69 protein-coding genes and 1 pseudogene (1 of these 70 running past the window's edge) are annotated in these 56153 nt (G+C 43.3%); 66 read left to right on the top strand and 4 right to left on the bottom strand.

All coding sequences use genetic code 11. The annotated features are described in order from the left end of the window. The 19 genes from C1G57_RS03015 to C1G57_RS02920 form a co-directional block, all read left to right on the top strand. Positions 1-2232, top strand: partial view of a phosphoribosylformylglycinamidine synthase gene (locus tag C1G57_RS03015; RefSeq protein ID WP_105113681.1) — the 3' portion only. The gene continues 1488 nt to the left of window position 1, outside the view; only the last 2232 of its 3720 coding nucleotides appear in the window; its start codon lies off the left edge, out of view; the stop codon is at positions 2230-2232. A 2-nt stretch (positions 2233-2234) separates the two neighbouring features. Continuing rightward, positions 2235-3689: an amidophosphoribosyltransferase gene (gene purF, locus C1G57_RS03010; protein WP_105113680.1), complete on the top strand. Its 1455-nt coding sequence runs from the start codon at positions 2235-2237 to the stop codon at positions 3687-3689. 55 nt (positions 3690-3744) lie between these two features. Further along, positions 3745-4767, top strand: coding sequence for a phosphoribosylformylglycinamidine cyclo-ligase (gene purM, locus C1G57_RS03005; protein ID WP_105113679.1), 1023 nt, complete (start codon positions 3745-3747; stop codon positions 4765-4767). After that, on the top strand, positions 4764-5327 hold the full coding sequence (gene purN, locus C1G57_RS03000) for a phosphoribosylglycinamide formyltransferase (RefSeq protein WP_105113678.1): 564 nt from the start codon (positions 4764-4766) through the stop codon (positions 5325-5327). The genes purM and purN overlap by 4 nt, the downstream gene beginning before the upstream one ends. Further along, positions 5324-6871, top strand: coding sequence for a bifunctional phosphoribosylaminoimidazolecarboxamide formyltransferase/IMP cyclohydrolase (gene purH / locus C1G57_RS02995; RefSeq protein WP_105113677.1), 1548 nt, complete (start codon positions 5324-5326; stop codon positions 6869-6871). Before purN ends, purH begins: the two co-directional genes overlap by 4 nt. Positions 6872-6996: 125 nt before the next feature. Next, positions 6997-8262 (top strand): phosphoribosylamine--glycine ligase, encoded by a 1266-nt coding sequence (gene purD, locus C1G57_RS02990; RefSeq protein ID WP_105113676.1) that lies wholly within the window; start codon positions 6997-6999, stop codon positions 8260-8262. Next, complete coding sequence (locus tag C1G57_RS02985; protein WP_024379957.1) at positions 8252-8698, top strand: DUF523 domain-containing protein; 447 nt, start codon at positions 8252-8254, stop codon at positions 8696-8698. The genes purD and C1G57_RS02985 overlap by 11 nt, the downstream gene beginning before the upstream one ends. Beyond that, a complete protein-coding gene (gene purE, locus C1G57_RS02980) occupies positions 8695-9183 on the top strand; it encodes a 5-(carboxyamino)imidazole ribonucleotide mutase (RefSeq protein ID WP_105113675.1) in 489 nt (162 codons plus the stop codon). Before C1G57_RS02985 ends, purE begins: the two co-directional genes overlap by 4 nt. Beyond that, the gene (gene purK, locus C1G57_RS02975) at positions 9170-10243 is read left to right on the top strand and encodes a 5-(carboxyamino)imidazole ribonucleotide synthase (protein WP_105113674.1); all 1074 of its coding nucleotides are present in this window, start codon (positions 9170-9172) and stop codon (positions 10241-10243) included. Before purE ends, purK begins: the two co-directional genes overlap by 14 nt. Before the next feature lie 16 nt (positions 10244-10259). Then, positions 10260-12059 (top strand): RNA-directed DNA polymerase, encoded by a 1800-nt coding sequence (locus tag C1G57_RS02970; protein WP_161941092.1) that lies wholly within the window; start codon positions 10260-10262, stop codon positions 12057-12059. Positions 12060-12083: 24 nt separating this feature from the next. Further along, positions 12084-13376 carry an adenylosuccinate lyase gene (gene purB / locus C1G57_RS02965; protein WP_105113672.1) on the top strand — a complete coding sequence of 431 codons (1293 nt, stop codon included), beginning with the start codon at positions 12084-12086 and terminating at the stop codon, positions 13374-13376. 170 nt (positions 13377-13546) lie between these two features. Next, positions 13547-14548 (top strand): Holliday junction branch migration DNA helicase RuvB, encoded by a 1002-nt coding sequence (ruvB, locus tag C1G57_RS02960; RefSeq protein WP_105113671.1) that lies wholly within the window; start codon positions 13547-13549, stop codon positions 14546-14548. A 66-nt stretch (positions 14549-14614) separates the two neighbouring features. After that, entirely contained in the window at positions 14615-15235 is a 621-nt protein-coding gene (locus tag C1G57_RS02955; RefSeq protein WP_105113670.1) for an HAD-IA family hydrolase, read from the top strand. A 95-nt stretch (positions 15236-15330) separates the two neighbouring features. Continuing rightward, positions 15331-16254: a helix-turn-helix domain-containing protein gene (locus tag C1G57_RS02950; protein ID WP_105113669.1), complete on the top strand. Its 924-nt coding sequence runs from the start codon at positions 15331-15333 to the stop codon at positions 16252-16254. A gap of 84 nt (positions 16255-16338) precedes the next feature. After that, on the top strand, positions 16339-17247 hold the full coding sequence (locus tag C1G57_RS02945; RefSeq protein ID WP_105113668.1) for a helix-turn-helix domain-containing protein: 909 nt from the start codon (positions 16339-16341) through the stop codon (positions 17245-17247). 234 nt (positions 17248-17481) lie between these two features. After that, positions 17482-18702 (top strand): bifunctional folylpolyglutamate synthase/dihydrofolate synthase, encoded by a 1221-nt coding sequence (locus C1G57_RS02940; protein WP_105113667.1) that lies wholly within the window; start codon positions 17482-17484, stop codon positions 18700-18702. A gap of 190 nt (positions 18703-18892) precedes the next feature. Then, a complete protein-coding gene (locus C1G57_RS02930) occupies positions 18893-20407 on the top strand; it encodes a quinol oxidase (RefSeq protein WP_105113665.1) in 1515 nt (504 codons plus the stop codon). Between the two features lie 107 nt (positions 20408-20514). After that, complete coding sequence (gene mutL, locus C1G57_RS02925; protein ID WP_105113664.1) at positions 20515-22452, top strand: DNA mismatch repair endonuclease MutL; 1938 nt, start codon at positions 20515-20517, stop codon at positions 22450-22452. Between the two features lie 73 nt (positions 22453-22525). Beyond that, the gene (locus C1G57_RS02920; RefSeq protein ID WP_105113663.1) at positions 22526-22657 is read left to right on the top strand and encodes a helix-turn-helix transcriptional regulator; all 132 of its coding nucleotides are present in this window, start codon (positions 22526-22528) and stop codon (positions 22655-22657) included. A gap of 598 nt (positions 22658-23255) precedes the next feature. Here C1G57_RS02920 and C1G57_RS02905 read toward each other — a convergent pair. The 3 genes from C1G57_RS02905 to C1G57_RS02895 form a co-directional block, all read right to left on the bottom strand. Continuing rightward, the gene (locus C1G57_RS02905; protein WP_001255868.1) at positions 23256-24122 is read right to left on the bottom strand and encodes an aminoglycoside 6-adenylyltransferase AadE; all 867 of its coding nucleotides are present in this window, start codon (positions 24120-24122) and stop codon (positions 23256-23258) included. 175 nt (positions 24123-24297) lie between these two features. After that, positions 24298-24843, bottom strand: coding sequence for an AAA family ATPase (locus C1G57_RS02900; protein ID WP_001071501.1), 546 nt, complete (start codon positions 24841-24843; stop codon positions 24298-24300). 28 nt (positions 24844-24871) lie between these two features. Next, a complete protein-coding gene (locus C1G57_RS02895) occupies positions 24872-25675 on the bottom strand; it encodes a helix-turn-helix domain-containing protein (RefSeq protein WP_105113662.1) in 804 nt (267 codons plus the stop codon). A 338-nt stretch (positions 25676-26013) separates the two neighbouring features. On the opposite strand from C1G57_RS02895, the gene C1G57_RS02885 reads away from it, so the two are divergent. The 46 genes from C1G57_RS02885 to C1G57_RS02650 all read left to right on the top strand — a co-directional run bounded on the left by C1G57_RS02885 (position 26014) and on the right by C1G57_RS02650 (position 54420). Further along, positions 26014-26427 (top strand): cysteine-rich VLP domain-containing protein, encoded by a 414-nt coding sequence (locus C1G57_RS02885; protein WP_002588751.1) that lies wholly within the window; start codon positions 26014-26016, stop codon positions 26425-26427. Positions 26428-26538: 111 nt separating this feature from the next. Beyond that, positions 26539-26934, top strand: a complete 396-nt coding sequence (locus C1G57_RS02880) for a replication initiator protein A (protein WP_002588752.1) — start codon at positions 26539-26541, stop codon at positions 26932-26934. A gap of 183 nt (positions 26935-27117) precedes the next feature. Next, on the top strand, positions 27118-28062 hold the full coding sequence (mobV, locus tag C1G57_RS02870) for a MobV family relaxase (RefSeq protein WP_002334814.1): 945 nt from the start codon (positions 27118-27120) through the stop codon (positions 28060-28062). Between the two features lie 72 nt (positions 28063-28134). Then, positions 28135-28329, top strand: a complete 195-nt coding sequence (locus C1G57_RS02865) for a hypothetical protein (RefSeq protein ID WP_002334813.1) — start codon at positions 28135-28137, stop codon at positions 28327-28329. A gap of 144 nt (positions 28330-28473) precedes the next feature. Next, positions 28474-30051: a recombinase family protein gene (locus C1G57_RS02860; protein ID WP_154410947.1), complete on the top strand. Its 1578-nt coding sequence runs from the start codon at positions 28474-28476 to the stop codon at positions 30049-30051. A gap of 309 nt (positions 30052-30360) precedes the next feature. Beyond that, positions 30361-31008 (top strand): CPBP family intramembrane glutamic endopeptidase, encoded by a 648-nt coding sequence (locus C1G57_RS02855; RefSeq protein WP_105113661.1) that lies wholly within the window; start codon positions 30361-30363, stop codon positions 31006-31008. A gap of 74 nt (positions 31009-31082) precedes the next feature. Then, a complete protein-coding gene (ruvA, locus tag C1G57_RS02850) occupies positions 31083-31673 on the top strand; it encodes a Holliday junction branch migration protein RuvA (protein WP_105113660.1) in 591 nt (196 codons plus the stop codon). Positions 31674-31681: 8 nt separating this feature from the next. Beyond that, positions 31682-32323 carry a hypothetical protein gene (locus tag C1G57_RS02845; protein WP_105117200.1) on the top strand — a complete coding sequence of 214 codons (642 nt, stop codon included), beginning with the start codon at positions 31682-31684 and terminating at the stop codon, positions 32321-32323. Positions 32324-32340: 17 nt separating this feature from the next. After that, positions 32341-32910: a DNA-3-methyladenine glycosylase I gene (locus tag C1G57_RS02840; RefSeq protein ID WP_105113658.1), complete on the top strand. Its 570-nt coding sequence runs from the start codon at positions 32341-32343 to the stop codon at positions 32908-32910. Positions 32911-32946: 36 nt separating this feature from the next. Then, the gene (locus C1G57_RS02835; RefSeq protein ID WP_105113657.1) at positions 32947-34128 is read left to right on the top strand and encodes a competence/damage-inducible protein A; all 1182 of its coding nucleotides are present in this window, start codon (positions 32947-32949) and stop codon (positions 34126-34128) included. 51 nt (positions 34129-34179) lie between these two features. Next, on the top strand, positions 34180-35331 hold the full coding sequence (gene recA / locus C1G57_RS02830; RefSeq protein ID WP_105113656.1) for a recombinase RecA: 1152 nt from the start codon (positions 34180-34182) through the stop codon (positions 35329-35331). Between the two features lie 160 nt (positions 35332-35491). Beyond that, a complete protein-coding gene (gene spx, locus C1G57_RS02825; RefSeq protein WP_029177692.1) occupies positions 35492-35890 on the top strand; it encodes a transcriptional regulator Spx in 399 nt (132 codons plus the stop codon). A gap of 105 nt (positions 35891-35995) precedes the next feature. Next, on the top strand, positions 35996-36262 hold the full coding sequence (locus C1G57_RS02820) for an IreB family regulatory phosphoprotein (protein WP_029177693.1): 267 nt from the start codon (positions 35996-35998) through the stop codon (positions 36260-36262). After that, positions 36262-36681 (top strand): Holliday junction resolvase RuvX, encoded by a 420-nt coding sequence (gene ruvX, locus C1G57_RS02815; protein WP_105109788.1) that lies wholly within the window; start codon positions 36262-36264, stop codon positions 36679-36681. Before C1G57_RS02820 ends, ruvX begins: the two co-directional genes overlap by 1 nt. An 11-nt stretch (positions 36682-36692) precedes the next feature. Further along, entirely contained in the window at positions 36693-37010 is a 318-nt protein-coding gene (locus C1G57_RS02810; protein WP_004195480.1) for a DUF1292 domain-containing protein, read from the top strand. Positions 37011-37549: 539 nt separating this feature from the next. Beyond that, positions 37550-38023 carry a sigma-70 family RNA polymerase sigma factor gene (locus C1G57_RS02805; RefSeq protein ID WP_238139119.1) on the top strand — a complete coding sequence of 158 codons (474 nt, stop codon included), beginning with the start codon at positions 37550-37552 and terminating at the stop codon, positions 38021-38023. Positions 38024-38288: 265 nt separating this feature from the next. Beyond that, positions 38289-38597, top strand: coding sequence for a 30S ribosomal protein S10 (gene rpsJ, locus C1G57_RS02800; RefSeq protein ID WP_002939332.1), 309 nt, complete (start codon positions 38289-38291; stop codon positions 38595-38597). Between the two features lie 97 nt (positions 38598-38694). Continuing rightward, a complete protein-coding gene (gene rplC, locus C1G57_RS02795) occupies positions 38695-39321 on the top strand; it encodes a 50S ribosomal protein L3 (RefSeq protein WP_004195488.1) in 627 nt (208 codons plus the stop codon). A gap of 24 nt (positions 39322-39345) precedes the next feature. Next, on the top strand, positions 39346-39969 hold the full coding sequence (rplD, locus tag C1G57_RS02790) for a 50S ribosomal protein L4 (protein WP_004195490.1): 624 nt from the start codon (positions 39346-39348) through the stop codon (positions 39967-39969). Beyond that, entirely contained in the window at positions 39969-40268 is a 300-nt protein-coding gene (locus C1G57_RS02785; protein WP_004195491.1) for a 50S ribosomal protein L23, read from the top strand. Before rplD ends, C1G57_RS02785 begins: the two co-directional genes overlap by 1 nt. Positions 40269-40285: 17 nt before the next feature. Then, on the top strand, positions 40286-41119 hold the full coding sequence (gene rplB, locus C1G57_RS02780) for a 50S ribosomal protein L2 (protein WP_002936663.1): 834 nt from the start codon (positions 40286-40288) through the stop codon (positions 41117-41119). A gap of 101 nt (positions 41120-41220) precedes the next feature. Beyond that, positions 41221-41502 carry a 30S ribosomal protein S19 gene (gene rpsS / locus C1G57_RS02775; protein WP_000533766.1) on the top strand — a complete coding sequence of 94 codons (282 nt, stop codon included), beginning with the start codon at positions 41221-41223 and terminating at the stop codon, positions 41500-41502. Between the two features lie 17 nt (positions 41503-41519). Next, positions 41520-41864, top strand: coding sequence for a 50S ribosomal protein L22 (gene rplV / locus C1G57_RS02770; protein ID WP_002936662.1), 345 nt, complete (start codon positions 41520-41522; stop codon positions 41862-41864). 12 nt (positions 41865-41876) lie between these two features. After that, on the top strand, positions 41877-42530 hold the full coding sequence (gene rpsC, locus C1G57_RS02765) for a 30S ribosomal protein S3 (protein WP_044689746.1): 654 nt from the start codon (positions 41877-41879) through the stop codon (positions 42528-42530). A gap of 3 nt (positions 42531-42533) precedes the next feature. Continuing rightward, positions 42534-42947: a 50S ribosomal protein L16 gene (gene rplP, locus C1G57_RS02760; protein ID WP_002936660.1), complete on the top strand. Its 414-nt coding sequence runs from the start codon at positions 42534-42536 to the stop codon at positions 42945-42947. Positions 42948-42956: 9 nt separating this feature from the next. Continuing rightward, a complete protein-coding gene (gene rpmC / locus C1G57_RS02755; RefSeq protein WP_002936659.1) occupies positions 42957-43163 on the top strand; it encodes a 50S ribosomal protein L29 in 207 nt (68 codons plus the stop codon). Positions 43164-43186: 23 nt separating this feature from the next. Next, a complete protein-coding gene (gene rpsQ / locus C1G57_RS02750; protein ID WP_000440801.1) occupies positions 43187-43447 on the top strand; it encodes a 30S ribosomal protein S17 in 261 nt (86 codons plus the stop codon). Positions 43448-43471: 24 nt separating this feature from the next. Beyond that, positions 43472-43840, top strand: a complete 369-nt coding sequence (gene rplN / locus C1G57_RS02745; RefSeq protein ID WP_002936658.1) for a 50S ribosomal protein L14 — start codon at positions 43472-43474, stop codon at positions 43838-43840. Positions 43841-43924: 84 nt separating this feature from the next. Continuing rightward, on the top strand, positions 43925-44230 hold the full coding sequence (rplX, locus tag C1G57_RS02740; RefSeq protein WP_014637292.1) for a 50S ribosomal protein L24: 306 nt from the start codon (positions 43925-43927) through the stop codon (positions 44228-44230). A gap of 23 nt (positions 44231-44253) precedes the next feature. Beyond that, complete coding sequence (gene rplE / locus C1G57_RS02735; protein WP_002936653.1) at positions 44254-44796, top strand: 50S ribosomal protein L5; 543 nt, start codon at positions 44254-44256, stop codon at positions 44794-44796. 14 nt (positions 44797-44810) lie between these two features. Then, positions 44811-44996 (top strand): type Z 30S ribosomal protein S14, encoded by a 186-nt coding sequence (locus C1G57_RS02730; RefSeq protein WP_002936651.1) that lies wholly within the window; start codon positions 44811-44813, stop codon positions 44994-44996. Between the two features lie 336 nt (positions 44997-45332). Then, positions 45333-45731, top strand: coding sequence for a 30S ribosomal protein S8 (gene rpsH / locus C1G57_RS02720; RefSeq protein WP_002936647.1), 399 nt, complete (start codon positions 45333-45335; stop codon positions 45729-45731). Positions 45732-45968: 237 nt separating this feature from the next. Then, positions 45969-46505, top strand: coding sequence for a 50S ribosomal protein L6 (gene rplF / locus C1G57_RS02715; protein ID WP_004195502.1), 537 nt, complete (start codon positions 45969-45971; stop codon positions 46503-46505). 88 nt (positions 46506-46593) lie between these two features. Continuing rightward, positions 46594-46950 carry a 50S ribosomal protein L18 gene (gene rplR / locus C1G57_RS02710; protein ID WP_002936641.1) on the top strand — a complete coding sequence of 119 codons (357 nt, stop codon included), beginning with the start codon at positions 46594-46596 and terminating at the stop codon, positions 46948-46950. Positions 46951-46968: 18 nt separating this feature from the next. Further along, complete coding sequence (rpsE, locus tag C1G57_RS02705) at positions 46969-47463, top strand: 30S ribosomal protein S5 (RefSeq protein WP_002936639.1); 495 nt, start codon at positions 46969-46971, stop codon at positions 47461-47463. A gap of 14 nt (positions 47464-47477) precedes the next feature. Beyond that, the gene (rpmD, locus tag C1G57_RS02700; RefSeq protein WP_002936638.1) at positions 47478-47660 is read left to right on the top strand and encodes a 50S ribosomal protein L30; all 183 of its coding nucleotides are present in this window, start codon (positions 47478-47480) and stop codon (positions 47658-47660) included. Between the two features lie 134 nt (positions 47661-47794). Then, positions 47795-48235 carry a 50S ribosomal protein L15 gene (rplO, locus tag C1G57_RS02695; protein ID WP_002936637.1) on the top strand — a complete coding sequence of 147 codons (441 nt, stop codon included), beginning with the start codon at positions 47795-47797 and terminating at the stop codon, positions 48233-48235. A gap of 13 nt (positions 48236-48248) precedes the next feature. Next, positions 48249-49559, top strand: coding sequence for a preprotein translocase subunit SecY (gene secY, locus C1G57_RS02690; RefSeq protein ID WP_105113655.1), 1311 nt, complete (start codon positions 48249-48251; stop codon positions 49557-49559). 93 nt (positions 49560-49652) lie between these two features. Further along, entirely contained in the window at positions 49653-50294 is a 642-nt protein-coding gene (locus tag C1G57_RS02685) for an adenylate kinase (protein ID WP_105113654.1), read from the top strand. Positions 50295-50416: 122 nt separating this feature from the next. After that, positions 50417-50635 (top strand): translation initiation factor IF-1, encoded by a 219-nt coding sequence (infA, locus tag C1G57_RS02680; RefSeq protein WP_002936627.1) that lies wholly within the window; start codon positions 50417-50419, stop codon positions 50633-50635. 24 nt (positions 50636-50659) lie between these two features. Then, positions 50660-50776, top strand: a complete 117-nt coding sequence (rpmJ, locus tag C1G57_RS02675; protein ID WP_001808836.1) for a 50S ribosomal protein L36 — start codon at positions 50660-50662, stop codon at positions 50774-50776. Between the two features lie 19 nt (positions 50777-50795). Continuing rightward, positions 50796-51161 carry a 30S ribosomal protein S13 gene (rpsM, locus tag C1G57_RS02670; protein WP_099832346.1) on the top strand — a complete coding sequence of 122 codons (366 nt, stop codon included), beginning with the start codon at positions 50796-50798 and terminating at the stop codon, positions 51159-51161. Positions 51162-51178: 17 nt separating this feature from the next. After that, positions 51179-51562: a 30S ribosomal protein S11 gene (gene rpsK, locus C1G57_RS02665; RefSeq protein WP_057491590.1), complete on the top strand. Its 384-nt coding sequence runs from the start codon at positions 51179-51181 to the stop codon at positions 51560-51562. Between the two features lie 44 nt (positions 51563-51606). After that, positions 51607-52545 (top strand): DNA-directed RNA polymerase subunit alpha, encoded by a 939-nt coding sequence (locus C1G57_RS02660; protein WP_105113653.1) that lies wholly within the window; start codon positions 51607-51609, stop codon positions 52543-52545. 14 nt (positions 52546-52559) lie between these two features. Then, positions 52560-52946, top strand: a complete 387-nt coding sequence (gene rplQ / locus C1G57_RS02655; protein WP_105113652.1) for a 50S ribosomal protein L17 — start codon at positions 52560-52562, stop codon at positions 52944-52946. A 211-nt stretch (positions 52947-53157) separates the two neighbouring features. Next, positions 53158-54420: a gamma-glutamylcysteine synthetase gene (locus C1G57_RS02650; RefSeq protein WP_105113651.1), complete on the top strand. Its 1263-nt coding sequence runs from the start codon at positions 53158-53160 to the stop codon at positions 54418-54420. A gap of 59 nt (positions 54421-54479) precedes the next feature. Here C1G57_RS02650 and C1G57_RS02645 read toward each other — a convergent pair. Continuing rightward, positions 54480-55415 (bottom strand): annotated as a pseudogene (locus C1G57_RS02645) (IS30 family transposase). Positions 55416-55818: 403 nt separating this feature from the next. On the opposite strand from C1G57_RS02645, the gene C1G57_RS02640 reads away from it, so the two are divergent. Then, positions 55819-56153: sigma-70 family RNA polymerase sigma factor (locus C1G57_RS02640; protein ID WP_105113650.1), on the top strand; the 335-nt coding region annotated here is incomplete at its 3' end.

Raw genomic sequence — 56153 nt, 5'->3', positions numbered from 1 at the left:
ACTCGCTTGATTAAAAAATCCAATGACTTTGGTGCAGGAGGTGTCTGCGTTGCTATTGGAGAACTGGCAGACGGTTTAGAAATCGACTTAAACAAGGTACCACTCAAGTATGCAGGTTTGAACGGAACGGAAATCGCCATTTCTGAATCACAAGAGCGGATGAGCGTCGTTGTCCGTCCGGAAGACGTAGATACCTTCATCGCAGCCTGCCGTCAGGAAAATATCCATGCGGTTGTCGTGGCCAAAGTGACGGAAAAACCAAACCTGGTCATGACCTGGAATGGACAAACCATTGTTGATTTGGAACGTTCCTTCCTTGATACCAACGGGGTGCGCGTGGTGGTGGATGCCAAGGTAGTTGACAGTGCTGTCAACTTGCCAGAAACACGTAGAACTTCCGTTGAAACTGTACAGGAGGACTTGAAAGACCTTCTTTCAGACCTCAACCATGCTAGTCAGAAAGGTTTGCAGACGATTTTCGACTCATCTGTTGGTCGTTCAACCGTCAACCACCCTCTCGGAGGACGTCACCAGCTGACACCGACAGAAAGTTCTGTGCAGAAACTACCTGTCCAACACGGCGTGACGACGACGGCTTCTGTCATGGCTCAGGGCTATCATCCCTATCTGGCAGACTGGTCTCCTTATCACGGGGCTGCCTATGCGGTCATTGAAGCGACAGCTCGCTTGGTGGCAACAGGGGCTAACTGGTCCAAGGCTCGCTTCTCCTATCAAGAATACTTCCAACGCATGGACAAGCAGGCGGATCGTTTCGGTCAGCCAGTAGCGGCCCTGCTTGGTTCGATTGAGGCTCAGATTCAGCTTGGCCTACCATCTATCGGTGGCAAGGACTCCATGTCTGGTACTTTTGAGGACTTGACAGTTCCGCCGACCCTGGTTGCCTTTGGTGTGACCACGGCAGACAGCCGCAAAGTCCTCTCGCCTGAGTTCAAGGCGGCTGGTGAGCACATTTACTACTTACCAGGTCAGATTTTGTCCGAAGATATTGATTTTGCCCTGATCAAGTCTAATTTTGAGACTTTTGAAAAATGGCAGAGCGATTATGTGATTACGGCTGCTAGTGCAGTCAAGTATGGTGGTGTTCTAGAAAGCCTAGCCCTCATGTCCTTTGGAAATCAAATCGGAGCAAGAGTCGAGCTTGCAGACCTTGAAACCAGCTTGACAGGTCAACTTGGCGGCTTTGTCTTCACCTCGAAAGAAGACATTCCAGATGCTGTGAAAATTGGACAAACCATCGCTGACTTTACACTCCTTGTCAACGGTGTCAACCTAGCTGGACAGGATTTGCAAGCAGCCTTTGAAGGTAAACTAGAAGAGGTTTACCCAACGGAATTTGAACAGGCGACAGAGTTGCAGGATGTTCCGGCAGTTACAAGTTCAGCGGCTATAAAATCTAAAGCAGCCGTTGAAGTGCCTGTAGTTTACATTCCAGTCTTCCCAGGTACCAACTCAGAATACGATTCTGCCAAGGCCTTTGAACAGGCTGGTGCAAAAGTTAATCTTGTTCCATTTGTGACTTTGGATGCAGAGAGTATTGAAAAGTCAGTTGACACGATGGTTGACAATATTAACAAGGCACATATTCTTTTCTTTGCAGGGGGATTCTCGGCTGCGGATGAGCCAGATGGGTCTGCCAAGTTTATCGTGACCATCTTACGAAACGCCAAGGTCCGCTCTGCTATTGACCAATTTATCGAAAAAGGTGGCCTCATCATCGGTATCTGTAATGGCTTCCAGGCCCTTGTCAAATCGGGCTTGCTGCCGTATGGAAACTTTGAGGATGCCGGTGAAAGCAGTCCGACCCTCTTCTACAATGATGCTAACCAGCACGTTGCCAAAATGGTGGAAACGCGGATTGCCAATGTCAACTCTCCGTGGTTGGCAGGTGTCCAAGTTGGCGATATTCATGCTATCCCAGTATCCCACGGGGAAGGGAAATTCGTGGTTACGGACGAGGAATTCGCTATCTTGCGGGATAATGGTCAAATTTTTAGCCAATACGTTGACTTTACTGGTCAGCCAAGCATGGACTCTAAGTACAATCCAAATGGATCTAGCCATGCCATTGAGGGCATTACCAGCCGCAACGGTCAGATTATCGGGAAAATGGGGCATTCGGAGCGGTACGAGGACGGTCTTTTCCAAAATATTCCAGGTAAGAAAGACCAAGGGCTCTTTGTTTCAGCGGTTCGCTATTTTACAGGAAAATAAATATGACATACGAAGTTAAATCACTCAATGAAGAATGCGGTGTTTTCGGCATTTGGGGACATCCGCAGGCTGCTCAGGTTACTTATTTTGGTCTCCATAGTTTGCAGCATCGAGGGCAAGAAGGGGCAGGGATTTTAGCCAATGATGGTGGGTGTTTGCGTCGCCATCGTGGAACAGGTCTGATTGCAGAAGTCTTCAAAAATCCAGTAGATTTAGAAGCCTTGACAGGAACGGCTGCCATTGGTCATGTCCGCTATGCGACTTCTGGCTCTGCTTCTATCAATAATATCCAGCCCTTCCTCTTTGACTTTGCAGATATGCAGGTGGGTTTGGCTCATAATGGGAACTTGACCAACGCGGTTAGCTTGAAGGCTGAACTGGAAAAAAATGGTTCTATTTTCTCTTCTTCTTCTGACACTGAAATTCTCATGCACTTGATTCGCCGCAGTCACAATCCAGACTTTATGGGAAAAATCAAGGAAGCTCTCAATACTGTTAAAGGTGGCTTTGCCTACTTGATTATGCTGGAAGACAAATTGGTCGCAGCTCTGGATCCAAACGGTTTCCGTCCCCTATCAATTGGAAAGATGAAAAATGGTGCCTGGGTAGTTGCTAGTGAAACTTGTGCTTTTGAAGTAGTGGGTGCTGACTGGGTGCGAGATGTGGAGCCTGGTGAAATTGTTGTCATTGATGATTCAGGGATTCAATATGATAGCTATACAAGAGATACGCAACTGGCTGTTTGCTCCATGGAGTATGTCTATTTTGCCCGCCCAGATTCCGTTATTCATGGTGTCAATGTCCATACGGCTCGTAAAAATATGGGACGTCGTTTGGCCCAGGAATTTCAACAGGAAGCAGACATTGTCGTTGGTGTGCCAAACTCTTCCCTATCTGCGGCTATGGGATTTGCAGAGGAATCTGGCTTGCCAAATGAAATGGGGCTGATTAAAAACCAATATACCCAGCGGACCTTTATTCAACCAACCCAGGAATTGCGAGAGCAGGGTGTTCGTATGAAGTTGTCAGCTGTTTCAAGTGTTGTCAAAGGCAAGCGCGTGGTCATGATTGACGACTCTATTGTTCGCGGGACAACTAGCCGTCGCATTGTCCAGCTTCTTCGTGATGCAGGAGCAAAAGAAGTTCATGTGGCTATCGGTAGCCCAGAACTCAAGTACCCGTGTTTCTATGGCATTGATATTCAGACCCGCCGGGAGCTGATTTCTGCCAACCACACCGTTGATGAAGTCTGCGAGATTATTGGAGCCGATAGTCTGACCTACCTTTCTCTTGAGGGGATGATTGAGGCTATCGGTATCGAAACCGATGCGCCAAAAGGCGGGCTCTGTGTAGCCTACTTTGACGGAGAATTTCCAACCCCTCTCTATGACTATGAGGAAGAATACCTCCGTAGCTTAGAAGAGAAAACGAGTTTCTACATTGAAAATGTCAAGTAAAGACAGAGGTATCAACGTTACTTGACAGACCTGTAAACTGTTGAAAGGAATCAAAATGACAAATAAAAATGCCTACGCCCAATCTGGCGTTGACGTCGAAGCTGGCTACGAAGTGGTTGAGCGGATTAAGAAACACGTTGCTCGGACAGAACGTTTGGGCGTTATGGGAGCTCTCGGTGGCTTTGGTGGTATGTTTGATCTGACCAAACTGGATGTCAAAGAGCCAGTCTTGGTATCTGGGACGGACGGCGTGGGAACCAAGCTCATGCTGGCTATCCAGTACGATAAGCACGACACCATTGGTCAGGATTGCGTGGCTATGTGTGTCAACGACATCATTGCTGCGGGTGCGGAGCCACTTTACTTCCTCGATTACATTGCGACTGGAAAAAATGAGCCAGCCAAGCTGGAGCAGGTGGTTGCAGGTGTTGCAGAAGGCTGTGTCCAGGCTGGTTGCGGCCTGATTGGCGGTGAAACGGCTGAAATGCCTGGCATGTACGGCGAGGATGACTATGACCTGGCTGGTTTTGCTGTCGGTATTGCGGAGAAGTCCCAGATTATTGACGGCAGTAAGGTCCAGGAGGGTGACATTCTCCTTGGCCTAGCTTCCAGCGGCATCCACTCCAACGGTTATTCCCTAGTCCGTCGTGTTTTTGCGGATGTTTCTGGCGACGCTCTGTTGCCAGAGCTCAATGGCAGAGCTCTTAAGGATGCCCTCTTAGAGCCGACACGTATCTATGTCCAGCAGGTATTGCCTCTGGTAAAAGCAGGGCTGGTCAACGGCATTGCCCATATCACAGGCGGTGGCTTTATCGAAAATGTGCCTCGTATGTTTGCCGATAATCTTGCAGCTGAGATCGAAGAAGACAAGATTCCAGTCCTTCCAATCTTTACAGCCCTTGAAACATACGGCCAAATCAAACATGAAGAAATGTTTGAAATCTTTAATATGGGTATCGGCATGGTATTGGCTGTCAGTCCAGAGCAGGTGGAGAAAGTCCGTGATTTGGTAGGCGAAGAAGTCTATGAAATCGGCCGCATTATCACTAAGGAAGACAAAAGCGTGGTCATCAAATGAAACGAATAGCTGTTTTTGCCAGCAGGTCTGGTTCTAATTTTCAAGTCATCGCAGAGCAGTTTGAAGTAGCCTTCGTCTTTTCAGACCACAGAAACGCCTATGTCCTGGAACGGGCTGAAAAACTTGGTGTGCCAGCCTTTACTTTTGAATTAAAAGAGTTCGCCGATAAGCAGGCTTACGAAGAAGCCCTCATCCAACTCTTAGACCAGCACCAGATTGACTTGGTGGTCTTGGCAGGCTATATGAAGATTGTGGGACCGACCTTGTTAGCTCAATATGAAGGTCGTATCATCAATATCCACCCGGCTTATCTGCCTGAATTTCCAGGAGCCCATGGAATTGAAGACGCTTGGAATGCAGGTGTGGCAGAAAGTGGTGTGACAGTTCACTGGGTTGACAGCGGCATTGACACAGGACAAATTATCAAACAAGTCCGAGTGCCAAGATTGGCCGATGACACCTTGGAAGCCTTTGAAGCAAGAATACATGAAGCGGAGTACCAACTCTATCCAGCAGTTTTGGAGGAGTTGAGGGCAGTGAAAAATAAGGAGAAATCATGACAAAACGTGCGTTAATTAGCGTATCAGACAAGGCAGGCATTGTGGAGTTTGCACAGGAATTGACCAAGCTTGGCTGGGAAATTATCTCGACAGGAGGCACAAAAGTTGCCTTGGATCAGGCAGGCGTAACGACTATTGCTATTGACGATGTGACCGGTTTTCCTGAGATGATGGACGGCCGTGTCAAGACACTTCATCCGAAAATACACGGTGGTTTGCTGGCTCGTCGGGATGTGGACAGCCACTTGCAAGCAGCCAACGACCATGAAATTGGCCTGATTGACTTGGTGGTGGTCAACCTTTATCCCTTCAAAGAGACCATCTTGCGTCCGGACGTGACCTACGACTTGGCGGTGGAGAACATCGACATCGGTGGGCCCTCTATGCTGCGTTCGGCAGCTAAAAACCACGCTAGCGTAACCGTTGTGGTGGATCCGGCAGATTATCCGACGGTTTTAGGGGAAATAGCAGAGCAGGGACAGACGACCTACTCAACGCGTCAGCGATTGGCAGCCAAGGTATTCCGTCATACCGCAGCTTATGATGCCCTAATAGCAGATTATTTTACCAAGCAAGTAGGCGAAGATAAGCCTGAAAAATTAACCATTACTTATGACCTCAATCAGCCTATGCGTTACGGAGAAAATCCCCAGCAACATGCGGATTTCTACCAAAATGCCCTACCAACAGCCTATTCTATTGCAGCTGCTAAACAGCTAAACGGTAAGGAGCTGTCTTTCAACAACATTCGTGATGCGGATGCGGCTATCCGTATTATCCGTGATTTTAAGAACCGTCCAACTGTTGTGGCTCTCAAACACATGAACCCTTGTGGTATCGGTCAGGCAGAGACTATTGAGCAGGCTTGGGATTACGCTTATGAGGCTGACCCAGTATCGATTTTCGGAGGCATCGTCGTGCTGAACAGAGAAGTAGATACTGCGACGGCTGAAAAGATGCACCCGATTTTCTTAGAAATCATCATCGCACCGAGCTACTCGGCAGAAGCGTTAGCTATTTTGACCAATAAAAAGAAAAATCTTCGGATTTTGGAATTGGCTTTTGATGCACAGGATGCCAGCGAAGTGGAAAAAGAGTTCACAGGCGTTGTCGGCGGGCTTTTGGTGCAGGATCAGGACGTGGTGGTGGAAAGCCCAGCGGACTGGCAGGTGGTGACCGAGCGTCAACCGTCCGAGCAAGAGTGGGCAGCCATGGAGTTCGCCTGGAAGTCCTCCAAGTATGTCAAGTCCAACGGTATCATCATCACCAATGACAAGATGACCTTGGGCGTGGGACCGGGGCAAACCAACCGTGTGGCGTCTGTCCGTATCGCTATTGAGCAAGCCAAAGATCGCTTAGAGGGGGCTGTTTTGGCGTCAGATGCCTTCTTCCCATTTGCTGATAACGTGGAGGAAATTGCAGCGGCAGGCATCAAGGCTATCATCCAGCCAGGTGGCTCTGTTCGCGACCAAGATTCCATTGACATGGCCAACAAGTACGGATTGACCATGGTCTTTACAGGAGTAAGACATTTTAGACATTGAGAAACTATATCTAGCTCACCTCGTGTGAGCTTTTTCCATTCCCGAACGTTTCCCTGTTTTTTCTATCAAAATCCGTCTGTTTTTGCTATACTGTTTATAGAAAATCCGTTTTTGAGGTGTGAAAAATGAAACTTTTGGTCGTTGGGTCTGGTGGTCGTGAACATGCTATTGCAAAGAAATTGTTAGAATCTGAACAGGTAGAACAGGTCTTTGTTGCTCCTGGAAATGACGGAATGACCTTGGATGGTATCGAGTTAGTAAATATCGGGATTTCCGAACATTCTGCCCTGATAAATTTTGCTAAGGAACATGATATTGCTTGGACTTTTGTTGGTCCAGACGATGCTCTGGCAGCAGGAATCATTGATGATTTTGAACAGGCGGGACTAAAAGCTTTTGGCCCAAGTAGACTAGCCGCGGAGCTGGAGTGGTCAAAAGACTTTGCCAAACAAATCATGGTCAAATACGGCATTCCAACAGCAGCCTTTGGCACATTTTCCAACTTCGAAGAAGCCAAAGCCTACATCGAAGAGCAGGGCGCACCCATCGTGGTCAAGGCGGACGGCTTGGCACTGGGCAAGGGTGTGGTCGTGGCGGAAACCGTCGAGCAGGCGGTCGAAGCGGCACGGGAGATGCTCTTGGACAACAAGTTCGGTGACTCAGGTGCCCGCGTGGTCATCGAGGAGTTCTTGGCGGGCGAGGAGTTTTCCCTCTTTGCCCTGGTCAACGGCGACCAGTTCTATATCTTGCCGACAGCCCAGGACCACAAGCGTGCCTTTGACGGTGACCAAGGTCCAAATACAGGCGGTATGGGGGCTTACGCTCCTGTTCCCCACCTTCTTCAAAGCGTTGTGGACACAGTAGTTGACACCATTGTCAAGCCTATTCTTGAGGGTATGATTGCGGAGGGGCGGTCTTATCTGGGCGTGCTCTATGCTGGCTTGATTCTGACCGACCAAGGTCCCAAGGTTATCGAGTTTAACGCCCGTTTTGGCGACCCAGAAACCCAGATTATCCTGCCTCGTCTGACCTCTGATTTTGCTCAGAACATCGACGACATTCTCCACAAACGCCCGACACAGCTGACCTGGCTGGAAAACGGTGTGACGCTAGGTGTTGTCGTGGCATCAAACGGCTATCCTCTGGACTACGAAAAAGGAGTAGAGTTGCCAGCGAAGACTGAAGGCGACATCACGACCTACTATGCAGGGACTCGTTTTGCTGAAAATAGCAGAGCACTGCTCTCAAACGGCGGTCGGGTCTATATGTTAGTCACCACAGCAGACACCGTCCAAGAAGCCCAAGAGAAAATTTATACTGAACTGAAAAATCAAGATACCACAGGCCTCTTTTATCGGACAGATATTGGAGGAAAAGCAATTGGAAAATAAGCAGACCTGTGTCTTAGTCAGTGCCTGCTTGCTTGGAGAAAATTGCAAGTACAACGGCGGAAATAATTACAATCAAGCAGTTGTTGATGCTGTATCGGATAAGCAAGTTCTATCGGTTTGTCCAGAGGTTGCAGGCGGCCTTCCCACTCCAAGAGAGCCAGTCGAAATTGTGGACGGAAGTGTACGAGATGTGAGCGGAACATCTTATGACAAAGCATTTCAACAAGGCATTGCCAGAACGCTTGAAAGACTAGAAGGACAAGAGATAGAAATGGCCATTCTACAATCTAGAAGTCCGTCCTGTGGTGTCAAGCAGGTTTACGACGGCACCTTTTCAGGACAAAAAGTTGCAGGTAGCGGTTTATTTGCCCAAGCCTTGAAAGAAAGAGGCTATCAGGTAGTAGATGCAGAAGATATAAACGAGGTAACATCATGAAACCAATCATTTCCATCATCATGGGCTCTAGTTCCGACTGGAAAACCATGAAAAGAGCAGCCGATGTGCTGGACAAATTTGGTGTAGCCTATGAAAAGAAAGTAGTCTCTGCCCACCGCACCCCAGACCTCATGTTCCGTCACGCCGAGGAGGCGCGTGGTCGTGGTATTAAGGTTATTATCGCGGGAGCGGGTGGTGCGGCTCATTTGCCAGGTATGGTGGCAGCTAAGACGACCCTGCCTGTCATCGGTGTTCCAGTCCAATCCCGTGCCCTCAGTGGTGTGGATTCGCTCTATTCTATCGTGCAAATGCCAGACGGCGTACCTGTTGCGACCATGGCGATTGGTGAAGCAGGTGCCACCAACGCAGCCCTGACAGCTCTCCGCATTCTCTCCATTGAAGACCAAACTATTGCGGCCCAGCTGGCAGATTTTGCCAAGGAACAGGAAAAAATTGCGGAGGCGATGACAGATGACCTCATCTAAGACAATCGGAATTATCGGAGGCGGTCAGCTGGGGCAGATGATGGCTATTTCCGCTATTTACATGGGTCACAAGGTCATCACGCTGGATCCTGCGGCGGACTGCCCAGCCTCCAAGGTCAGCGAAGTCATCGTCGCTCCCTATCACGATGTGGCGGCCCTCAAACAGTTGGCGGAGCGGTGTCATGTCCTGACCTACGAGTTTGAAAATGTCGATGCCGACGGACTGGACGCGGTCATCAAGGACGGCCAGCTCCCTCAGGGGACAGACCTCCTCCGCATTTCTCAAAACCGTATTTTTGAGAAGGATTTTTTGACAAAAAAAGCTGGCGTGCAAGTCGCCCCTTACAAAGTCGTCACATCTAGCCTAGACCTAGAAGGATTAGACCTCAGCAAAAACTACGTCTTAAAGACAGCGACTGGGGGCTATGACGGACATGGCCAGAAGGTCATTCGAGAAGCGGCGGACTTGATAGAGGCTAGTCGACTAGCCAACTCTGCCGAGTGTGTTTTGGAAGAGTTTGTGAATTTTGACCTGGAAATCTCCGTCCTTGTGTCTGGGAATGGCTCCGACTATACCGTCTTTCCTGTACAGGAAAATATCCACCGCAATAATATTCTTTACAAGACCATTGTGCCTGCCCGTATTTCAGATGAACTAGCTGAAAAAGCCAAAACCATGGCCCTGCAAATCGCAGATAAGCTCCATTTAGCAGGCACCCTCTGTGTTGAAATGTTTGTGGCAGGTCAGGATATTCTGGTCAACGAAATCGCCCCTCGCCCACATAATTCAGGACATTATTCCATTGAAGCCTGTGATTTTTCACAGTTTGATACCCATATCCGAGGCATTCTAGGGGAGCCTCTATCTCCTATACGCCTGCTCTCTCCAGCTGTCATGATTAACGTCCTCGGACAAGATATGGAAGCCGTCCAAACTTTTCTTCAAGAAAACCCTACCGCCCATCCCCACTTTTATGGTAAACTAGAAGCGAAGCACAATCGCAAAATGGGACATGTGACGGTGTTGGGGGAGGATGCGGATAGTTTGGAGGAGCTATAAGGGAGAAATTATCATAATGGATAGACAAAGAATAAATAAAGACATTGAAGTGCTGTTTGAACAGTTTGCTTCAACTAAATTACCTCCATTTTTAAGTTATTTTACCAACGCAAGAAAAATTTTGTATAAAATGTATAAGAACAAAATTAATGTATTTGAGTTACAAAATGATTTGGTGAAAATAAAGTTTGATAGGATAAAACATCCGAACTATATCTTTCACAAAGGGGCTGAGCCTACCAAATATTTTGTATTTAAAAATGACTTAAGCAAAAGAGGCATGGCAATACCTAATCCACTGCTCTACTTTGCCTTTGTATTTAATATAATTGCAATTGATAGGATTTGGTTAGAAGACTTTTATGCTGAATCTGAAATTCAAAAAATATTATTTCATTCGAATTCTCCCATACTTGGTAGGGAGCACTTCCTCTCTTTTGAGTATGATGAACAAGGATTTGGGAAGGATATAGAAAAACTAGCTGGATTTATAAATGAAAAGGATCCAAATAAAAATAAATCATATAGAATTAACGAAGAAAAAACAATTACATTAGAAGGAAGTAATCCGATTTTTCTTAAAACGGATATTGAAAATTATTTTGATAATATCTATACTCATTATTTAGATTTATCTTCACGAGAGCCGTATAAAAATTTTTGCAATGCAGATAGTAGAGTAAAGTCTTTTTTTAACTTTCTTGATGTTTACAATATGGCTCAGAATGAAAATCACACAAAAGGAATTTTACAAGGTCCAATTTCTTCTTCAATTAGTGCTGAATTTTTAGGTATAGCCATTGATAGTATTTTATCTGAGAAGCAAACAAATTTTGTAAGATATGTTGATGATTTTACTTTCTGGGGACAAGATAGATCAAGAGTAGAGGAGATATTAGAAGATTATGATAAGATACTAAGGTCTTTTGGTTTAAGAAGAAAACAAGAAAAAACAAAAGTGGAAAAAGGTTTTCCTTCTAGTAGCGGCAGTAATATAAATGAATTATTTCTAAATATGAAGTTTCTGAATGGGAATAACCGCATGAAGCGCAGTGATATTGTTGAAATGAGAGAGTATTTGAGTAAACTATCTAACGAAGCTAATGTTCCTCAGATTAGGACCGCTTTGACGATGTGTCGAAAGTATATAGAAAGGGTCTATAAAACTGATAGGATTAATCAAAAACAATCAGTATTCATAATACCAATGCTACTTAAAGTGGCGTACACATCTCCAGTGGTTTCCGCACATATTTACCAGTTGATTGACACGATATTGAAAAATTCAGAAACCATAGAAGTAGAAGCAATTATAGATATTTTAGAAAAAGATCTGGAGTATATCAATAAATATTTTTCTGAGACTGATTTACAAATATGGCATTATTATATAATTTCAAAACATGCTAAAAGTGAGATAAAAAGACGTGTTTTAAGAGGTATTAAGGCTAGCGTCAAGGAACATGTTTCTACAATTGATTCTCTATTACTCTCATTTTATATTAATAACAATTTTTCTGATAATAAAGCAATCTATGATTTGATGAAATTAAAATATGCAGAAGAAAATGGAACGAATGTAAACGATAGGTATTGCATGAGCGGCATAGGTAGTTCTAGATGGTGGGTATTATATATTGAGTTGATTAAATATTTTAGAAATCCAAAAATATACCAAAAATTTGTGAATAATGCTGCAAAGAGATCAGAATTTTTAAGGTATAGAAATGATATTACAGATTATATTGGTACAAAATGTAGACCAAAATATCATGAGTTTGGAATAGTATTTGATTTAGTTGATAATATTCAATAGAAAAAATTAATAAGGAGCAACAAAATGTTACAACGTTATTCCCGCCCAGAGATGGCGGCTATTTGGAGTGAAGAGAACAAGTACAAGGCTTGGTTGGAGGTGGAAATCCTCGCTGATGAGGCATGGGCTGAGTTGGGTGAAATTCCCAAGGAAGATGTGGCGAAGATTCGTGCCAATGCGAGCTTTGACATTGACCGTATTTTAGAGATTGAAGAGGAAACCCGTCACGATGTGGTGGCCTTTACCCGTGCGGTGTCTGAAACCCTCGGTGAGGAGCGCAAGTGGGTCCACTATGGCTTGACCTCTACCGACGTGGTGGATACGGCTTACGGCTACCTCTACAAGCAGGCCAACGACATTATCCGTCGTGACCTTGAAAACTTCACCACTATCATCGCTGACAAGGCGCGTGAGCACAAGTACACTATCATGATGGGCCGGACCCACGGTGTCCATGCGGAGCCAACGACCTTCGGTCTTAAATTAGCGACTTGGTATAGCGAAATGAAACGCAACATGGAGCGTTTTGATGTGGCGGCCAAGGGAGTTGAAGCTGGTAAAATTTCAGGTGCAGTTGGAAACTTTGCCAACATTCCTCCATTTGTGGAAGAGTATGTTTGTGGTAAATTGGGCATTCGTCCGCAAGAAATTTCGACCCAGGTCCTTCCTCGTGACCTTCACGCAGAATATTTCTCAGCCCTAGCCTTGATTGCAACGTCTATCGAGCGTATGGCGACAGAAATCCGTGGGCTACAAAAATCTGAACAACGCGAAGTCGAAGAGTTCTTTGCCAAAGGCCAAAAGGGCAGCTCTGCTATGCCCCATAAACGCAACCCTATCGGCTCTGAAAATATGACCGGTCTGGCTCGTGTGGTGCGTGGTCACTTGGTGACGGCTTTTGAGAATGTGGCTCTCTGGCACGAACGCGATATTTCCCACTCGTCAGCGGAGCGGATTATCACGCCGGATACGACCATTCTCATCAACTATATGCTCAACCGTTTTGGCAATATCGTCAAGAACTTGACGGTCTTCCCTGAAAATATGAAACGTAATATGGAGTCAACCTTTGGCTTGATTTACAGCCAGCGTGTCATGCTCAGCTTGATTGAAAAAGGTATGACCCGTGAGGAAGCCTATGATTTGGTACAACCAAAAACCGCACAGTCATGGGACAATCAGGTGGACTTCAAGCCCCTTCTCGAAGCGGATGAGCGTGTGACTGCCAAACTTAGCCAGGAAGAAATCGATGAGCTCTTCAACCCAGACTACTATGCTAAGCGGGTGGATGACATCTTTGAACGACTTGGGTTATAAAAAAATCAAAATTCTTTGGATTTTCCAGAGAATTTTTTTGTTTCCCTTAAGCTTGGCGAGTTATACTATATCCAAGCTAGAAATAGCGAAAACTTTTCTTTTTCATATAATCTCCTGGAAATACTGGACTCACTGAGTCTGGTATTTTCATTTTGTGCTATAATGGTTTCATGACAAATCGAATTTTAGACATGGAACAAATGCAGGACGAGGAGTTCGTAGAACGTACCCTGCGTCCACAGAAATTAAATGAATACATCGGTCAGGACAAGGTCAAGGACCAGCTCAAAATCTTTATCGAGGCAGCCAAGCTCCGTGATGAAGCCTTGGACCATACGCTTCTGTTTGGCCCTCCGGGTCTGGGGAAGACCACCATGGCCTTTGTCATTGCTAACGAACTGGGTGTCAATATCAAGCAGACCAGTGGTCCTGTTATTGAAAAAGCAGGTGACTTGGTAGCCCTTCTCAACGACTTGGAGCCAGGTGATGTCCTCTTTATCGATGAAATCCACCGTATGCCCATGGCGGTTGAGGAGATTCTTTACTCTGCAATGGAAGACTTCTACATCGACATCATGATTGGGGCTGGGGAGGCCAGTCGCTCCGTGCATTTGGAGTTGCCGCCTTTTACCCTGATTGGAGCGACCACTCGTGCAGGTATGCTGTCCAATCCCCTGCGGGCCCGTTTTGGTATCACTGGTCACATGGAATATTATGAACTGGCTGATTTGACGGAGATTGTTGAGCGGACAGCAGACATCTTTGACATGGAGATTACCCATGAAGCCGCTATCGAGCTGGCTCGTCGTTCACGTGGAACTCCCCGTATCGCCAACCGTTTGCTCAAGCGGGTGCGGGATTTCGCGCAGATTATGGGCGACGGTCTGATTGATGACAGCATTACGGACAAGGCTCTGACTATGCTGGATGTGGACCACGAGGGGCTGGACTACGTGGACCAGAAGATTCTCCGTACCATGATTGAGATGTATGGCGGCGGTCCTGTAGGCCTCAACACCCTGTCGGTCAATATTGCCGAGGAGCGCGAAACGGTGGAGGACATGTACGAACCCTACCTGATTCAGCAGGGCTTCCTCATGCGGACACGGACGGGGCGGGTTGCGACAGCCAAGGCCTACGAGCACTTGGGTTATCCCTATACGGAAAAATAATGGCAGAGCAGATGAGAAAGCTACGATTGCATTTCGAGTTTGGTCTAGACTAGGAATGGAGATAAGATGAAACCGACATTTATTTGGGATTTGGATGGAACGCTCTTGGATTCTTATGAGGCGATATTGGCTGGAATTCAAGAAACTTATGAGCAATTTGACCTTCCTTTTGACCGTGAGGAAGTCAAACAATTTATACTGCGCTATTCTGTCAAGGATTTGCTGGTGCGTGATGCGGATAAGTACGGTCTGGATAGCGATGAACTTAATCGTGTGCGTGCGACTTCCTTGAAGGAGAAAAATACGCAGATTCCCTTGATGGCTGGTGCGCGTGAAATTCTGGACTGGACAGCAGAGAAAGGAATTCAAAATTTCGTTTATACTCACAAGAGTGACAATGCTTTTCAGGTTTTGGAGGATTTGGGTGTTCGTCACCATTTCACAGAAATCTTGACCAGCGATTCAGGTTTTGCTCGTAAGCCTAGTCCAGAAGCTCTGCTATTTCTCATCGAAAAATACGGACTGGACAAGGAAAATACCTACTATATCGGGGATCGTATGCTCGATGTAGAAACAGCTGTCAACGCAGGAATTCACAGTATCAATTTGCAAATTGATGGTGTGAAGAAAAATTGGAAGATTGAGAAGTTGGTGGATATAAAAGAAAAGTTCGAAGTGCAGATATAGTTTAAAACTATTGCAAGTCATGAAAATATTCAATTAGCCATCTATAGCTAATTTTGATACACTAGGGATGTGAAATAAAAATAGCGAGGTGAGTTATGAACGATAAGGAATTTGGACAACGTGTACGTCAACTTCGAGAAACCGCTAGTCTGACACGTGAACAGTTTTGCGATGACGAGCTTGAGCTCTCCGTACGCCAATTAACCCGTATCGAAGCAGGTACTTCTAAGCCGACTTTTTCAAAAATCCAATATATCGCAACCCGCTTAGGCATGGGGCTCTACGAGCTTATGCCTGATTATGTATCCTTGCCAGAAAGATACTCCAAGCTGAAATTTGATGTGCTTCGCACACCAACTTATGGTAATGAGGAATTGATGGAAAAACGGGCAGATATGATGACAGAAATCTATGATGACTATTATGATGACTTGCCCGAGGAGGAGAAAATAGCAATCGATGCTATTCAATCGACCATTGACGTATTTGAAACGAAGACAGCAGAATTTGGTCAAGATATTTTAGATGACTATTTTGAACAGATACATAGAAAAAAACAATTTTCAGCCAATGATTTGTTGATAATCCAGCTCTATTTAATCAATTTGAGAATGGAAGTTAAACAGAGCAGTGATTTTCAGCACTTTTTAGACTTGGTGGAAAAGTTACCAAGCCAAGTAGAATTAGTTGAATCTGGGGATTTGTTTATTTTAAGGGATGTGATGATAACTTCTGTTGGACTTTTGGGACAAAAGGACGAATTTTGCTATATTCCTACACTCTTTGAAGCACTTGATAAGATAATGCAGAAGACCCAAGATTTTCAAAAGAAACCTATTCTTAATCTGCTTAAGTGGAAATATGAGTTGCTAATAAATAAAGATAAAGATGTAGCAACTGCCTTATATGAAGAAGCACTTCTTTTTGCAAGATTAATTGGCAATGCGCACCTAATTGGTAAATTAGAAGAGGATTGGCAAATAGATATGAAAACAGCAGAATATTCAGGTGGTGTGTAAGGTCTAGGTACTCATCCACGATTAACAGCGTTGAAAAACTTTGTTTTTTATAATATTTTAAAAAAGTATATTCGGAGGTATTTTATGAACGATAAGGAATTTGGACAACGTGTACGTCAACTGCGAGAAACTGCTAATCTGACACGTGAACAGTTTTGTGACGATGAACTGGAGCTCTCCGTCCGCCAATTAACCCGTATTGAAGCTGGTACCTCTAAGCCGACTTTTTCAAAAATCCAATATATCGCAACCCGCTTAGGCATGGGGCTCTACGAGCTTATGCCTGACTATGTATCCCTGCCAGAAAGATACTCCAAACTGAAGTTTGATGTACTTCGTACACCGACTTATGGCAATGAGGAACTAATTGAAAAACGCGATGCTATCATGACGGAAATTTATGATGATTATTATGATGACTTGCCTGAGGAGGAGAAAATCGTTGTAGATACCCTATGCTCTCTATTTGATGTATTGGATACAGATAGTCAGGAATACGGCAAAGAAATTCTTGATGATTATCTACATCAAAGTTACCACCGTGCCAAACTGTCTATAAATGATTTAATGATTTTGCGGTTATTTGTCGAACACTGTGAGTTAGAAACTTTAGCCTCTGGAACCGCAAATTATACACTATTTATAGATTTGGTAGAGAAATTACCTCAAGCGACTTACGATGTGCATTCGGAATCCTTATTTATTGTTAGGGATTTATTGCTAGCTATTGTTCGTATTTTGTTTTCGAAGGAGCTGTATGGGTATGTTCCAGTTTATATAGAAAAAATTGAGAATATTATGGAATTATCGCAAGATTTTCAGAAAAAACCAATTTTAAATCTGGTGAAATGGAAATATGAATTAAAGGAGAAACATGATCGCGAAAGTGCTGAGAGATACTATAATGAAGCGATTACGTTGGCTAGCTTGCTTAATCAAACGCACTTAAAAGAAAAGCTCCAAACGGAATGGGAAAAAGATACCCAGAGTTAAATGAGTGACATTTTTGTCCTGTTGAGAACTTATAGTTTATTTTATACTAGGTTCATAAAACAAAAGGAGATTATATTATGTTTAACTTTTTAAAATTTTTCGGTGGTTTTGGTCAATTTGGTGAAGATAATTGGTGGGTGAAGTAATAACGTTTATGTTCTTTCAAACAATATAGTAAAAAGCCAACATCTGTTAGGCTTTTTTGCTATACTAGATAATATATAGGAGGTGGCTATGTTAGAAAATTGGTTAAACACCAAACAAGGTCAGGTGTTTCATTACAAGATGGAAAAGATAGAGTATGCCCTGGAACTGCTGGGCAGTCCCCAGTTTGCTGTTCCGGTCATTCATGTGGCTGGAACCAATGGCAAGGGATCGACCATTGCCTTTCTGCGCCAGCTTTTTCAAGCTCACGGCTTGCGTGTCGGTAGTTTTGTGTCACCTCATATGGTGAGCGTGCACGACAGGATTTGTATTGACAGCCAGCCCATTTCAGACCACGATTTTCAGCACTATCTACAGAAAGTCTACGACTTGGAGCAGGAAGTCGCCACACGCTATGAGTCCTTCCGCTATTTTGAGGTCATGGTACTCATCATGTTCCTCTATTTCAAGGACCAACAGCCTGATTTGGCGCTAGTAGAGGTAGGTATCGGTGGACTTTTGGATACGACCAATGTCGTGGCACCGGCTCTCAGCGTCATCACCTCCATCGGCATGGACCATCAGGATTTACTAGGCTCGACTTTAAGGGAAATAGCAGAGCAGAAAGCAGGGATTATCAAGCAAAACGTGCCTGTCGTCCTTGGACCGCTTTCTCCAGAAACCACAGCCATCTGTCGCCAAATTGCCCTTGATAAACAAGCTCCCGTCTATCAATTTAGTCAGGAATTTACCTACAAAGCAGGACAGTTCAGCAATGCGGACATGGACCTATCAGAATTGGTTTTAGGTCTGGCAGGTCCTCACCAAGAAGAAAATGCGGCCGTAGCCTTGCAAACTTTTTTGCTTTATATGGCAAGTATTCAAAAAGCGACTTTACCTCCGTTAATTAAAACTGCTCTTGCCCAAACCAGCTGGCCTGGTCGTTTGGAATTGGTTGCTCAAGAGCCAAAAATCTATTTGGATGGAGCCCACAATGTCCCAGCTATCGAACGTTTGATTGAATTTATTCAGGTTCAAGAAGAGCCGGTCACCATTCTCTTTTCTGCTCTTCGACGCAAGGATTTTCAAGAAATGCTAGAATTATTGGAAGAAAAGTTACCACATACTCCTCTTGTTTTGACCAGCTTTGCTTATGACGGTGCCTTGTCCGAGGAAAACCGACAAGGACGAGATTATGTTGAAAACTATCCGCAGTTTATAGAAGACTGGCAATCTAGCAAGCAAGGGATTTTGATTGTCACAGGCTCCCTCTACTTTATCTCAGAGGTTCGTCAGCTATTTAAAAAATAAAGTAACTTTTGCGAATAAATAGGTATGACACATGCAGAAACAGTAGCTTTTTTAAAGGAATTTGAAAAAACCAAACGCCATACCTTTCGACAGTTGGAACTGTTTGCAAAAATTTCCAGAACTCCCGATAGGAAATGACATCGGGAGTGCTTTTTGATATAATAAAAAAAGTACATTCAAGGAGGAGAACATGACAGAATTAGATGCAGTTGCTCGTGAAGTATCTCATCAACCTCGGCGCCGTCGAAGAGCGAGGCGTTCGCAGGGTTATCAGCTGAGTGAAGATTTTAAGGCCAGGATGCCCAAAACAAAGATTTGGCCGGCTCTCGTTTGGAGTTTAGTACTGAGCCTAGTGAGTGTAGCCAATCCCTTTCTAACCTTTTTAGCGACGAATGAGCAGACCCAGCATTTATATGCCGGAATGGCTATGATGGCTGGTCAGAATCCCTACGGAGATTTCTTCGCAACAAACGGCGTTTTCTATTACTTACTAGCCTGGTTAGGTCATATTGATGGAGGATTTATTGTATTTGGTTTTCTTCAAATGATTGCGCTGTTTATCGCAGGAGTTTATTTCTATAAAATCATGGTCTATTTTAGTCAGTCGGAACGGTTGGCGACTAGTTCAAGTCATTGGTTTTATATTTTTATTGCTTCTTTAGGATTTGGTGGCTTATATGCAGAACTCTTTGCGCTTCCCTTTGTTTTGGCAGGTATTTGGTTCCTAGTCCGCTATTTTGCAAATGCTGTGGGCGATGAGGCCTTTATCCTGTATGGAATTGAGGCAGCCTTGGCCTTTCTGATTTATCCAAAGAGCCTCTTATTATGGTTACTAGCTGGTTTCATATTGTTTGTTTTTAACACGCAACAACGGCAAATGGCTCGAGGGTTCTATCAATTATTGGCAAGTATATTTGGTCTTCTATTGGTCTTGTATCTAGTTGGCTACTATGCCTTTGAAGCACAGATACTTGGTACAGCTATTCAGCAAACCTTTCTTTACAATTTAAATTTAGACTTCCAGTATGCAGGTTTGTATGTGACACTGGCAGTTGTAGCTGGGTTTTTGTTGCTATCTGGTTTTTTCAAAGGATTTATCCAGACCGTCTCTTCCTTCGGTCAAGGTCGGCATACTCATATCAAGGTTCTAATCCTACTCGTTTTTATAGCTCAGCTGGTGTTTATTATTGGAACTCCAAATGGTCATTATAGCCAACTGCTCATTCTATTGCCTTATGGTTTTGTACTGACTGTGCTTCATTTGGGAGCTGATTCAGCAGTTGAGGAACGAGGCTATCTCAGTCGTCACTTTTTCCTGCCTCTTGTCATGGCTTTTGGAATGGTCGCACAACCAGCCTATACTTATTTTGTAGAGGGGAATTTGGTCACGGATCGTGCAAGCATTGCTAGTTATGTTGGGCAAGAAACGACTAAGATGGATAAGATTTACGTTTGGGATAATAGCGCTAGTATCTATCTGGACAGCCAACGTTTGTCATCCGCAACGATTATTACAGCGGAGCCTTATCTGACTACGACTGATAATCAAAACAGTTTGCTATATGACCTCAATAAAAATGAGGCAAGTCTGGTGATTGTTAATAAGAACATCCCGCTCTTAGATGATGTAAAAGCAAATTTAGAGCAGCAGTATAAGTCTGTCAAAACTACCGACTACTTTACTGTCTATCAAAAGAATGAATGATTGCTTAGGCAGTCATTTTTTCATGGACTTAGAAACAAAGGGATGTGTGGTATAATGGAGGAATAAGTAAACGGGAAAAGAATGTCTAAAGGAATGTAGGGAATATCATGTCACAAATTATCGAATTACCAGAAATTTTAGCCAACCAGATTGCAGCAGGTGAGGTGATTGAGCGACCTGCCAGTGTAGTTAAGGAGTTGGTGGAGAACTCGATTGATGCAGGCGCCAGCCAGATAGAAATTCGTATCGAAGAAGCTGGGCTAAAAACTATTCAAATTACGGACAACGGCGAAGGTATTGCCCCTGACCAAGTAGCCTTGGCTTTGCGTCGTCATGCCACCAGTAAGATAAAAAATCAGGCAGACCTGTTCCGCATTCGGACCTTGGGTTTTCGTGGTGAAGCTCTACCGTCCATTGCCTCTGTCAGTCAAATGGTTATTGAAACGGCTACAGCCCACCATGCCCACGGCTTGCGTCTGGTTTCCAAGGGTGGTATCGTTGAGTTAGAGGAGCCAATCAGTCGCCCAGTCGGCACCCAGATAACCGTTTCGGATTTGTTTTACAATACCCCTGCCCGTCTTAAGTATGTTCGCAGTCAGCAGGCCGAGTTATCGCATATCGCTGATATTATCAACAGGCTGAGCCTGGCCCATCCTGAAATCGCCTTTACCTTGGTCAATGAAGGACGGGAATTGATGCGGACAGCTGGAACGGGTAAGCTCCGTCAAGCTATTTCGGGTATCTACGGTATTGCTTCTGCTAAAAAAATGGTGGAGATTGAGGCCGAGGACTTGGATTTTCAGGTTTCTGGCTATGTTTCCCTGCCAGAATTGACCCGTGCTAACCGAAATTACATTTCCATTTTCATCAATGGTCGTTATATCAAGAACTTCCTACTCAACCGTGCTATTTTAGAAGGTTACGGTAGTAAGCTCATGGTGGGTCGTTTTCCACTGGCTGTGATTTCCATTGAGATTGATCCTTATTTGGCTGATGTCAATGTCCATCCAACCAAGCAAGAGGTCCGTATTTCCAAGGAAAAGGAACTCATGACTCTGATTCGCGAGGCCATTATTAAGGCACTAAAGGAGCAGGATTTAATTCCTGACGCCCTCGAAAATCTGGCCCAGTCTAGTACGCGTACCAAGGTCAAAGCAGAGCAGGTCACCTTGCCACTCAAGGAAAGCAAGCTCTACTATGACACTGTCAAGCAGGACTTCTTCCTCAAACCAGAGGTGGTTTCAGAAGACATCAAGCCTTTGGAAGAAGACAAGAACCTGACAGAGATGACAAGTCAAGTTGACAAGTTTGTCACTATCAAATTTGCCCAACGGCAGACAGAAATTACTGATGACTTGGACCACCCCAACCTATCCACTAAGGAACTTGCTAAGGTGGCAGACAAGTTGGATCAGGAAGAAACCTCAACCTTCCCAGAATTGGAATATTTTGGTCAAATGCACGGCACCTATCTTTTTGCACAAGGAAAAACAGGCTTGTACATCATTGACCAACACGCCGCACAGGAGCGGGTCAAATACGAATACTACCGTGAGAAGATTGGTCAGGTAGATAACTCTGCCCAGCAGCTCTTGGTGCCTTATATCTTTGAATTCCCTCAAAATGATGCCCTCAATCTTGCGCATAAAATGGATGCCCTCCGTCAAGTTGGTGTCAACTTGGAAGAGTACGGTGTCAACCAATTCATCTTACGTGAGCACCCTATCTGGATGAAGGAAGAGGAGATTGAGGCTGGTATTTACGAGATGTGCGATATGCTACTTCTAACAGACCAGGTGTCCATCAAGCAGTATCGGGCAGAGTTGGCTATTATGATGTCCTGCAAGCGTTCGATTAAGGCCAATCATGCCTTGGATGATTATTCGGCGCGTGATTTATTGCGGCAATTATCCCATTGTCAAAATCCTTATAACTGCCCGCATGGACGACCAGTCTTGGTGCATTTTAGCAAGTCGGACATGGAAAAAATGTTTAGACGCATTCAGGAAAATCACACGAGTTTACGTGAGTTGGGGAAGTATTAAGGATTTTAACACCCCTGTAAAAGCATTTGGACTAGCTATTTTTACCGCCAGCTTGTAAAGTAAAGGAGGAAACATGACCAATCTTGGACAGCTCATTCACATGGAGCGAACAAAACGACAGGAATCGCAAGAAACCTTGGCAAAAGCAATCGGAGTGTCACGGCAAACAGTCTTAAACTGGGAAAAAGGAGTTTCCCAAAGTTAAAGATACCACATCAATCCCACGCGGACTTTTGCTCAACCGATACAGCCGGAGGGCTGGATAACAAGAAAAGGCGGTATGCGCCCCGTGGAGGGGTAGCGTACCGCCTTTTCTTGTGGGGGTTTCCAAAGGGGGCAACGCCCCCATTTGGCACACGACTTTGCGAAGCAAAGTGTAGTGTGTTATACGCTCTGCCGGCGTTGCCGTGAAAATGCCGTTGCCGCCGGGGAGGGCAAGGGCATTTGAAGCGGCAGGAAAACAGGGCTGTGCTTGCGTGGCGTGGAGTCGCAAGCGCAGGTCTGGACTCATCAGCAGACAGGGCGTATATGAAAGCCCCAGTTCCTCGTCCTACGCTCCAACTTGTGGACAAAGTGTCCCGAAGTTGTGGCCACACTCCCGGAAAAGTAGCAGGACAACGGGCAACCGTCAAGGCTGAAATGAACGGGTTTACACCCGGCCTTGACCTCCGCCCGCTGTCCCGCTGGATGGGTGGACAAGGCGGCCAATCCCTCAAAGTGCTTGGCCGCTCTCTTTCTGATTTTGAGGTATTCAGTTTTTCAAAATTGAATAATCAAAATAAATTTTTTCGATTGAAAAAATTTTATTTGTTATCATCTTCAATGCCATATTTTTTCTTTTGCCGAATCACATAATTACTGATTTTTTCATCATATAGTGGATACTGGTAATCCAACTGGCATGCCACTTCTGACGAAACCTCCCGGAACAATGCCATACATTGTTCAAAGGATTCCCACATATGGGGATAGGAATCCATATTATAAGTGGACATAAGTCGTTCCCACAATTCCTCTGGGACATATTGCTTCATAAATTTATAGTTTTTTCCCAAACTGAAATGAAATCCCTGTTTGATACCAATCAGCCAGGAAATCATGCGAAGCAATTCTTTTCGTACTATATCATTCATATGGTCAATAGCAAAAAGAATTTCTTTGCGGCATAAGCCCTTTACTACATATGTTGTAGTATTCCAAAATTCATTACAGCAATCGTCAAACATTCTTTGAGTAGGCTTCTGCAAGTGGTAGTCTATATCCGTTGGTATTGGCGGCTTTACGATACGGTTGTCTTTATCCAACAGTAACTTTACCAGTTTATCCCATGTAAAATACTCGTCTATCAGTTCCAGCGGCAGCAAAGTTAAATCTATCTTAACATCATCAGTAAACAGCATTAAATATGAAAATCCCTTTTCTACAGCTGGAAATAATTCCATATCTTCCGGCTTTTGCAGAATCAACCTTTCACCAAATATATCTAGCCATTTATCATCACTTGTGAAGCTGTCCATATCCGTAACAAAAAAAGTAATATCAAAATCCTGAAAATCATCAGGCGGAATATTTGTATTTGTTCTAGATCCTTCCAAAGTAACCATGCGAATGCGTTTGTCTGTTTTTGCAAAATTCAAAACAATATCATAAACTTCCTTTTCTGATCTCATTTTTATCTCCTCCAATTATTGAAATAGGTGTGAAGCCATTTTAGGGCTTTCCCGCCTTGATTACCCTTTAGCAAAGACGGGCGGGACTGTCAACGGCGGCGCATGAAATGCGCCGTTCATCTTGACCGTTGACTGGCTCGGCTGGCTTTGCTATCTTCCTGACAAATGGGAATGTCTAAGATAGTAAAGACGTCCCACATGCAACTCTTTCTTTTATTGCGGAAACCGTATCTTTAATTGTGAATGTAGTTGTGTCTATGACATTTGATTCATATACTCCCAAACCGGAAAATTGCTCCCACATTGTTTCCACTAATTCAATATTTGTTTTTCTATCTAATTTTGAGCGTTCCACAGCTCGCTTCATAGTTTCTTTTTTACTCGCTCTTAATACAATATAGTGTACCTCGTAATCTTCTTGGGCAAGAGCTTTCCATGGCTCCAAAAACCATGGCCCGACAATCCCATCTACAATTACATCATATCCGCCACGAGCATATCGCTTTGCAGCTTCTAAAAAGGCTTCAATGACAACCAGATTTTGCTCGTTGGATTCTGGCAAATGTGGTGGTATTGCGCCTTTGCTTAAGTAATGAAAAAAGTCATCGGTGTGCATATGCACTGATTTATCCATATCTGATTCCTTTGCGACAATTGACGCAGTTGTTGTTTTTCCTGTCCCCGGTGAGCCTGTAATCACAATAATTCTTCCTTGATTCATCTGTATTTTCCCTCACAATTCAAATTTATCACTTTGTTCCTGCCTGCTCAATCATCTTCTTCGCAAACTGCTGGAACATTTCAACAGTTTCTTTATCCATCGGTGTAAGCTGTCCGATCTGTCCAGCTATCATCGCCGTTACATCGTCAATGGAAAGTGGTTTTTGTTTCTGTTCCGCCAGTGCGTCCCGCATGGCTTGGAACATAGCGGCGGTCACAGCTTCTCCCGGCTGTTCCCCGTTGTCAATGTCTTTCTTAATGTCCCGCAGGATAGCCAGGAACACATTGTTGATTTTTTCAATCTCCGCTTCATGTTCCCCTATCTTTTGGGCGTTCAAAAGCTGTAAATCCTGCTTCGCTTCTGCCCGGTGTTCCGGGTGTTCTTTCATCAGGTCGGCCAGGGAAGCCGTTGCCATCTCGATAAGCTGGTTTCTTGCTGTTATGCCCTTTGCCGCCGTATCCTGAAAATAAATCCGTATCAAATCTATCAGCTTAGGAAAATTCCTGTGTTCCAACAGGCGGTTGAGGATTTGCACATCAACAGCACCCGTCACAAGCCCCCTCACGGCTCCCTCGGACAAGCCTAATTCAGAAATATCGTAGCTTTTACGAACGCTCACGGTAGACAAGCCCAGTATGTAGTCTGTCGATACCTTAAATTCCTTTGCCACACCTATGAGAATATCACTGCTGACCGTTCTTGTTTCGCCGCTGACAATGCGGCTCAACTGGGAAGCGGAAACGCCTATCTTCTCCGCAAGTTCCTTTTGTGTGATGTGGTTCCCGTTGCATAAATCGGAAATCCGCTGTCCGGGCGTTCCGGGTAAAGCCATAGATACGCACCTCCTCCGCATACTTCCATTATACAGAATGATTGCAAAAATGCAATTTCCAAAGTGTAAACTTCATCAAAATGCAATTCTCGCAATATTCCGGGAATTGCATTTTTTTCGTGTAGACTTAGGGTAGTTCATCGATGGACGGCACCTTGAAAACAGAATGACCGTCCGAAAAGGAATACCCCGGCTGGGGAAGCACCGCAAGGAGTCGGACTTCGGGACAAAATGTCCCGAAGTTGCGAGGAGCGTGCCAACGCCGGAACACGCCGCAGGAATGGGGCAGGAAACCTTTTCGGGGAGAACGGCAACGGAAAGCAAAATGGAGGGAACGCATGAGAGATAACCCCTATAAAGACTTGCCGCCGCTGGAACGCAGGCCGGACGGTTCCCTTTACCGCATGACCCCGGCGCAGAGAAAACAGGCGGCCAGCCTGATACGCCGGGAGTGCTGTTGCTGTGAGGACGGCAACTGCATTGTCCTTGACGATGGGGACACCTGCACCTGTCCGCAGACGATTTCTTTCTCGGTCTGCTGTAAGTGGTTCCGCTGGGCGGTCTTGCCGCTGGACGGGACGCTGGAAGCGGAGATTTTCCGGGATAAGGACTTGAAACGCTGTGAGGTCTGCGGCGGTGTGTTCGTCCCCAAATCCAACCGGGCAAAATACTGCCCCGGCTGTGCCGCCAGAGTTCACAGGCGGCAGAAAACAGAAAGTGAACGGAAAAGGAGGTCTGCTGTGGACAGTTAGGAGCGAAAAAAGCCTTGATTTATCAGGCTTCGCAAGCCCCAAACCGGGGCTGGTGGTATAAAGTATCGCCCGCCCCGGAAAACGGGCTTCTAACCGTCCACAAAACGCACTATGACAAATACCATCTATATCCATCAGCCGGAAAAGGCGTTCAGCTTCACCCGGCTCCCGAATTTCCTCTTTGAAGCCCCCACATTCAAGCCCTTGTCCAACGAGGCAAAGGTTCTGTACGCCTTTATCCTGCGCCGGACAGAGTTATCCCGCAAGAATGGGTGGGCGGATGATTGCGGACGGATTTATCTGTACTATCCCATCTGCGAGGTGGTTGACCTGCTCCACTGTGGGCGGCAGAAAGCGGTAAACACCCTGCGGGAACTGCAATACGCCGGGCTGGTGGAGATCCAGAAGCAGGGCTGTGGAAAACCCAACCGCATTTTCCCAAAATCCTATGAAGCGGTTCCAAACACCGACTTCAAGAAATCCGGTTCTGGTACGCCGGAGGGCTGAAAACCGTACTTATGAAGTGAGGAAATCACTCCCCGGAAGTACGAAAACCGGACGGTATATAGAAATACAAAGATTAAAAAGATTTATTTATATTCTATCCATTCCAATCCTATCCGAGCTAATTTCTGCGGGATTTTCCCTGTGGAAAACCCCGGATAGGAAAGGAATGGGGAAAGGAGCAGAATGGCACAACACGCAATTTTGCGGTTTGAGAAGCACAAGGGCAACCCGGCAAGGCCGCTGGAAGCCCATCACGAAAGACAGAAAGAACAATACGCCAGCAACCCCGACATTGACACAAGCCGGAGCAAGTACAACTTTCATATCGTCAAGCCAGAGGGCAGGTACTATCATTTCATTCAAAACCGCATTGAACAGGCCGGGTGCCGAACCCGCAAGGACAGCACACGGTTTGTCGATACGCTGGTAACTGCCAGCCCGGAGTTTTTCAAGGGGAAATCCCCAAAGGAGATACAGGCGTTTTTCCAGAGGGCGGCGGACTTCCTCATTGGCCGGGTAGGACGGGAAAATATCGTGTCGGCGGTGGTACACATGGACGAGAAAACGCCCCACCTGCATTTGACCTTTGTTCCGCTGACAAAGGACAACCGCCTGTGTGCAAAGGAGATTATCGGCAACCGGGCAAACCTGACGAAGTGGCAGGACGATTTTCACGCCTATATGGTGGAGAAATATCCTGACTTGGAGCGTGGGGAGAGCGCCAGCAGGACAGGCCGGAAGCATATCCCCACCCGGCTTTTCAAACAGGCGGTTTCCCTCTCCCGGCAGGCAAGAGCCATTGAAGCCACACTGGACGGCATTAACCCGCTGAACGCCGGAAAGAAAAAAGAGGAAGCCCTCTCCATGCTGAAAAAGTGGTTCCCGCAGATGGAGAATTTCTCCGGGCAGTTGAAAAAGTACAAGGTCACAATCAATGACCTGCTGGCGGAGAATGAGAAGTTGGAAGCAAGGGCAAAGGCCAGCGAAAAAGGAAAGATGAAAGATACGATGGAACGGGCAAAGCTGAAAAGCGAACTGGACAATTTACAGCGGCTGGTTGACCGTATCCCGCCGGATATACTGGCGGAACTGAAACGTCAGCAGCGGCACACGGTAAAGGAAAGGTGATAGATATAAGCAGAAATTTTCGCCGCCTCTGTGCGGCATTGTACCTTGAAAACTGAATATGGAGGACACTGGATGGCAAAAAGTGAAAGCGATATTTTTACACCCCGAACAGGGCAGGTTATACAAGCAGAGAACGGCACGCAGTATTTTGTATGTGGGAACAACCGTATAAAAATCTCCGAACACTTCGCCGCAGGCGGGAAGCCCCTCGGTGATCTGATTGTAGATGTGGTGCGGCATACCGCAGAAAAAGCCGCTTCAACCTGATAGCCCATCATTGATAACACGCCCACGCTTATGATATAATTGCCATAGAGCAAAAGTATTGTAAGCGTGGGTTGTTTCTTTAGAAGGAGGATTTTTACGGTGAAACAACCTTACAATACTACGATTTACAACACGGCGCTTTATATGAGATTGAGCCGGGACGATGAACTGCAAGGAGAAAGCGGGAGTATTCAGACACAACGCATGATGCTCCGGCAATATGCCGCCGAGCATGGCCTGAATGTCATAGATGAATATATCGACGATGGATGGTCTGGAACGAACTTTGACAGGCCGGATTTTCAGAGAATGATTGATGACATTGAGGACGGGAAAATCAACTGCGTTGTTACGAAGGATTTATCCCGCTTAGGCAGAAACTACATTCTGACCGGCCAGTACACGGAAATCTACTTTCCCAGCAAAGGCGTCCGCTATATCGCTGTCAATGACAATGTGGACACCATCAACGGAGAGAATGAGCTTGCCCCATTCCTCAACATTCTGAATGAAATGCACGCCCGCCAGACCAGCAAAAAGGTAAAGGCGGCCATGCGGACACGGTTCGCAAATGGCGCACACTATGGAGCCTATGCTCCGCTTGGCTATGTCAAAGACCCAGATAAGAAAGGCCATCTTCTGATTGACCCGGAAACAAGGTGGATTATCGAAAAGATTTTTGACCTTGCCGTTCATGGCCGGGGAGCCGCCAGCATTACACGGATTTTGGTCGAAGAAAAAGTACCTACTCCCGGCTGGCTGAATTTCCAGAGATACGGCACTTTCGCAAATATCTATGCCGGAGCGCCGGAGGAAAAAGCCTATGCGTGGACGATAGCGCAGGTGAAAAGTATTCTGAAAGAGGAAACCTATATCGGACACAGCGTCCACAATAAGCAGACCAACATTTCATTCAAAAACAAGAAGAAAGTACGCAAGCCAAAAGAGGAATGGTATCGTGTGGAGAACACCCACGAAGCGATTATTTCCGAAGATGTGTTCCGTCAAGTACAGGAGCAGATTTGCAACAGGCGCAGACGGCAGAAGAACGGCACAACACAGATATTTTCCGGGCTGGTAAAATGTGCGGACTGCGGCTGGTCGCTGGCCTATGGTATGAACAGCCAGAACAAAAATCCCTATGCCCACTACCATTGTAGCAAGTACGGGCAAGGATTGCACCAGTGTTCCATGCACTATATCCGCTATGATGTGCTTTACGCCTATGTCCTTTCCCGTCTGCAATACTGGTCTGTGCTGGCACAGCAGGATGGGGACAAACTTCTGAAACGGCTACTTAACGCCAGCGACAAGGAACGCAATACTGCAAGGAAGCGGCAGACAGCCGAACTGAAAAAGGCGGAAAAGCGCAAAGCAGAAGTAGACACCCTGTTTGCAAAAATGTATGAGGACTGGTCTGCCGGACGCATTACAGAATACAATTTCAATATGCTGTCCGAAAAGTATCAGGGCGAACAGCGAGAATTGGACGTAAAAATTGAACGGCTTCACGAAGCGATGGAGACCGCCGCCCAGACAGCGGTTGACGCTGAAAAGTGGATAGGTCTGATGAAACAGTATGTCAATCCCACAGAATTGACGGCTGAACTTCTGAATACGCTGATTGAAAAAATCCTTGTCCATGAAGCGGTCAAAAGTGAGGACGGAAGCCGGGAACAGGAAGTGGAAATCTTCTACCGCTTTATCGGCAAAATCGAATGACACATCTTGAGATACCCAACAATATCTTTAACTAAGGGAAACGGGTCGCACCTTACCTGATAGTGCCAGTCTAGTCAGCATTGCCCAACGTTATCACCTATCTTTTGACCAACTGATTGGCTTACAAGTCAAGGCTAAGAAAAGGCGGGTCTGGATAAATTACTTGATTCTCCTAATCCTATTCAGTCTTGGTATATTTGTTGGTGGTAATGCCACGCTCTTGCTCCCCTTCCTCATCGTTTTTCTCCTCATCGGTTTCCTTATCCAAGAATTCATGTTGACCAAATCTTTATAAAGCGAGGTCATCGTATGGTCCGAAAAGATCGGCTATTTATTGCATTTATTGTTCTTGGCGTACTCCATCTACTAGTCAAGTTTCACCGTTATTTAGGGCTTAGTCCGACTTATAGTCTTTACTACCAGCTTGCTAGTTATGTCTTGCTATTTGCACTTGGCATATACTACTATAAGGAGCTTCTTTGGACTGATTTTGGAAAAATGCGGAGCTGGAAACTGCTTTATCAATTCCCCTTGTTTTATCTCGCAGACTTTTTGGTCATGTATGGCGGAAGCTTTTTCCAATACATGCTAATGAAATCACTTCATATCTCAGAAGGTATAGGTAACGTTACAGCAGTTGACAAGATCAACCAAATCTTCCCACTTCCAATCTTTTTGCTAATAGTGGGCATCATTGGTCCGATTGTTGAAGAACTTTTTTATCGGAAATTTTTACAGGATAGTCTGAAAAATATTTTGAATCCATGGTTGGCTATTGTCTTGCAAGGTCTCATTTTTGGATTAGGACATGCTAGATCTCTGGACAGTTCAGAAATTATCAGTACAATTCCTCAGATTTGTTCAGGTATTTACTTGGGCTATCTCTATCAGAGAACAGATAATCTTTTCTACCCAATGTTCGTTCATTGCTTAGGTAACCTATCCATCGGATATTGAAACCCAGCTTCGCTATCAATAGCGAGGCTTTTTATGGTACAATAAAGGGAATTAATGGATAGATAGAGGAAAATATGTACGACTATATCAAAGGAATGTTAACTAAAATCACTGCAAAGTATATTGTAGTAGAAACGCACGGAGTTGGTTATCTTTTACAGGTAGCCAATCCCTACGCTTATTCTGGGCAGGTCCAACAAGAAGTGACTGTCTATACCCATCAGGTGATCCGAGAAGATGCTCACTTGCTCTACGGATTTATGACAGAAGCTGAAAAATCTGTTTTTCTCAGCCTGATTTCAGTATCGGGTATTGGTCCGACAACGGCTCTAGCAATTATCGCTGTTGATGACAATGACGGTTTGGTTCGTGCTATTGAGCAGAAGAACATTACCTACCTGACCAAGTTTCCAAAGATTGGTAAGAAAACAGCCCAGCAGATGATTTTAGACTTGGAAGGCAAGTTTGTCATGAGTGAGGAAACAGGACCTGTTCAACCAGTAGCTCCTGCCAGTGAAAATGTTGCCCTCGATGAAGCTATGGAAGCCATGGAGGCGCTTGGTTACCGACCAGCCGAACTCAAGAAAATCAAGAAATTCTTCGAAGGTACCAACGACACCGCAGAAAACTACATCAAGTCAGCCCTCAAGATGTTGATGAAGTGAGGATAGTGATGAGATTAAATTTGATACATGCTGGGACTAGCCATAGACCAAATTATCCTTTGTCAGGGAAAGAATTTTCTATTGATTATCACTATATGCCTCATGAAGAGGTTGTCGTCATAGGACGTATAGACCCCAATTACCACTTTTTTGAAGCTCGAGCATCTTTGAAAGACACGGAAAAAATATCGTCCATCTATAAGGCCTTGATGGCGGATCAACAGGACTATGTTCGCCTTGGGACACTCCATCATCTCGGCTATACCTATTCTGGTCGTCTGACTGCTTCTCTAATACCGAATTATGTCGGTTATTGGGATACATACACGGGTCTGCAAATTAAACAGAAAGATGAACATTCTGGCGGACATTTTGCTTATTTTTTACAAAGACACTATCGTGAACAAGTGAGAAAGGCGGAGCTACGCGATAGGAGTGGTTCATATGTATCAATCCTGGAAAATTATCAAGCCTATCTAAAAACAGTTGATTATATGGCCTATGAGGGTAAGGTAGAACCTCTGAGGCAGATATTGGAGCAAGAGGCTTATGTACTTCTGTCTCAAAATGAAGAGCTCGTTCAAGCTTATAAAGCTTGTCTAGATTTGATAGGATTGCTCTATAATGCTTATCAGACTGCCATTCGTTAATGCTAGAAAGGGAAAATATGTCCCGTTGTGCGTGGGTCAATCCCAACAATCCACTCTATATTGCCTACCATGATGAAGAATGGGGCAAGCCGCTACATGATGAGCAGGCTCTGTTTGAGTTGCTTTGCTTGGAATCCTACCAAGCTGGACTCTCCTGGGAAATTGTTCTCAACAAACGCCAGGCTTTTCGCTCTGCTTTTTTCGATTACGACATTAAAAAGGTTGCGGCCATGACCGATAGCGAGTTAGACGGTCTTCTTGCCAATCCCGACATCATTCGCCACAAGGCAAAGCTGTACGCTACCCGTGCCAATGCCCAGGCCTTTCTTCGAGTACAAGAGGAATTCGGAACTTTTGATCACTATCTCTGGTCTTGGGTTAACTTTACATCGCTTGCTAACCCTGTCAAGTCCTTTCGAGACTTGCCGACCAAGAATGACCTATCCGAACGCTTGTCCAAAGATTTGAAAAAGCGAGGCTTTAAATTCGTCGGTCCTGTCTGTGTTTATTCTTATTTACAGGCAGCAGGTCTGTTGAATGAACATGAAGAAACTTGTGATTTTCGAAATCCATTACGAACTAATTAGATGAGCGAGCAATCGCACCTTAGACAGAGGAGGAATATGAAAGCAGAACTAATCGCCGTTGGAACGGAAATCCTGACAGGTCAAATCGTCAATACCAATGCCCAGTTCCTTTCGGAGAAATGCGCAGAGCTGGGAATTGATGTTTACTTCCACACAGCTGTTGGAGATAATGAACAGAGGCTTTTGTCTGTACTGGAGGTAGCCAGCAAGCGCAGTGAGCTAGTTATTCTCTGTGGAGGACTGGGGCCAACAGAAGATGACTTGACTAAGCAGACCTTGGCAGCCTTCTTAGGTAGAAAATTGGTCTTTGATGAAAAAGCCATGGCAAAATTAGACCGATTCTTTGCCAGCCGACCGGGTCGTGTCCGCACGCCCAATAATGAACGCCAAGCACAAATCGTTGAGGGAAGTCAGGCTTTGCAAAATCCAGCAGGTTTGGCAGTAGGAGGCTTGATTGAGCAAAATGGGGTATCTTATGTAGTATTGCCAGGCCCTCCAAGTGAACTTAGAGCCATGTTTACAGAAAGTTTACAACCTTTGCTTAACCAGTCAAGTCAGCAACTCTATTCTCGTGTTCTACGCTTTTTTGGTATTGGCGAAAGTCAGTTGGTGACGATTTTAGCTGATTTGATTGACAAACAAACTGACCCAACTCTTGCCCCCTATGCCAAGGTTGGTGAAGTGACCTTGCGTTTATCTACCAAGGCAAACAGTCAAGAAGAAGCGGATTTGCGTCTGAAACAGTTGGAAGAAGACATCTTACAACGTGATAAACTGAGAGAATATTTCTATGCTTACGGTGAGGAAAATAGTCTAGTACAGACAGTAGCAGAGCGATTGGTGGAAAAGAATAAAAGAATAGCCATCGTCGAACAGGGAATAGGCGGACTTTTACAGTCAGAAGTCAGTTTGGCTTTGGCTGGGCAACCTTATTTTAGCGGTGGAAAAGTCATCGGTCAGTTAGGTACAGAATCGGGCAGGTGCTCAGAAGAAGCTGATGGCATTCGTGAGGAGCTACAGGCTGATTTGGGACTGGCTGTGTCGGTACTTATTAAGCCTGAGTCGACAGAGGATAACGTTCTTGCAAAGGTATATCTAGCCTTGGCTAGCACCTCTGGCATTTCCCAAAAAGAGGTTGACTTGGGTGGCTACTCCTGGCAACACATCCGCCAATTAGCTTGCTTGCAAGCCTTAGATTTTGTACGAAACACTTTGTGAAAGAAAAGAATTTTGCTATAATAGTTTGATTAAGAAAAGAGGAGAACAGCATTGGCTAAAAAACCTGCTAAAAAATTAGAAGAAATTACAAAGAAATTTGGAGATGAGCGTAAAAAGGCGCTCGACGATGCCCTTAAAGCTATTGAAAAAGATTTTGGTAAGGGTGCGGTGATGCGCTTGGGAGAGCGTGCTGAACAGAAAGTTCAGGTGATGAGCTCAGGTAGTCTATCTATCGATATTGCACTAGGTGCAGGTGGCTATCCTAAAGGGCGTATTGTGGAAATTTATGGTCCGGAAAGTTCAGGTAAGACAACCGTTGCTTTGCACGCAGTAGCTCAGGCTCAGAAAGATGGTGGGATCGCTGCCTTTATCGATGCGGAACACGCCTTGGATCCAGCCTATGCAGCGGCTCTTGGTGTAAACATCGATGAGTTGCTCTTGTCACAGCCAGACTCAGGGGAGCAAGGTCTAGAAATCGCTGGTAAGTTGATTGACTCAGGTGCGGTTGATTTGGTTGTTGTGGACTCTGTTGCAGCTCTTGTACCTCGTGCAGAAATTGACGGTGATATCGGCGATAGCCACGTTGGTTTGCAGGCTCGCATGATGAGCCAGGCCATGCGCAAACTTGGTGCTTCTATTAACAAAACCAAGACAGTAGCTATTTTCATTAACCAATTGCGTGAAAAAGTTGGGGTTATGTTTGGTAACCCTGAAACAACGCCTGGTGGACGTGCCCTTAAGTTCTATGCTTCTGTTCGTATGGATGTCCGTGGAAATACGCAAATCAAGGGTACTGGTGACCAAAAAGATCAAAACGTTGGTAAGGAAACCAAGGTCAAGATCGTGAAGAACAAGGTAGCCCCTCCCTTTAAAGAGGTTGTTGTTGAAATCATGTATGGTGAAGGAATTTCTCGTACAGGTGAATTGATTGAGATTGGAACCAATCTTGGTTTTATCAAAAAAGCTGGTGCATGGTATTCATATAATGGCGAAAAAATCGGACAAGGCTCTGAGAATGCTAAGAAGTATCTCGTTGAACATCCAGAAGTCTTTGACGAAATTGACCGCAAAATCCGTGTTCACTACGGCTTGATTGAAGGTGAGGAAACACCAGAAGTCGTGACAGAAGAGGCTCCTGTTGCAATCGAAGAGGTTCAAGATGTTATTTTGGACTTGGATGGCGGTATTGAATTAGAAGAATAAAAGCGAAAAAAGTTTGGGTTATCCAGACTTTTTTCTGATTAAAAAACGAATATTCGCCCCAAAATTTAAAGTTTTTTTAAAAATAGGTCTACAGACGGATGGAATTTGTGGTATAATAGTTTATAATGTGCTTACTAAGATGTAGCAAAGGAGTGACTACATGATTAAAATTTATACAGTATCTAGTTGTACTTCTTGTAAGAAAGCAAAGAACTGGTTGAATGCCCATCAATTGTCCTATAACGAACATAACCTAGCTAAAGAGGCAATCACCAAGGAAGAAATTTTAAATATCTTGACCAAGACGGAAAATGGCATTGCAAGTATTGTATCGTCAAAAAATCGCTATGCTAAGAGTTTGGACTTTGATATCGAAGATTTGAGTGTCAATGAAGTGATTGACTTGATTACTTCTAATCCACGTATTTTGAAAAGTCCAATTCTGATTGACGAGAAACGATTGCAGGTTGGATATAAAGAAGATGACATTCGCGCCTTCTTACCACGAGCGGTTCGCAATGTAGAGAACGCTCAAGCTCGTATGCGAGCAGCCTTATAAGAGTGAGGAAGAACTCTGTTTCAGGGTTCTTTTTACACTTTCTTTGTGCTTGCTCTGGAAATATGATATAATGAAGATGAATAAAAATTGAAAGAAGGTGTAAGTATGGGATTCACAGAAGAAACAGTTCGCTTTCGTCTGGATGACACAGATAAGCAAGAAATTAGTCAAACCTTGACCAGTGTTTATCGTTCATTGGAGGAAAAAGGCTATAATCCAATCAACCAAATCATTGGCTATGTATTAAGTGGGGACCCTGCTTATATTCCTCGCTACAATGATGCCCGCAATCAAATTCGCAAACATGAACGCGATGAAATCATCGAAGAATTGGTGCGTTACTACCTGAAAGGGAATGGGATTGACCTCTAATGAGAATAATGGGATTAGATGTCGGTTCAAAGACGGTTGGAGTAGCTATTTCAGATCCCTTGGGATTTACAGCTCAAGGTTTGGAAATCATCCCAATTGACGAAGAAAAGGGTGAATTTGGTTTTCAACGTTTAACTGAGTTGGTTGAACAATATAAGGTTGATAAGTTTGTTGTAGGCCTACCTAAGAATATGAATAATACTAGCGGACCTCGTGTCGAAGCTAGTCAGGCCTATGGAAATTTATTGATTGAACAATACAAACTACCAGTTGATTACCAGGACGAACGGTTAACAACCGTAGCGGCAGAGCGCATGCTGATTGAGCAGGCAGATATCAGTCGCGGAAAACGTAAAAAAGTTATCGACAAATTAGCAGCCCAGCTGATTTTACAAAATTATTTAGATAGAACATTTTAAAGGAGATACTAATGGCACATCATCATGACCATGAACACGACCACAATCACGACGAACGTGAATTGATTACTTTGGTAGACGACCAAGGTAATGAAACACTTTTTGAAATTTTATTGACAATTGACGGTCAAGAAGAATTTGGTAAAAACTACGTTCTCTTAATTCCTGCAAGCGCAGAAGAAGATGAGAACGGAGAAGTTGAAATTCAAGCCTACTCATACATTGAAAATGAGAACGGCACAGAAGGCGACCTCCAACCAATCCCAGAAGACGCAACAGCAGAATGGGATATGATTGAAGAAGTCTTCAACAGCTTTATGGAGGAATAAAAAGGTCCAGTGGACCTTTTTATCATGAGCCTGAAAACAAGAAAGCGAATTAAGGTCCAGTGGACCTTTTTATCTTTTGCTTGAAAATAGGAGAGCAAAACCAAGTCCGGTGGAGCTTGAATCATGAGCATGAAAATAGAAGAACGAATTAAGGTCTGGGGGAGTGAAACAGTCTGGGGAGAGACTGTTTCAGCCCGAGCCGAGAAATAGGATAGCGAGGAAACAGTCTGGGGATAGACTGTTTCAGCCTGCGCCAAGAAACAGAATGTGAAGTCGAAACATTAGTCTTATAAAGAAGATTATGGTTTGGTTTTTATATAAATCACAAGCTAAAGTCGTTAGAATGATATTTCTAACGATTTTTTCTTATGGAAGCTCATAAAAATAACACTAAAATCAAAGAAGAATTGGATTTAATAATGGCCAACTTACAATAAAATACAATTGATAAATCATATTTACTAAGTTAGTAGACAAAAATGTCCTGTAGAAAGTTAGCTCTTTTCGATAAACTTAAACCATCAAACAAAGGAGATAGGATGATGGAATTTGAAAAGATGTATGATAGCGTAAAAGGAATTGTTAACAAGGCTCGTAAAGAGTTTTATATCAAACTGTGGGACAGAGATGACTGGGAGCAGGAAGGCATGATAACCTTGTTTGAATTATTGGAGGATCAACCATGGTTGATTGGGGAAAGAGCCCAGTTGTATTGTTATTTCAAGGTTAAATTCAGAAATCGGATTAAGGACTATGTTCGCAGACAGGAAAGTAAAAAGCGCAAGTTTGACCGAATGCCTCATGAAGACATACATGAACTATCACAAGTAATACAATCGCCAGGTTTAGTCAATGACGAGCTATTGTTGTTGAGAGGTGCCTTGAGAGATTATCGGAAAAATTTGTCCATGGACCAATTGGAAAATTATGAAAAACTAATTAGTGGTCAGAGTTTCAATGGTCGTAAGAATATGCTTAGAGATTTACAAGAACATTTAAAGGACTTTCGATGATTGTTTTCTACTAATGCTATAAGAATAATGGCGATAAAATATACGAACCGCCTCCCAAAACAGAAGTTTTGGGATTTTTAAATTTTTAAGTAAAAACTCTTGCAATGCACAATATAATTTGATAGAATGTTCTAGTGCCGTAAAAATTACGGCTGTAGCTTTGATGCAAGAGGTTGCGACACGCTCGGTTGCATTGCCACGCAACACGTGTTGGTTTTCTTGTGGAGCTAGCCTATTATCTTAAATAGACGAAAAGGAGAAAAAGATGGCAAACAAAAAAATCCGCATCCGCTTGAAAGCGTACGAACACCGTACACTTGATACAGCAGCTGCAAAAATCGTTGAAACTGCAACTCGTACAGGTGCTCAAGTAGCAGGTCCAGTTCCGCTTCCAACTGAACGTAGCCTCTACACAATCATCCGTGCGACTCACAAGTACAAAGATTCTCGTGAGCAGTTCGAAATGCGTACACACAAACGTTTGATCGACATCATCAACCCAACTCAAAAAACAGTTGATGCTTTGATGAAATTGGATCTTCCAAGTGGTGTAAACGTAGAAATCAAATTGTAATCAAGTCGCGAGCAAAACTCAGAAACTTGATTTGAGCATAAAAAACGCTCGTTAAAAACTTTTTAACTATAAAAATAAGAAAAGGAATATTTTTCTCATGACAAAAGGAATCTTAGGGAAAAAAGTGGGAATGACTCAAATCTTCACTGAATCTGGTGAATTTATCCCTGTTACTGTCATCGAAGCAACTCCAAACGTTGTTCTTCAAGTGAAAACAGTTGAAACTGATGGTTATGCTGCAGTTCAAGTTGGTTTTGATGACAAACGTGAAGTATTGAGCAACAAACCTGCCAAAGGCCATGTAGCTAAAGCTAACACAGCTCCTAAGCGCTTCATTCGTGAATTCAAAAACATTGAAGGCTTGGAAGTTGGACAAGAAATTACAGTTGAAACTTTCGCAGCTGGTGATGTTGTTGATGTAACTGGTACATCTAAAGGTAAAGGTTTCCAAGGTGTTATCAAACGCCATGGTCAATCACGTGGTCCTATGGCTCACGGTTCTCGTTACCACCGTCGTCCAGGTTCTATGGGTCCTATTGCACCTAGCCGTGTATTCAAAGGTAAAAACCTTGCAGGTCGCATGGGCGGCAACCGTGTAACAATTCAAAACCTTGAGGTTGTACAAGTTGTTCCAGAAAAGAACGTTATCCTTATCAAAGGTAACGTACCAGGTGCTAAGAAATCTCTTATCACTATCAAGTCAGCAGTTAAAGCTGGTAAATAATAAGGAAAGGGGAAATCAGTCGAAATGGCAAACGTAACATTATTTGACCAAACTGGTAAACAAGCTGGTGAAGTAGTTCTTAACGATGCGATTTTTGGTATCGAGCCAAACCAAGCAGTTGTATTTGATGTGATCATCAGCCAACGTGCTAGCCTTCGTCAAGGTACTCACGCAGTTAAAAACCGTTCAGCAGTCTCAGGTGGCGGACGCAAACCATGGCGTCAAAAAGGAACTGGACGTGCTCGTCAAGGTTCTATCCGTTCACCACAATGGCGTGGCGGTGGCGTAGTCTTCGGACCAACTCCACGTTCATACGCGTACAAACTTCCACAAAAAGTTCGTCGCTTGGCACTTAAATCTGTTTACTCAGAAAAAGTTGCTGAAAACAAATTTGTAGCTGTTAACTCACTTGAATTCACAGCTCCAAAAACTGCTGAATTTGCAAAAGTGCTTGCAGCATTGAGCATTGATTCTAAAGTCCTTGTTATTCTTGAAGAAGGCAACGAATTCGCAGCTCTTTCTGCTCGTAACATCCCAGGAGTTAAAGTTGCAACTGCAACAACTGCAAGCGTACTTGACATCGCAAATGCAGACAAACTTCTTGTAACTCAAGCAGCTATCTCTAAAATTGAGGAGGTTCTTGCATAATGAATTTGTATGATGTTATCAAAAAACCTGTCATCACAGAAAGCTCAATGGGCCAACTCGAAGCAGGCAAGTATGTATTTGAAGTTGACACTCGTGCACACAAACTCTTGATCAAGCAAGCCGTTGAAGCTGCATTCGAGGGTGTTAAAGTTGCGAATGTTAACACAATCAATGTGAAACCTAAAACAAAACGCGTAGGTCGTTATGTAGGTCGCACAAACAAAGTGAAAAAAGCAATCATCACATTGGCTGCTGATTCAAAAGCGATTGAATTGTTCGCTACAGCTGACGCTGAATAATCAAAGGAGGAATTAACGTGGGTATTAAAGTTTATAAACCAACGACAAATGGCCGTCGTAACATGACTTCTTTGGACTTCGCTGAAATCACAACAAGCACTCCAGAAAAAAGCTTGCTTGTTGCTTTGAAGAGCAAAGCTGGTCGTAACAACAACGGTCGCATCACTGTTCGTCACCAAGGTGGCGGTCACAAACGTTTCTACCGTTTGGTAGACTTCAAACGTAACAAAGATGGCGTTGAAGCAATCGTTAAAACGATCGAATACGATCCAAACCGTTCAGCAAACATCGCTCTTGTACACTACACAGACGGTGTTAAAGCTTATATCATTGCTCCTAAAGGACTTGAAGTTGGTCAACGCATCGTTTCAGGCCCAGAAGCAGATATCAAAGTTGGTAACGCACTTCCACTTGCAAACATCCCAGTCGGTACTGTTGTTCACAACATCGAGTTGAAACCAGGTCGCGGTGGTGAGTTGGTTCGTGCTGCCGGTGCATCTGCACAGGTTCTTGGTCAAGAAGGTAAATACGTTCTTGTTCGCCTTCAATCAGGTGAAGTTCGTATGATCCTTGGTACTTGCCGTGCTACTGTTGGTACTGTAGGTAACGAACAACATGGCCTTGTTAACCTTGGTAAAGCAGGTCGTAGCCGTTGGAAAGGTATCCGTCCAACAGTTCGCGGTTCTGTGATGAACCCTAACGATCACCCACACGGTGGTGGTGAAGGTAAAGCACCAGTTGGTCGTAAAGCACCATCTACACCATGGGGTAAACCAGCTCTTGGTTTGAAAACTCGTAACAAGAAAGCTAAATCTGACAAACTTATCGTTCGTCGTCGCAACCAAAAATAATCTATTCTTAGTTGCATAGCATTCTATATCATCCGCCAACTCGGTAGCCCGCAAAGCGGGCAAGCCGCTGTGGTACATATTTTAAAGGAGAAAATACTAAAATGGGACGTAGTCTTAAAAAAGGACCTTTCGTCGATGAGCATTTGATGAAAAAAGTTGAAGCTCAAGCAAATGACGAAAAGAAAAAAGTAATTAAAACTTGGTCACGTCGTTCAACGATCTTCCCAAGTTTCATCGGTTATACAATCGCAGTTTACGATGGACGTAAACATGTACCTGTATACATTCAAGAAGACATGGTAGGTCACAAACTTGGTGAATTTGCACCAACTCGTACTTACAAAGGTCATGCTGCTGACGACAAGAAAACTCGTCGTAAATAATTTAGGAGGAAAACACAATGGCAGAAATTACTTCAGCTAAAGCAACTGCTCGCACAGTACGTGTTTCACCTCGTAAATCACGTCTTGTCTTGGATAACATCCGTGGCAAAAGCGTAGCAGACGCAATCGCAATCTTGAAATTCACACCAAACAAAGCTGCAGGCATTATCGAGGGAGTTTTGAACTCAGCAATCGCTAACGCTGAAAACAACTTTGGTTTGGAAAAAGCTAACTTGGTAGTCAGCGAAGCATTCGCAAACGAAGGGCCAACGTTGAAACGTTTCCGTCCACGTGCGAAAGGTTCTGCTTCACCAATCAACAAACGCACAGCTCACATCACTGTAGTTGTGGCAGAGAAATAAGGAGGTAAAAACGTGGGTCAAAAAGTACATCCAATTGGTATGCGTGTTGGCATCATCCGTGATTGGGATGCTAAATGGTATGCTGAAAAAGAATACGCGGATTACCTTCATGAAGATCTTGCAATCCGCAACTTTATCAAAAAAGAATTGGCTGATGCGTCAACATCAACAATCGAAATCGAACGTGCTGTAAACAAAGTTATCGTTTCTATCCACACTGCTAAACCAGGTATGGTTATCGGTAAAGCTGGTAGTAACGTTGATGCACTTCGTGCTCAATTGAACAAATTGACTGGTAAGCAAGTACACATCAACATCATCGAAATCAAACAACCTGATTTGGATGCACACCTTGTTGGTGAGTCAATCGCTCGTCAATTGGAGCAACGTGTGGCGTTCCGCCGTGCTCAAAAACAAGCTATCCAACGTGCAATGCGCGCTGGTGCAAAAGGTATCAAAACACAAGTTTCTGGTCGTTTGAACGGTGCTGATATTGCCCGTGCAGAAGGCTATTCAGAAGGAACTGTTCCTCTTCATACACTTCGTGCGGATATCGACTACGCTTGGGAAGAAGCTTTGACAACTTACGGTAAACTTGGTATCAAAGTATGGATCTACCGTGGTGAAGTTCTTCCAGCTCGTAAAAACACTAAAGGAGGTAAATAACAAATGTTAGTACCTAAACGTGTAAAACACCGTCGTGAATTCCGTGGAAAAATGCGCGGTGAAGCTAAAGGTGGAAAACAAGTAGACTTTGGTCAATACGGTCTTCAAGCAACTACTAGCTCATGGATTACAAACCGCCAAATCGAAGCTGCCCGTATCGCTATGACGCGTTACATGAAACGTGGTGGTAAAGTTTGGATTAAGATCTTCCCACACAAATCATACACTGCTAAAGCTATCGGTGTACGTATGGGTTCTGGTAAAGGTGCTCCTGAAGGTTGGGTAGCTCCAGTTAAACGCGGTAAGGTTATGTTTGAAGTAGCTGGCGTTTCTGAAGAAATTGCACGCGAAGCATTCCGCCTTGCTGGTCACAAATTGCCAGTTAAAGTTAAATTCGTAAAACGTGAAGCAGAATAAGGAGAAGACATGAAACTTCAAGAAATTAAAGATTTTGTAAAAGAACTTCGTGGCCTTTCTCAAGAAGAACTTGCTAAGAAAGAAAACGAATTGAAGAAAGAACTCTTCGAACTTCGTTTCCAAGCTGCTGCTGGTCAACTTGAGCAAACTGCTCGTTTGAACGAAGTGAAGAAACAAATTGCACGTATCAAAACTGTGCAATCTGAAACTAAATAATAGATTGGGAAAGGAGAATTTCAATGGAACGCAATAATCGTAAAGTTCTTGTTGGACGCGTAGTGTCTGACAAAATGGACAAAACAATCACAGTTGTAGTTGAAACTAAACGTAACCACCCAGTCTATGGTAAACGTATTAACTACTCTAAAAAGTACAAAGCTCATGATGAAAACAATGTTGCTAAAGAAGGTGATATCGTTCGTATCATGGAAACTCGCCCACTTTCAGCTACAAAACGCTTCCGTCTTGTAGAAGTTGTGGAAGAGGCAGTTATCATTTAATCAACCTGAAAGGAGAAAATTGACATGATTCAAACAGAAACTCGTTTGAAAGTTGCTGACAACAGTGGCGCACGTGAAATCTTGACAATCAAAGTTCTTGGTGGTTCAGGACGTAAATTCGCGAACATCGGCGACATCATCGTTGCTTCAGTAAAACAAGCTACTCCTGGTGGTGCGGTTAAAAAAGGTGACGTTGTTAAAGCCGTTATCGTTCGTACTAAGACAGGTGCTCGTCGTGCTGATGGTTCATACATCAAATTCGATGAGAATGCTGCAGTTATCATCCGTGAAGACAAAAACCCTCGCGGAACTCGTATCTTTGGCCCAGTGGCACGCGAATTGCGTGATGGCGGTTTCATGAAAATCGTTTCATTGGCACCAGAAGTACTTTAATTTAAAATCTAACAAACTAAGTCCCCTGGTTACATTACTAACCAGGGTGCCCATTAGGGCGTAAGAAATCATAGGAGAAATCAAATGTTTGTAAAAAAAGGCGATAAAGTTCGCGTAATCGCTGGTAAAGACAAAGGCGTTGAAGCTCTTGTCGTAACAGCACTTCCAAAAGTAAACAAAGTTATTGTTGAAGGTGTTAACATCGTTAAGAAACACCAAAAACCAAACAGCGAAAACCCTCAAGGTGCTATCGTTGAAAAAGAAGCTCCAATCCATGTGTCAAACGTTCAAGTTCTTGACAAAAATGGTGTTGCAGGACGCGTTGGTTACAAGTTTGTAGATGGCAAAAAAGTTCGCTACAACAAAAAATCAGGCGAAGTGCTTGATTAATCACGAAGGAAAGGAGAAGTATAATGGCAAATCGTTTAAAAGAAAAATATCTTAATGAAGTAGTTCCTGCTTTGACTGAACAATTTAACTATTCTTCAGTTATGGCTGTGCCAAAAGTTGATAAGATCGTTTTGAACATGGGTGTTGGTGACGCTGTTTCTAACGCTAAAAACCTTGAGAAAGCTGCTCAAGAATTGGCTTTGATCTCAGGTCAAAAACCACTTATCACTAAAGCTAAGAAATCAATCGCCGGCTTCCGTCTTCGTGAGGGTGTTGCGATCGGTGCGAAAGTAACTCTTCGTGGCGAACGTATGTATGAGTTCTTGGACAAATTGGTTACAGTTTCACTTCCACGTGTACGTGACTTCCACGGTGTACCAACTAAGTCATTCGACGGACGTGGTAACTACACACTTGGTGTGAAAGAGCAATTGATCTTCCCAGAAATCAACTTCGACGATGTTGATAAAACTCGCGGTATGGATATCGTTATCGTTACAACTGCTAACACTGACGAAGAATCACGTGCATTGCTTACTGGCCTTGGTATGCCGTTTGCAAAATAAGAGGGAGAGAATAAATGGCTAAAAAATCAATGATCGCTAAGAACAAACGCCCAGCTAAGTTCTCTACACAAGCTTACACACGCTGTGAAAAATGTGGACGTCCACACTCAGTTTACCGCAAATTCAAATTGTGCCGTGTATGCTTCCGCGACTTGGCTTACCTTGGACAAATTCCTGGCGTAACAAAAGCTTCTTGGTAAGATAAGATGTGAGAGCGTTTAGCAACCAACGCAAAGATTGGAGATTTGACGATGAAGTTTACTTCTAGGAAAATCTATCTTCTTTGCTAAGGTTGTAGCTCGAACTCAATTAAAACATGATACTAAGGGCGTGACGGACAAAGTGAAAATAGGAACTCTAGCGAAGAACGCTTGCGTTCTAGATAGAGTTATCTTTTTCACACAGGCCGTAGCCTGAGTTCAAATGTTAGGATGCAATAGCATCATACTAGCAAATTCAAACTTTGCATTGCCTATCAGGCACACATTAACTAGCAAGTGACTAGATCAAACTGCTAGTGAGAGGAGAAACAACAAATGGTTATGACTGACCCAATTGCAGATTTTTTGACACGTATTCGTAACGCTAACCAAGCAAAACACGAAGTGCTTGAAGTTCCTGCATCAAACATCAAAAAAGGTATTGCTACAATCCTTAAAAACGAAGGTTTTGTGAAAAACGTTGAATTCATCGAAGATGACAAACAAGGCATCATCCGTGTATTCTTGAAATACGGACCAAACGGTGAAAAAGTTATTACTAACTTGAAACGCGTTTCAAAACCAGGTCTTCGTGTTTACTCAAAACGTGAAGATATTCCAAAAGTTCTTAACGGACTTGGTATCGCAATCATCTCAACATCAGAAGGTCTTTTGACTGACAAACAAGCTCGTCAAAAGAACGTTGGTGGTGAGGTTATCGCATACGTTTGGTAATCTTTTAGCTCCCAATTTCGTCATGTGCCTGTGTTAGAGCGCCTTGGCATACTCGAGTATAGCCTGTGTCGCTCTGCCTTGGCACATTTAGAAATTGAAACCTAAAAGCATGATTGCTTCTCAAATGCGATCATGAAACCCGCTCATTCGAACGCGGGCTAAAGTCCGTGTTTAAATGAGACCCCGTGAAAACTAGTCGCTCGACGGCTTGATAATTTAACAGGAGAATTAAAAAATATGTCACGTATTGGTAATAAAGTAATTACATTGCCTGCTGGTGTTGAGCTTGCTCAAAACAACGGCGTGGTAACTGTAAAAGGACCTAAAGGGGAATTGACTCGTGAATTCCCAACTGCTATTGAAATCCGTGTGGAAGGTGCAGAAGTAACTCTTCACCGTCCAAACGATTCAAAAGAAATGAAGACTATTCACGGTACTAGCCGTGCTAACCTCAACAACATGGTTGTTGGTGTTTCTGAAGGCTTCAAAAAAGAACTTGAAATGCGTGGTGTCGGTTACCGTGCTCAATTGGCTGGTAACAAATTGACACTTGCTGTTGGTAAATCACATCCAGATGAAGTGGTTGCACCAGAAGGTATTACATTTGAAGTTCCAACACCAACACAAATCGTCGTGTCTGGTATCAACAAAGAAGTTGTTGGTCAAACAGCAGCTTACATCCGTAGCCTTCGCGCTCCTGAGCCATACAAAGGTAAAGGTATCCGCTACGTTGGTGAATTCGTTCGCCGTAAAGAAGGTAAAACAGGTAAATAATAGCTTGCTGAGGTGGCTTAGCCACCTGGCTGACTATTTCTCAAATTGTTTCGTAAGAAACAGAATCATACATTAAGAGGTGAATATTGTGATTTCAAAACCAGATAAAAACAAAATCCGCCAAAAACGCCACCGTCGCGTTCGCGGTAAAATCTCTGGAACTGCTGCTCGCCCACGTTTGAACATTTTCCGTTCTAATACAGGCATCTACGCTCAAGTGATTGATGACGTAGCGGGTGTAACGCTCGCAAGCGCTTCTACTCTTGATAAAGAAGTTTCAAAAGGTACTAAGACAGAACAAGCTGTTGTTGTAGGTAAACTCGTTGCTGAACGCGCGGTAGCTAAAGGTATTTCTGAAGTGGTCTTTGACCGCGGTGGATATCTCTATCACGGACGTGTGAAAGCTTTGGCTGAATCAGCTCGTGAAAACGGATTGAAATTCTAATAGGGAGGACACTAAGAAATGGCATTCAAAGATAACGCAGTTGAAATTGAAGAACGCGTAGTAGCCATCAACCGTGTTACAAAAGTTGTTAAAGGTGGACGTCGTCTTCGTTTTGCAGCTCTTGTGGTTGTTGGTGACCGTAACGGTCGCGTAGGTTTCGGTACTGGTAAAGCTCAAGAAGTACCAGAAGCTATCCGTAAAGCAGTTGAATCTGCTAAGAAAAACATGATTGAGGTACCAATGGTTGGTACAACAATTCCACACGAAGTTCGCTCAGAATTTGGCGGCGCTCGTGTATTGTTGAAACCTGCTTCAGAAGGTTCTGGGGTTGCTGCCGGTGGTGCAACTCGTGCCGTAATTGAATTGGCAGGTATCGCAGATGTGACTTCTAAGTCACTTGGTTCAAACACACCAATCAACATCGTTCGCGCAACAGTTGAAGGTTTGAAACAGTTGAAACGTGCTGAAGAAGTGGCTGCACTTCGTGGCATTTCAGTTTCTGATTTGGCATAAGAAAGGAGATACTCATGGCTCAAATTAAAATCACTTTGACTAAGTCTCCAATCGGTCGCAAACCAGAACAACGTAAAACAGTTGTTGCACTTGGACTTGGTAAATTGAACTCTTCAGTTGTTAAGGAAGATAACCCAGCTATTCTTGGAATGGTGAACGCTATCTCTCACTTGGTAACTGTTGAAGAAGTTAAGTAACTTCAAGATATACAAACGGACTAAGTCGCAGAGAATTCTTTGCGACTTCTAGTCAATTTTCAAAAAGAAGCGAGTTTGTGGATAAAGACTCTTGTAATCCACAGGCGCTAGCATATAAAAGAGGAGAAAAAATAATGAAACTTCATGAATTGCAACCTGCAACAGGTTCTCGTAAAGTCCGCAACCGTGTAGGTCGTGGTACATCATCAGGTAACGGTAAAACTTCTGGCCGTGGTCAAAAAGGTCAAAAAGCTCGTAGCGGTGGCGGTGTTCGCCCAGGTTTTGAAGGTGGACAAACTCCATTGTTCCGTCGTCTTCCAAAACGTGGTTTCACAAACATCAATGCTAAAGAGTACGCAATCGTTAACCTTGATCAATTGAACGCTTTTGAAGATGGTGCTGAAGTAACACCAGTTGTACTTATCGAAGCTGGTATCGTTAAAGCTGAAAAATCAGGTATCAAAATCCTTGGTAACGGCGAATTGACGAAGAAATTGACAGTTAAAGCTGCTAAATTCTCTAAATCAGCTGAAGAAGCAATCACTTCTAAAGGTGGCTCAGTAGAAGTCATCTAAGAGGTGACAGCCTATGTTTTTTAAACTTTTAAAGGATGCCTTGAAAATAAAATTGGTACGTAGTAAAATTCTATTTACCATTTTTATCCTTTTGGTTTTCCGAATTGGTACTCATATTACAGTGCCAGGGGTCAATGCAAAAAGTCTTGAAGCCTTATCAAATGTACCATTCTTGAATATGTTAAGTTTGGTTTCTGGTAACGCAATGCGAAACTTCTCGGTTTTTGCCCTTGGGGTCAGCCCCTACATAACGGCCTCTATCATTGTTCAACTCTTACAGATGGATATTTTGCCTAAATTTGTAGAGTGGGGCAAACAGGGTGAAGTTGGTCGCCGAAAATTAAATCAAGCGACCCGCTACATTTCTTTGGTACTGGCATTTGTTCAGTCTATCGGTATCACAGCAGGTTTCAATGTCCTATCAGGTGCAAAATTGACCAATATGCCTCTCAACTGGCAAACCTATTTGTTAATCGGTTCAATTTTGACAACTGGTTCGGTTATTGTTACTTGGTTAGGAGAACAAATTTCTGAAAAAGGCTATGGTAATGGGACATCGATGATTATCTTTGCAGGTATCATTTCATCCTTGCCAGGAACTTTTTATGAGATTTACATCGACCGTTTTGTCAATATTGAATCTAGTCGTTTGGGTGAGTCAGCGATTTTCGTCACAGCACTCATTATCTTAATACTCTTTGTTGTCTACTTTACAACCTTTGTACAACAAGCCGAATACAAACTACCTATTCAGTACACAAAACGTGCTCAAGGTGCACCTTCTAGTTCTTATTTGCCCTTAAAATTGAATCCAGCAGGAGTTATTCCCGTAATCTTTGCAGGTTCTATCACTGCAGTTCCAACCTCCTTGATTCAATACTTTGCAAGTCAGAACAGAAGTGCAGGTTGGTTAATGGCGGTTCAAGAATACTTTGATTATTCAACAGTCAAAGGGATGATTGTATATGCAGCTTTGATTATCTTGTTCACTTTCTTCTATACTTTTGTTCAGGTTAATCCTGAAAAAACAGCAGAAAGTTTGCAAAAGAGCGCTGCCTATATCCATGGTGTAAGACCTGGTAATGGGACAGAGCAATTCTTGTCGAAGTTGTTAAAACGATTAGCTGCTATTGGTGCAGTATTCTTAAGCTTTATCGCACTTTTGCCAATCCTTGCACAAAATCTCTTTGGGCTTTCTTCGAATATTGCCTTCCTGGGTACAAGTTTGATTATCCTGATTTCAACAAGTATCGAAGGCATTAAGCAGTTGGAAGGCTACCTTCTTAAGAGAAAATATGTAGGTTTCTTAGAAATTACAGAATAGAATATAGGTTGACCTCGTCAACCTTCTATTTTGTTTTTAGATAAGTTTGTCAATGGTGGCAAATTTATGTGAAAACAAAATAAGGAGTTTGTCATGAATCTTTTAATTATGGGTTTACCAGGTGCTGGTAAAGGAACACAGGCGGCTAAGATTGTTGAGAAATTTAATGTTGCTCATATTTCTACAGGTGATATGTTCCGTGCAGCGATGGCTAATCAGACTGAGATGGGGGGGTTGGCTAAGTCTTATATTGACAAGGGCGATTTAGTACCAGATGAAGTTACTAATGGCATTGTCAAAGAGCGCTTGGTTCAAGATGATATTAAAGAAAAAGGTTTCTTGTTGGACGGTTACCCACGTACTATCGAGCAAGCCCATGCACTAGATGCTAACTTAGCAGAGCTAGGTATCGAGTTGCAAGGGGTTATCAATATTGAGATTGATCCATCCAAATTGGTTGAGCGCTTAAGTGGTCGTATCATTCATAAAGAAACAGGGGAAACCTTCCATAAGGTATTCAATCCACCAGTTGGAGATTACAAAGAGGAAGATTTCTACCAACGTGAAGACGATAAGCCAGAATCTGTCAAACGCCGTTTAGAAGTGAACATTGCGCAAGGCCAACCGATTATTGATCACTATCGTGCCAAAGGTTTGGTACATGATATCGAAGGCGATCAAGACATCGAACTTGTTTTCCAAGCAATTGATACTGTGTTGTCAAAATTGCAATAAACTTAATAGATTTGGCTTGCATTTTTCTAGGAAAGATGATAAAATAGCCTAGTCTGACTTATAATTGTTACCTCTGTGTTCAGAGGGCATCAAATCGATATTTAGAGAGGGGTTACTTTTGCATGGCAAAAGAAGATGTGATTGAAATTGAAGGCAAAGTAGTTGATACAATGCCAAATGCTATGTTTACTGTTGAGTTGGAAAACGGACACCAAGTCCTTGCAACTGTTTCTGGTAAAATCCGTAAGAACTACATTCGTATTTTGGTCGGTGACCGCGTAACTGTTGAGCTTAGTCCATACGACTTGACACGTGGACGTATCACATACCGCTTTAAATAGTCGAAATACTTGGAGGGATTAGACATGAAAGTAAGACCATCGGTCAAACCAATTTGCGAATACTGCAAAGTTATTCGTCGTAATGGTCGTGTTATGGTGATTTGCCCAGCAAACCCTAAACACAAGCAACGTCAAGGTTAAGAAATAGAAAGGAGAAAACATGGCTCGTATTGCTGGAGTTGACATTCCAAATGACAAACGTGTAGTTATTTCATTGACTTATGTTTACGGTATCGGTCTCGCAACTTCTAAGAAAATTCTTGCTGCTGCAGGTATTTCAGAAGATGTTCGCGTAAAAGACTTGACACCTGATCAAGAAGACGCTATCCGTCGTGAAGTTGATGCAATCAAAGTTGAAGGTGACCTCCGTCGTGAAGTTAACTTGAACATCAAACGTTTGATGGAAATCGGTTCATACCGTGGTATCCGTCACCGTCGTGGACTTCCTGTCCGTGGACAAAACACTAAAAACAATGCCCGCACTCGTAAAGGTAAAGCTGTTGCGATCGCAGGTAAGAAAAAATAAAATAGGAGGTAGAAAAATTGGCTAAACCAACACGTAAACGTCGTGTGAAAAAGAATATCGAATCTGGTATTGCTCATATTCACGCAACATTTAATAACACTATTGTTATGATTACTGATGTGCATGGTAACGCGATTGCTTGGTCATCAGCTGGTGCTCTTGGTTTCAAAGGTTCTCGTAAATCTACACCATTTGCCGCTCAAATGGCTGCTGAAGCTGCTGCTAAATCTGCACAAGAACACGGTCTTAAAACAGTTGAAGTTACCGTTAAAGGCCCAGGTTCAGGTCGTGAGTCTGCTATCCGCGCTCTTGCTGCCGCTGGTCTTGAAGTAACAGCAATTCGTGATGTGACTCCTGTACCACACAATGGTGCTCGTCCTCCAAAACGTCGCCGTGTATAATCATACAATCCATACACAGCTTTTCGTTTAAGAGGGAGTAAGAAATGATTGAGTTTGAAAAACCAACAATAACAAAAATTGATGAAAATAAAGATTACGGCAGATTTGTCATCGAACCATTAGAACGTGGTTACGGAACAACTCTTGGTAACTCTCTTCGTCGTGTACTTCTTGCTTCACTACCAGGTGCTGCAGTAACATCAATTAAGATTGATGGCGTACTCCACGAATTCGACACAGTTCCAGGTGTCCGTGAAGATGTTATGCAAATTATTCTTAGCATCAAAGGCATTGCTGTAAAATCTTATGTCGAAGACGAAAAGACGATTGAACTTGATGTAGTAGGTCCGGCTGAAGTAACAGCAGGTGACATTCTTACTGACAGTGACATTGAAATTATTAACCCTGATCATTATCTATTCACTATTGCTGAAGGTGCAAGCTTTAGAGCAACCTTGACTGTTAATTCAGGCCGTGGTTATGTGCCAGCTGAAGGCAATAAGAAAGATGATGCACCAGTGGGAACACTTGCGGTGGATTCTATCTACACGCCAGTGAAAAAAGTCAACTATCAAGTAGAACCAGCTCGCGTTGGTAGTAACGATGGATTTGACAGATTAACACTTGAAATCAACACAAATGGTACCATTATACCAGAAGATGCACTTGGTCTTTCTGCGCGTATTTTGATGGAGCACTTAGGTCTATTCACTGATTTGACAGAAGTAGCGAAATCTGCTGAAGTTATGAAAGAAGCTGAAGTGACATCAGATGATCGTATGCTTGATCGTACGATTGAGGAATTGGACCTTTCTGTTCGCTCATACAACTGTTTGAAACGTGCAGGAATTAACACTGTATTTGATTTGACAGAGAAAACTGAGCCAGAAATGATGAAAGTGCGCAATCTTGGCCGTAAGAGTCTTGAAGAAGTCAAGGTTAAATTGGCTGACTTGGGTCTAGGATTGAAGAAAGATAAATAATATAGGAGGAAATCATGGCATACCGTAAACTAGGACGCACTAGCTCACAACGTAAAGCAATGTTGCGCGATTTGACAACTGACCTTTTGATCAACGAATCAATCGTTACAACTGAAGCTCGTGCTAAAGAAATCCGTAAAACAGTTGAAAAAATGATCACACTTGGTAAACGTGGTGACTTGCACGCACGTCGTCAAGCTGCTGCATTTGTTCGTAACGAAATTGCATCTGAAAACTATGATGAAGCAACTGATAAGTACACAGCTACTACTGTACTTCAAAAATTGTTCTCTGAAATTGCACCTCGTTATGCAGAACGCAATGGTGGATATACTCGTATCCTCAAAACAGAACCACGTCGTGGTGATGCTGCCCCAATGGCAATTATCGAACTTGTATAAGATCATCAATTTTGTTGAGTGTTATGATGATGGGATTTGTTTCAAATCCTTAGTCTAGCTCTGGTCTGCCGCTGGGTTTTCCCAGCGGTAACACTCATCATATTGATTGGACGCTTGTTTACGAAATTACTCTAATATAGAATAATTTCGTAAGCAGGCGTTTTATTTTTGCATAAAATTTGATATACTTTAAAGAATGAATGGAGAACACATGGCAGAAATTACAAACTTCTTTAAAGAATACTATCTTTCCAAAATGAAGGATAATCCAGAGTTATTTATTGGCATTGAACTTGAATATCCAATAGTGAACAAAGAGGGGGGACAAACCTCGATTAAAGTAGCTAAAGACTTAATGGAATATCTTTCAAGCAAAGAAGAGTTTAATGTAGTAAAGTTTGATGAGGATGGGTGCCCGATAGAAATCGTCAGTATGGAAGGTGATTTAATTCTCTTTGAAGTAACTTATAATACACTTGAGCTTGCATTTGCCAAAGCAAGGTACATTCAGGATATAGAAAAGCGTTTTGAAGTATATTTGGACCAAATTCAGCGTTTTTTAGGCTTGTACCATCATGAATTGCAGGGAGTGGGCATCAATCCAAATTGGAAACTAAATGACCATAGACCTGTGGCTACAGGGCGTTATCGCATGCTTATGGATTATTTAAAACTATCTGCAAACTATCCTCACATGCACCAATATACAGATTACGCGGGCATCATATGTGGTAATCAGGTCCAATTTGATGTATCTAGGAAAAATTATCTAAGAGTTCTTAACGCATTTAATAAGATTGAGGCTGTCAAAGCTTATCTATTTGCTAATTCTGAGTTCGAAGATTTTGCAGATATGACAGTAAGCCGTGATTATTTTTGGGAAGCCTCTATGCATGGCTTGATTGAGGATAATGTCGGGGTTTATCCTGAGGATTTCAATACAGAAACAGACTACCTTGAGTTTCAGAAAAGAACGGCCATGTTCTATATTGAGCGTAACAAGGGGTATTATTACTTTCATCCCATTAGGATTAAAGAGTATTTAAAAAATAAAAACATAACAGCTTATTCGGCAACTGGAAAGCAAATAGAGTTTAGTCCTCACATTGACGATTTAAAGAGCCATCGTTCCTATCATTATCAAGAATTAACCAAGAGAGGAACAGTTGAATTTCGAAGTATCTGTACACAGCCCTTTGAAAGCACATTTGCGCCAACGGCTTTCCAATTAGGCTTGCTTGTAAATTTAGAAAAATTTGAAAAAATACTAGAAGAGACAGACTTCTTTGACTTTTTTGGCAGAGATTATAAGCATCTTCGCAAACAATTCTCAGTAAAATGTCTTACAAAAATGGAACGAGAAATCCTATGGAAACTATCCAGAGAACTGGTTGCCTGTGCGAAAGAAGGCCTGAAAGCCAGAGGTATGGGTGAAGAAAAATACTTATTAGCCTTGCAGGAAAATAATAGCTAATCAAAAAGGCTATCAGTTTTCTCAATTTTAAAATAAATTCCCTGAATTTCTAGTTTAAATTAGCCACCAGCTAGAAATGCACTCGGCGACTTGTAGTCCAAGAATTTTTAGGGTAGTTGTTAATCCAATTTTCGATAAAAGCGACTTCTTTCGGGGTCGTTTTCATGGTTCCATTTGGTAACCATCTCCGAATCAATCGATTGTGATTTTCATTCGTTCCCCCTCTCCCATGAAGAGTAGATATATTCCTCGGGAAACACTTCAGCCAGATGACTAAACTCTGTACCGTTTTCGGCACTTATAGACAGGATACGATGTTCCCTCAAGATTCCCTCCAGTGCTTGATTGACTGACTCAGTGGTTTTGTTAGGTATCAGACGGATGATTTGGTGTCTGCTCCGCCGGTCGGTTAAGACTAACAGGCAATAATTTTTTATCTTAGTCAGTAGGACGGTATCAATTTCATAATGACCGTTTTCCAAGCGAAGATTAATAACGTCAGGACGTTCTTCGATAGATTTACCAGTCGGCTTAAAGTTCGGACTGGCTTGCTTCTTGACACCTTTTCTTTTTCTGGGATAAAGCATGTCGGCCTTCGTCAATCCTAAATGACCATTATGAAACCAGTAGTAGATGGTTGAAATACCAACTTTCACTTGCTTCTTCTTAACCATCATTTCAGGCGAAAATTTTTGCTTATGATAGTGTAAGATCATCTCTCTGATTTCCTTTGTTAGAATTAACTTTTTCACCGACCGTTTTCGATTGGATTGGTAAACAGTTTGTGCGTAATCGGCAGAATAGACCTTTTTGTATAGCCCTTTTCTCACTTGTTGTAAAGTTGTACCTCTTTTGACTTCATTATGAATCGTTTGAGGGACCTTTCCTAACAAGCCTGCAATTTCACGATTGGACATATTTTCAAGTTTCCACTGTTCAATCAAGCGGCGGTTATCTATTGTCAAATGTTTCCCTTTTGGGTAATGTTCTTGCATATCTATGCCTTTCCTTGTGTTTGTGGCGAACTTCAAGTATAGCACAGAGGTGTTTTCTTATACCTTACGTCAGATTTCATTTGACAGCAGGCACCCTTGAAGCTATTATCAAATGAAATCATCAACTTACTCAAACATAGTGAAACATCTAATTCTTGACTAAGGTAAGGTGGCTAACTTCATTATAGAAATTTCATTTGACTACTGAATTCAAAATATCTTCGTCAAATACCTTGAAAAGCTTGACAAATGGTAGAAAAACAGCGCATAAAACAAAATATCCGTCTTGTCATAAAGTATCCATAGTAAATCACCTTGATTTAAAGTCTACAAGACAAAAATGTCCTGTAGAAAGCCAACACTTTTCGATAAACTTAACCCATCAACCAAAGGAGATTAAGTAATGAAATTCGAAAAAGTGTACGCAAGTGTCAAAGGAATTGTAACCAAGGCTCGAAAAGAGTTTTACATTAAACTATGGGATTGCGATGATTGGGAACAAGAAGGAATGATGACCTTGTTTGAATTATTGGAAGAACAACCGTGGTTAGTTGATGAACAAGTTCAATTGTATTGTTATTTCAAAGTCAAGTTCAGAAATCGAATGAAGGATCGAATTCGTAAACAGGAAAGTCAAAAACGCAAGTTTGATCGTATGCCACATGAAGATATTCATGAATTATCTCACGCCATACAATCACCAGGCTTGATAAACGATGAACTATTAATGTTGAGAGG

It is taken from the genome of Streptococcus suis, from assembly GCF_002960425.1.
In the GTDB taxonomy this organism is placed as follows: domain Bacteria; phylum Bacillota; class Bacilli; order Lactobacillales; family Streptococcaceae; genus Streptococcus; species Streptococcus suis_S.
This window is presented reverse-complemented; position numbering and strand designations above follow the sequence as displayed.

What these genes read in the sequence shown, in the direction of transcription:
- purF (WP_105113680.1), top strand. Translation starts at nt 2,235, where the DNA reads ATGACATACGAAGTTAAATCACTCAATGAAGAATGCGGTGTTTTCGGC.
- purM (WP_105113679.1), top strand. Translation starts at nt 3,745, where the DNA reads ATGACAAATAAAAATGCCTACGCCCAATCTGGCGTTGACGTCGAAGCT.
- purN (WP_105113678.1), top strand. Translation starts at nt 4,764, where the DNA reads ATGAAACGAATAGCTGTTTTTGCCAGCAGGTCTGGTTCTAATTTTCAA.
- purH (WP_105113677.1), top strand. Translation starts at nt 5,324, where the DNA reads ATGACAAAACGTGCGTTAATTAGCGTATCAGACAAGGCAGGCATTGTG.
- purD (WP_105113676.1), top strand. Translation starts at nt 6,997, where the DNA reads ATGAAACTTTTGGTCGTTGGGTCTGGTGGTCGTGAACATGCTATTGCA.
- purE (WP_105113675.1), top strand. Translation starts at nt 8,695, where the DNA reads ATGAAACCAATCATTTCCATCATCATGGGCTCTAGTTCCGACTGGAAA.
- purK (WP_105113674.1), top strand. Translation starts at nt 9,170, where the DNA reads ATGACCTCATCTAAGACAATCGGAATTATCGGAGGCGGTCAGCTGGGG.
- C1G57_RS02970 (WP_161941092.1), top strand. Translation starts at nt 10,260, where the DNA reads ATGGATAGACAAAGAATAAATAAAGACATTGAAGTGCTGTTTGAACAG.
- purB (WP_105113672.1), top strand. Translation starts at nt 12,084, where the DNA reads ATGTTACAACGTTATTCCCGCCCAGAGATGGCGGCTATTTGGAGTGAA.
- ruvB (WP_105113671.1), top strand. Translation starts at nt 13,547, where the DNA reads ATGACAAATCGAATTTTAGACATGGAACAAATGCAGGACGAGGAGTTC.
- C1G57_RS02955 (WP_105113670.1), top strand. Translation starts at nt 14,615, where the DNA reads ATGAAACCGACATTTATTTGGGATTTGGATGGAACGCTCTTGGATTCT.
- C1G57_RS02950 (WP_105113669.1), top strand. Translation starts at nt 15,331, where the DNA reads ATGAACGATAAGGAATTTGGACAACGTGTACGTCAACTTCGAGAAACC.
- C1G57_RS02945 (WP_105113668.1), top strand. Translation starts at nt 16,339, where the DNA reads ATGAACGATAAGGAATTTGGACAACGTGTACGTCAACTGCGAGAAACT.
- C1G57_RS02940 (WP_105113667.1), top strand. Translation starts at nt 17,482, where the DNA reads ATGTTAGAAAATTGGTTAAACACCAAACAAGGTCAGGTGTTTCATTAC.
- C1G57_RS02930 (WP_105113665.1), top strand. Translation starts at nt 18,893, where the DNA reads ATGACAGAATTAGATGCAGTTGCTCGTGAAGTATCTCATCAACCTCGG.
- mutL (WP_105113664.1), top strand. Translation starts at nt 20,515, where the DNA reads ATGTCACAAATTATCGAATTACCAGAAATTTTAGCCAACCAGATTGCA.
- C1G57_RS02920 (WP_105113663.1), top strand. Translation starts at nt 22,526, where the DNA reads ATGACCAATCTTGGACAGCTCATTCACATGGAGCGAACAAAACGACAG.
- C1G57_RS02905 (WP_001255868.1), bottom strand. Translation starts at nt 24,122, where the DNA reads ATGAGATCAGAAAAGGAAGTTTATGATATTGTTTTGAATTTTGCAAAA.
- C1G57_RS02900 (WP_001071501.1), bottom strand. Translation starts at nt 24,843, where the DNA reads ATGAATCAAGGAAGAATTATTGTGATTACAGGCTCACCGGGGACAGGA.
- C1G57_RS02895 (WP_105113662.1), bottom strand. Translation starts at nt 25,675, where the DNA reads ATGGCTTTACCCGGAACGCCCGGACAGCGGATTTCCGATTTATGCAAC.
- C1G57_RS02885 (WP_002588751.1), top strand. Translation starts at nt 26,014, where the DNA reads ATGAGAGATAACCCCTATAAAGACTTGCCGCCGCTGGAACGCAGGCCG.
- C1G57_RS02880 (WP_002588752.1), top strand. Translation starts at nt 26,539, where the DNA reads ATGACAAATACCATCTATATCCATCAGCCGGAAAAGGCGTTCAGCTTC.
- mobV (WP_002334814.1), top strand. Translation starts at nt 27,118, where the DNA reads ATGGCACAACACGCAATTTTGCGGTTTGAGAAGCACAAGGGCAACCCG.
- C1G57_RS02865 (WP_002334813.1), top strand. Translation starts at nt 28,135, where the DNA reads ATGGCAAAAAGTGAAAGCGATATTTTTACACCCCGAACAGGGCAGGTT.
- C1G57_RS02860 (WP_154410947.1), top strand. Translation starts at nt 28,474, where the DNA reads ATGAGATTGAGCCGGGACGATGAACTGCAAGGAGAAAGCGGGAGTATT.
- C1G57_RS02855 (WP_105113661.1), top strand. Translation starts at nt 30,361, where the DNA reads ATGGTCCGAAAAGATCGGCTATTTATTGCATTTATTGTTCTTGGCGTA.
- ruvA (WP_105113660.1), top strand. Translation starts at nt 31,083, where the DNA reads ATGTACGACTATATCAAAGGAATGTTAACTAAAATCACTGCAAAGTAT.
- C1G57_RS02845 (WP_105117200.1), top strand. Translation starts at nt 31,682, where the DNA reads ATGAGATTAAATTTGATACATGCTGGGACTAGCCATAGACCAAATTAT.
- C1G57_RS02840 (WP_105113658.1), top strand. Translation starts at nt 32,341, where the DNA reads ATGTCCCGTTGTGCGTGGGTCAATCCCAACAATCCACTCTATATTGCC.
- C1G57_RS02835 (WP_105113657.1), top strand. Translation starts at nt 32,947, where the DNA reads ATGAAAGCAGAACTAATCGCCGTTGGAACGGAAATCCTGACAGGTCAA.
- spx (WP_029177692.1), top strand. Translation starts at nt 35,492, where the DNA reads ATGATTAAAATTTATACAGTATCTAGTTGTACTTCTTGTAAGAAAGCA.
- C1G57_RS02820 (WP_029177693.1), top strand. Translation starts at nt 35,996, where the DNA reads ATGGGATTCACAGAAGAAACAGTTCGCTTTCGTCTGGATGACACAGAT.
- ruvX (WP_105109788.1), top strand. Translation starts at nt 36,262, where the DNA reads ATGAGAATAATGGGATTAGATGTCGGTTCAAAGACGGTTGGAGTAGCT.
- C1G57_RS02810 (WP_004195480.1), top strand. Translation starts at nt 36,693, where the DNA reads ATGGCACATCATCATGACCATGAACACGACCACAATCACGACGAACGT.
- C1G57_RS02805 (WP_238139119.1), top strand. Translation starts at nt 37,550, where the DNA reads ATGATGGAATTTGAAAAGATGTATGATAGCGTAAAAGGAATTGTTAAC.
- rpsJ (WP_002939332.1), top strand. Translation starts at nt 38,289, where the DNA reads ATGGCAAACAAAAAAATCCGCATCCGCTTGAAAGCGTACGAACACCGT.
- rplC (WP_004195488.1), top strand. Translation starts at nt 38,695, where the DNA reads ATGACAAAAGGAATCTTAGGGAAAAAAGTGGGAATGACTCAAATCTTC.
- rplD (WP_004195490.1), top strand. Translation starts at nt 39,346, where the DNA reads ATGGCAAACGTAACATTATTTGACCAAACTGGTAAACAAGCTGGTGAA.
- C1G57_RS02785 (WP_004195491.1), top strand. Translation starts at nt 39,969, where the DNA reads ATGAATTTGTATGATGTTATCAAAAAACCTGTCATCACAGAAAGCTCA.
- rpsS (WP_000533766.1), top strand. Translation starts at nt 41,221, where the DNA reads ATGGGACGTAGTCTTAAAAAAGGACCTTTCGTCGATGAGCATTTGATG.
- rplV (WP_002936662.1), top strand. Translation starts at nt 41,520, where the DNA reads ATGGCAGAAATTACTTCAGCTAAAGCAACTGCTCGCACAGTACGTGTT.
- rplP (WP_002936660.1), top strand. Translation starts at nt 42,534, where the DNA reads ATGTTAGTACCTAAACGTGTAAAACACCGTCGTGAATTCCGTGGAAAA.
- rpmC (WP_002936659.1), top strand. Translation starts at nt 42,957, where the DNA reads ATGAAACTTCAAGAAATTAAAGATTTTGTAAAAGAACTTCGTGGCCTT.
- rpsQ (WP_000440801.1), top strand. Translation starts at nt 43,187, where the DNA reads ATGGAACGCAATAATCGTAAAGTTCTTGTTGGACGCGTAGTGTCTGAC.
- rplN (WP_002936658.1), top strand. Translation starts at nt 43,472, where the DNA reads ATGATTCAAACAGAAACTCGTTTGAAAGTTGCTGACAACAGTGGCGCA.
- rplX (WP_014637292.1), top strand. Translation starts at nt 43,925, where the DNA reads ATGTTTGTAAAAAAAGGCGATAAAGTTCGCGTAATCGCTGGTAAAGAC.
- rplE (WP_002936653.1), top strand. Translation starts at nt 44,254, where the DNA reads ATGGCAAATCGTTTAAAAGAAAAATATCTTAATGAAGTAGTTCCTGCT.
- C1G57_RS02730 (WP_002936651.1), top strand. Translation starts at nt 44,811, where the DNA reads ATGGCTAAAAAATCAATGATCGCTAAGAACAAACGCCCAGCTAAGTTC.
- rpsH (WP_002936647.1), top strand. Translation starts at nt 45,333, where the DNA reads ATGGTTATGACTGACCCAATTGCAGATTTTTTGACACGTATTCGTAAC.
- rplF (WP_004195502.1), top strand. Translation starts at nt 45,969, where the DNA reads ATGTCACGTATTGGTAATAAAGTAATTACATTGCCTGCTGGTGTTGAG.
- rpsE (WP_002936639.1), top strand. Translation starts at nt 46,969, where the DNA reads ATGGCATTCAAAGATAACGCAGTTGAAATTGAAGAACGCGTAGTAGCC.
- rpmD (WP_002936638.1), top strand. Translation starts at nt 47,478, where the DNA reads ATGGCTCAAATTAAAATCACTTTGACTAAGTCTCCAATCGGTCGCAAA.
- rplO (WP_002936637.1), top strand. Translation starts at nt 47,795, where the DNA reads ATGAAACTTCATGAATTGCAACCTGCAACAGGTTCTCGTAAAGTCCGC.
- secY (WP_105113655.1), top strand. Translation starts at nt 48,249, where the DNA reads ATGTTTTTTAAACTTTTAAAGGATGCCTTGAAAATAAAATTGGTACGT.
- C1G57_RS02685 (WP_105113654.1), top strand. Translation starts at nt 49,653, where the DNA reads ATGAATCTTTTAATTATGGGTTTACCAGGTGCTGGTAAAGGAACACAG.
- infA (WP_002936627.1), top strand. Translation starts at nt 50,417, where the DNA reads ATGGCAAAAGAAGATGTGATTGAAATTGAAGGCAAAGTAGTTGATACA.
- rpmJ (WP_001808836.1), top strand. Translation starts at nt 50,660, where the DNA reads ATGAAAGTAAGACCATCGGTCAAACCAATTTGCGAATACTGCAAAGTT.
- rpsM (WP_099832346.1), top strand. Translation starts at nt 50,796, where the DNA reads ATGGCTCGTATTGCTGGAGTTGACATTCCAAATGACAAACGTGTAGTT.
- C1G57_RS02660 (WP_105113653.1), top strand. Translation starts at nt 51,607, where the DNA reads ATGATTGAGTTTGAAAAACCAACAATAACAAAAATTGATGAAAATAAA.
- rplQ (WP_105113652.1), top strand. Translation starts at nt 52,560, where the DNA reads ATGGCATACCGTAAACTAGGACGCACTAGCTCACAACGTAAAGCAATG.
- C1G57_RS02650 (WP_105113651.1), top strand. Translation starts at nt 53,158, where the DNA reads ATGGCAGAAATTACAAACTTCTTTAAAGAATACTATCTTTCCAAAATG.